Genomic DNA, 57,671 nt, shown 5'->3' with positions numbered 1-57,671 from the left:
TGGATTTTTTCTATTTCGTCGAAGAGGCCGAGTTCGGCGGCGGCGCGCATGCGCAGGCGCAGCACGAGTTCCGACTCGGCCCAGTCGGCCGGCAGGCGCGATAACGCGAGCCAGCCGTCGCCCATGCGCGCCGGTTTGCTCCAAAGCGCGTCAATCGCCTCCATGACAAGATCGGCGGGCGCGAGCGGAAGCGAGGCGTCGGTCGCACCGGGCGAGACGAGGAAACGCATCGCGCCGACCTGTGTCTCGCTGCCGGCTTCCCTGACGATGACGTTGTAGATGCGATCCGCGCGCAGCACGCGATCCTGCGTGGTTTCGAGCTGGTCGATGCGCAAGGGCGGGAGCACGTTGATCGCGACACGGGGTGGAGCGACGGGATCGGCGGGATCAACAACCGCCACGTCATAACGCACGCCGGGGCGCGGCTCCCACGTGATGGTCGGGTTGGTAAAACGCGTCACACCGAAAGGCGAGGTCACCAGCACGCGCCCCGTGCTTTCGCGCGGACCGCCGTAACGCGCCGTGATGAGGATTTCCCTTGGCGAAACCAGAAAATCGACCGCGTCCTTCTTGGGCTCCCGCGCGGGTTCGGGGCGGAGGGTTTCGGGACCCTTGATTTTTTTGGAGGAGGCGTCCCCGGGGTGCACGACGATGATGTTTGCGCGCGCGGGCACGTCGATGGCCGAGCCGGAGGGAACGGCGAGGGTGGTTTCAAACGGAATATTTTTTCCATCAACGCGAACCGTGGTCGCGCCGCCGGTGGAAACGAGATAGGCGGCGGGCATCACGAGCTCGGGCTCCTTGTTCCATACGCGCATGAAAAACGAAACCGCCACGCCGGCAAAAACGACGGCGACCACAAAACCCGCCGCCGCAAGCCGTATGATCCGTCGCCTGCGCCGTTCCTCGGGGGTAAGTCGGAAAAGTTCGTCCATGATGCGCGCAACATGAAGGGGAAATAAGGCGGAAAGGGAAAGCAAAACACGCCTCGCTTTTTTCCGGGCGTTTTTCAATCTTCCCCGGATATTATGAGCACGGAATCAACCGAATCACTTGTGGACATCGTGGCCAATGCGGCCGCGACGGCGACGGAGCGCCCCTCGTGGGACGAATATTTCATGGCGACGGCGCTATTGATCTCGACGCGCTCGCCGTGCGAACGCCTGCATGTCGGCTGCGTGATCGTGAGCGGCGGCGCGCGCAAAAACCGCATCGTGGCAGCCGGCTACAACGGCTACCTGCCCGGCGTGCCGCACATCTCCCGGGTGCGCGACGGGCACGAGCAATCAACCGTGCACGCAGAGCAAAACGCGGTGGCCGACGCCGCGCGCCGCGGCAGCTCGGTGGAAGGCTGCATCGCCTACGTCACACATTATCCGTGCATCAACTGCGCAAAAATCCTGTCCGCCGCCGGCATCGCCGAAGTGCGCTACCGCGACGATTACAACAACGACCCGATTGTCGCCCCCATGCTCGGTGACGCCGGCGTGCGCATCGTAAAGCTGGATTAAGCCCTGGCGAACAATGCCGATTCCATCGCAAAATGGCGCGTCGTCCGGGCAAATGACAGCCGGCGACACGGCGCAAAAAAGGGAAAAACGGCGGTTTTTGCAGCCGCCGCGCCCACCGAAAATCTCTCGATTTGAATTTTTCCCAACTTCCGTGGTTGACAGTCACCCGCCGTGCGCTACCAATCAACCCCTTTTCCTTTCATGAAAACGTTCCTCGCCAAGAAAGAGACAGTGCAGCCCAAGTGGTATCTCATCGATGCCGACGGGCTCGTGCTCGGCCGTCTCGCAGTTAAAGTCGCCAATATTATTCGCGGCCGTCACAAGGCCACCTACACTCCGCATGTTGACACCGGCGATTACGTTGTGGTCATCAACGCCGAGAAAGTCGCGCTCACCGGCAAGAAAGACGAGCAAAACGAATACATGTTCTTCTCCGGCTACGTCGGCGGCGAAAGCTATCGTTCCCTCGCCCAGATGCGCGAGCAGAAGCCCGAGTTCATCATCACCCACGCGGTCAAGGGCATGCTCCCGAAAAACCGCCTCGCGGCCCAGATGCTCAAGAAACTGCGCGTCTTCAAGGGCCCGAACCACACGCACGAGGCGCAAAACCCCGTCACAATCACTCTCAAATAATTAGCCCATGAGCGAAAAAGTCATCCACCTCGGCACTGGCCGTCGCAAAACCTCGGTCGCCCGCGTCCGCCTTTCCGAAGGCTCGGGCAAGTTCGTCGTCAACGAACTCGAATACGACAAGTATTTCCCGCACGAAACCTTCTCCAAGGCCGCCTGCGCCCCCTTGATCGTCGCCGAGATGCGCGACAAGGTTGACGTGACCGTCCTCGTTGACGGCGGCGGCGTTTCCGGACAGGCCGGAGCCGTTGCGCACGGCATCGCCCGCGCCCTCCAGAAGCTCAATCCCGAGCTTCGTCCCGCGCTCAAGAAGGCCGGCCACATCCGCCGCGACCCGCGCGAGAAAGAGCGTAAGAAAGCCGGCCAGCCCGGCGCCCGCAAGCGCTACCAGTTCTCCAAGCGCTAAAGACCGCGCCAGTTTTCTTCCAATTTGGAAACCTAAACGCCCTCGAAACCGGGGGCGTTTTTTTGTGCGTATGTTTTGGAGAAGGAACCTCGCTTTTTTTGCAATACCTATCACTCTGCTAGCAATCGCGAAACCAATGAAGAATTTGCTCCTCTCAATATTGTGCAGCACGTTAGCTACCCTGCTGCATGCAGAAACAACTCCAATTCCAGAAACAATCGTTGCGGATGGATTTTCTGTAACTTACAAAATCGACGCCCCCGCGCAATGGAACGTGAGTGTCTTGGATAACAAGACACGGATATGCTATAAGCGTCAAAGTGAGAATGCGATGGGCGATTTTAATGTGATAAAAGTGTCGATTGCCGCCAAATTGCTGACGGAAAAAGACCGTAAGATAGCCGACTCGATGATAAGAAAGGACATTCCGAAATTTCACAAAAAAACCTTTGGCGACCGGCAATCACTTCTCTTTGAAAAAAAGCCTGTGTTTGAATCAAAAATTGGAAGCGTCTTTTTCTATAAAAGCCGATTTGACGAATGGCGGGAAACCCAACGAGGAAGGAATCGTCCATTTGATACATCTCGGTTATTTCTTTCGTATGCAGCATTTATATTACCCAAGGATTACAAGACCAATGGATATGCCTATATTGTCACGGGCATCGAGATGAATCCCGAATACACCAAAATCCCATCAACCAACCCCCGTTTGCTGGATATATTTCAAGGTATTTTGACAGGCGTAACGGAGAATCCGGATACAAAGGCCAAATAATTCCTTATAGATCCCTCCCTCGTTGACAAAGGCGCGGAGCAGCAGACCTCAAAACGCATAGCGTCCCCCATTTCTCAGGTCTTGGCGTTGCGCGCAGCGATTGTGTTTAATCATACACAACGACGCAATTACACGCGCTCAAATCTCTTGGGCTTTGGGATTTTGAGATTTGAAATTTAACCACGCCGCCGCCCTCAAAATCACGCCGTGCTCCGTCACGAAAAATAATCCCATTTTCCCCTAAAAACCCATTGCGTCCGACCCTGAATTTCGATGCAATTTCCCTTTTATTTTTAACGCAATTACGCACCCGATTTTCCACGCAAATATGTCCGACCAAAACGACCCGCAAAACGCCGACCAGAACCCCGCCGCAGGCGCCGACGCATCCGGCTACAACGCCTCCCAAATCGAAAAACTCGAGGGCCTCGAGGGCGTCCGCAAACGCCCCGACATGTATATCGGCGACACCAACGAGCGCGGCCTCCACCACTGCGTCTTCGAGGTCGTTGACAACTCCATCGACGAGTGCCTCGCCGGCTTCGCCACCTCCGTCAAGGTCACCATCCACCTCGACGGCTCCTGCTCGGTCGAGGACGACGGCCGCGGCATCCCCGTGGACATCCACCCCAAATACGGCATCCCCGCCCTCGAGCTCGTGCTCACCAACCTCCACGCCGGCGGCAAGTTCGGCAAGGGCGCCTACCAGGTCTCCGGCGGCCTCCACGGCGTCGGCGCCAAGTGCGTCAACGCCGTCTCCGAATGGTTCGAGGCCGAGGTGCGCCGCAACGGCAAGGTTTACCAAATGCGTTTCGCCCAGGGCCTCACCACGCAAAAGATGACCGTCGTCGGCGACACCAAGAAAACCGGCACAAAAATCACCTTCAAGCCCGACGCGGAAATCTTCCTCACCACGCGCGAATTCCAATACGAAATCCTCGCGCGCCGCCTCCGCGAACTCGCCTTCCTCAACCCCGGCGTCCGCATCGAGCTCAACGACGAACGCTCGCAAAAATCCGACGTCTTCTACTTCAAGGACGGCATCGTCGAATTCGTCCAGTATCTCAACACCAACAAAAACCTCGTCCACCCGAACCCTGTCTCGTTCTCCGACTCCGTCGCCGACGAAAACGACCCGACCCGCCCGCCCATCGCCGTCGACGTCGCGATGCAATACAACGACTCCTACAACGAGCAAATCTTCGCCTACGCCAACTCCATCCACAACATCGAGGGCGGCACGCACCTCTCCGGCTTCCGCTCCGCGCTCACCCGCGTCCTCAACAATTTCGCCAAGGCCAACAACCTCCTCAAGGAAAAGGACCCCCCGATCAACGGCGACGACTGCCGCGAGGGCCTCACCGCCGTCATCTCGGTGAAAGTCCCCGAACCCCGCTTCGAAGGCCAGACCAAGACCAAGCTCTCCAACGGCGAGGTCGACGGCATTGTGCAAAAAATCGTCGGCGAAAAACTCAAGTTTTTCCTCGAGGCCAACATCCCCACCGCCAAGCGCATCATCGACAAAATCGTCAACGCCGCCCGCGCCCGCGAGGCCGCCCGCAAGGCCCGCGAAACCGTCCGCAAAGGCGCCCTCTCCGGCGGCGGCCTCCCCGGCAAACTCGCCGACTGCTCCTCGCGCGACCCCGCCGAATGCGAAATCTACATCGTCGAGGGCAACTCCGCCGGCGGCTCCGCCAAGCAGGGCCGCGACCGCCGCTACCAAGCCATCCTCCCCCTCCGCGGCAAAGTCCTCAACGTCGAAAAAGCCCGCCTCGACAAGGTGCTCTCCAACGCCGAAATCCGCACCATGATCACCGCCTTCGGCACCGGCATCGGACAAAACTTCGACGTTGACGGCACACCCACCGAAGGCGGCTTCAACGGCGACAAGGCCCGCTACCACAAAATCATCATCATGACCGACGCGGACGTTGACGGCGCGCACATCCGCACCCTCCTCCTCACCTTCTTCTACCGCCAAATGCGCGGCCTCTTTGACAAAGGCTACATCTACATCGCCCAGCCGCCGCTCTACAAAATCAAACGCAAAAAACGCGAGCAATACATCGAGAACGACGAGCAGATGAACCGCATCCTCCTCGAACTCGGCTCCGAGGACGTCACCCTCACCCGCCTCCGCGACAACAAAGTCCTCGCCCCCGCCGAAATCGACAAACTCGTCGAGCACTTCTCGGCGCTCGAAAAACTCGGCGGCGGCGTCACCCGATACGGCGCCTCGTTCGCCGAATACCTCGACTGCCACGACAAGGAAACGCACGCCCTCCCCCGCTACATCGCGCGCATCCGCGAAGGCAACAAGGAAAGCCACCAATTCCTCATGGACGAGCACGCCCGCGCCAAGTTCGTGCAAGACCACGGCCTCGACGCCGACCTCTTCGAGCAACCCGCCGGCACCGTGGGGGCGCCGCTTGCGACGCCCTCCGCGACAACCACCGACGACAACAACAGCAACGCCGCCCCCGCCGCCAAAAAAGCCGCCGCCGCCGGCCCGCTCAAACGCATCACCGTCCACGAAATCTTCGAATCGACGGAAATGTCGAAAATCCTCCGCGCCATCACCGCCGCCTCCGGACTCGACATCAACCGCTACGGCCCCACCGAGGAACCGCGCTACATCATCACCGAAAACGCCGGCCAGAAATCGGAAAGCCAAATCGAAATTCACAGCCCGCTCGAAATCGTTTCGCACATCCGCGCCCTTGGCCGCAAAGGCCTCACCATCCAGCGCTACAAAGGCCTCGGCGAAATGAACCCCGAGCAACTCTACGAGACGACGATGGACCCCGAGCGCCGCCGCCTCCTCCGCGTGAGCGTGGCCGACGCCGCCAAGGCCGACGCCCTCTTCACGCTCCTCATGGGCGACGAAGTCCCCCCCCGCCGCCAATTCATCGAAGACAACGCCCTCAACGTGCAGTATCTCGACGTCTAAATCCACCGCGCCCGTCCACCCACGCCACCAGTCGATCCCCGTCGCCACCAGTCGCCTCCCTCCTTCTCATAAATGCAAACACCGCCCGACAAACTCTCCACGGCCAACATCACCGACATCATGCAGACGGCATACATCGATTATTCGATGTCGGTCATCATCTCCCGCGCGCTGCCCGACGCCCGCGACGGCCTCAAACCCGTGCAACGCCGCATCCTCTACGCGATGTATCGCCTCGGCCTCCTGCGCAACCGCCCCTTCACCAAATGCGCCAAAGTCGTCGGCGAAGTGCTCGGCAACTACCACCCCCACGGCGACTCCTCCGTCTACGACGCCCTCGTGCGCCTCGCCCAAACCTGGGTCATGCGCTACCCGCTCATCAACCCGCAAGGCAACTTCGGCTCGGTCGATGGCGACGAAGCCGCCGCCTACCGCTACACCGAGTCCCGCCTCGAGCACACCGCCGAAACCATCCTCGCCGACCTCGACGAGGACACCGTCGACTTCGTCCCCAACTTCGACGAAAAAACCACCGAGCCCTCCGTCCTCCCCGCCGGCCTCCCCACCCTCCTCCTCAACGGCTCCACCGGCATCGCCGTGGGCATGACCACCAACATCCCCCCGCACAACCTCCACGAAGTCGCCGCCGCCGCCGCGCTCCTCCTCGACAACCCCTCCACCACCGTTGACGAACTCTGCGACATCATCCAAGGCCCCGACTTCCCCACCGGCGGCGTCATCGCCGGCCGCGAAGGCATCCTCTCCTACCTCAAAACCGGCCGCGGCATCATTCGCGTCCGCGGCAAGGCCCACACCGAGGACAACAAAACCGGCGAGCAAATCGTCATCACCGAAATCCCCTACAACGTAAACCGCGCCAGCCTCGTCACCCGCATCGCCGAGCTCGTCACCGAAAAAGAAATCGAAGGCATCCGCGACGTCCGCGACGAATCCGACGCCAACACCCGCATCGTCATCGAACTCAAGCGCGGCGAACAAGCCTCGCCCATCATCAACCAACTCTTCAAAAAAACCGCCCTCGAGTCCTCCTTCGGCGCCATCCTCCTCGCCCTCGACAAAAAGCGCCCCAAGCAAATGAACATCAAGGAACTCCTTGAATGCTTCATCGACCACCGCCGCGAAGTCGTCACTCGCCGCACCCAGTTCCGCCTCAACCAAGCCGAGGCCCGCGCCCACATCCTCGAAGGCTACAAAATCGCCCTCGACAACCTCGACGACTTTGTCCGCATCATCCGCGCCTCCGCCTCGCGCGCCGAGGCCAGGGAAAAACTGATGGCCAAATACCCGCTCACCGAGCGCCAGACCGACGCCATCCTCGAACTGCGCCTCTACCAGCTCACCGGCCTCGAACGCGACAAAATCGAAGCCGAATACCTCGAACTCCTCAAACTCATCGAGGAACTCCGCTCCATCCTCGAAAACGACTACAAACTCCGCGAAGTCATCAAAACCGAACTCCTCGCCCTCAAGGAAAAATTCGGCGACGAACGCAAAACCGAAATCATCGGCGCGCTCGGCGAGTTCCGCATGGAGGACGTCATCCCCAACGAAGGCTGCGTCATCACCGTCTCGCACCTCGGCTTCATCAAGCGCACCCCCGTCGTCGAATACCGCTCGCAAAAACGCGGCGGCAAAGGCGTCATCGGCACCGAGACCTACGCGGACGACTTTGTCGAACGCCTCTTCACCGCCGAGACGCACGACTACATCCTCTTCATCACGACCACCGGCCAGTGCTACGCGAAGAAAGTCTACGAAATCCCCGAGGCCGCCCGCGCCGCGAAAGGCAAGTCCGTGCACTCCTTCCTCATGCTCAAGGAAGGCGAGAAAATCGCCGCCATGCTCTGCACGCCCGACTTCGCCAATGAAAACGCCGCCAACCGCTACCTCGTCATGGCGACCAAGCGCGGCACCATCAAGAAAACGACCCTCGGCGACTACGCCAACGCCACCCGTGAAAACGGCCTCATCGGCATCAACCTCGCCGAAGGCGACACCGTGATCGGCTGCGTGCTCACGACCGGCAAGGACGAGCTCATCCTCGTCTCGCACCAAGGCCTCGCCGTGCGCTTCCGCGAAAGCGACGCCGAGACCGGCGAAGTCCTCTTCCGCGCCACCGGCCGCGCCACCGCGGGCGTCACCGGCATGCGCTTCAAGCTCAAGAGCGACTACCTCGAAGTCATCGAAGTGGTTGACCACACCGCGAAGTTCCTCGTCGCGAGCGAAGCCGGCCTCGGCGTGCGCACCCGCTTTGAGGACTACCGCCTCATCAACCGCGGCGGCACGGGCGTGTGGGCGATCGACCTCCCTGAAAAAATCAACCTCGCCGGCGCGTTAAGCGTCCACGACACCGACGAAGTCATGCTCCTGACGGCGAAAGGCCAAAGCATCCGCTGCCCGGTGGACACGATCCGCGAAACCAACCGCGGAGCGAAAGGCGTGAAACTGCTCACCCTCGCCGAAGGCGACACCCTCCTAAGCATCGCCAAGGTCGTCGAGTCCGAGGAAGAGCAGGAAGCCGCCAACGCGGGCGAAGCCGCCGAATAAAAGGCGGGGCGGTTTCGCAAAACCGATACTTCCACCGTTCGCAGACCACCATAGCACACTCAAAAAATTCGTTTAGCGAGAAGGCAGAAGTTTCGTGACTGCCTTTGCACGCCAAAGGCGTGCTACAACTTAGCCCGGGGCGAGTTACGCTGCCCCGGGTTTTTGTATTTAAAAATTCAGCACCCTGAAGGGGTGCAACACCCGCCACCACATGTTGTCGCGCCCATTCAGGGCGCCGGCTTTATATTATCGCACCCCTGGGTTGCGCGCTACGCGCCACACCCAGGGCTAATTTGTATGACGCCTTTGGCGTCGAACATGCGGCCACACCCTCGCCCCCAAATAAACACCAAAAACTATCCTCAATAGATAATCGACGCCTACAACTTCCCCAGCGCCAGTAGCGCGCGATGCGTTTGCACGGCGGCCTGCAGCAATGAATCCGTTGGAGGTGGTTGTGATTCTGGCGACGACGATTCGCCTTCGGTTTCTTTTTCACCCGGCTTCGCCTGCGAATCAGAGCCCGCCGCATCCGGGGCTTTTTTATCCGCGACCGTTTTTGCCTCCACCTCCGGCTCCGGCAATCCCTGATAGTCGCGCATGAGCGCCGCCTCGTCATAGCGCTTCTTGTCCGGCTGGTGATTGATCAGAGTCGAAACCGCCGCGCCTTTCGAGATCGCCTCGCATGCGCGGCGGTCGTCCTCAACGGAACCCCGCACCTTCACGTCGGCGGGCACGTTGTCGCCGGCCAATGCCATGACCAGCACGCCCTGAGTGTTGTCCGGCAATCCGGCGTTGAGCGTGAACGGAACCGCTGACGACGTGTCGCGATTGATCAACACAAAACGCGCGGCCCGAGTCGCCGGGGACACCGGCGGAGCAAGCGCGATTCGCAGCGCGCGCACATCGGCCACGCTCGCATCCACTCCGCGCAAATCGACAACCGCCGCCTTGTTTTCCGCGAGCACGGATTTCAGCGCGGGCAAGTCGGCGGCGGGGTTTATCATGCGAAAATACACAAGCCCCTCGCCAAGATCCTGCGCGCCCGCCTTGTCATCCGCGCCCGACGCCGCGCAAAATCCGGCCAGCAACAGTGACAGCGCGCCGGGAAGACATTTGCACAAACGATAAAAACTCATGCGGCACAGTGTTTGCGGTTCCTTGAACTTATTCAAGGAACCAGCGTGCGGAGCGAGTAATTCGCGCGCGATTACGCCTGGCGCATCGCGCGCTCGATTTCAGCCATTCTTTCAACCTTGGGCAGCGAGCGGGCACCCTCGAATTCGGATTCCAGAAAAGCGCGCACAATCATCTTGGCCAGCTCGGGGCCTATCACACGCGCGCCGAGAGTGACGATTTGCGCGTTGTTGCTCTTGCGCGCGCGCTCCGCGGAAAATGTGTCGTGCGCCTGCGCAGCGCGGATACCCGGAACCTTGTTCGCGGTCATGGCCATGCCGATGCCCGTGCCGCACAGCAGCACTCCGCGCTCATGGCGTCCGCTTCGAATCGCCTCGGCCACGGCCAACGCGATGTCGGGATAAAGCACGGAAACGCCCTCCTCGGAGCCGACGTCCTCGACCTCGTAGCCCAGGCTTTTGATGTGGGCCTTGAGCGTGTTTTTGAGTTCCCAGGCCGCTTCGTCACAGCCGATTACCACGGATTTTTTTTCAGTCATTGTTTTTTGTTTTGGGTTTAAGGAGATTGTTTTGTCGGTTTCGCGCCTGGGCAAAGAGTCTTTCGCGCACGCGAGGTCGAGCGCTTACTTCATGATCATTTCCTTCACCGATTTTCCGGCGGGGATCATCGGCAAAACGTGCTCGCTGTGCGGCACGATCACGTCGAGCAAATACGGGCCGTCATGGTCGAGCATTTCCCGGATCGCATCGCGCAGCTCGCTCTTCTTGATCACGCGGCGCGCCTTCACGCCGAAGCCTTCCGCGATCTGTGTGAAGTTCGGATACAGGCCGCCGATGTTTGTCGGGCTGCCGATATTGTTCACGTCGCCAAGAATCGTCTGTCCGCGGACGCTTTGATAAAAACGGTCCTCCCACTGTGTCACCATGCCAAGGTGCTGGTTGTTCAGGACCATCACCTTGATGTTGATTTTTTCAATGGCCGCGGTGGCGAGTTCCTGAATGTTCATCGTGGTCGAGCCGTCGCCGTCGATGTCGATGACCTGCCTGTCCGGACACGCAACTTTGGCGCCAATCGCCGCGGGCAGGCCGTAACCCATCGCGCCGAGACCGAGCGAGCTGATGTAGCGGCGCGGTTTTTCGAACGAGTAAAATTGCGCGGCCCACATCTGGTGCTGTCCGACGCCGGTCGCGATGATCGCGTCGCCCTTGCTCAGTTCGTAGAGCGAGGCCACCGCCTCCTGAGGCAAAATGTGCGGGCTGTCCGGATAACTGAACGGATGCTCCTTGCGCCATTCGCGGATTTGCGCAATCCACGCCGCCGTGTCGGGCGCGGCAAACGAGCGCGCGGACATGAGCTTGTTCAGGCGCGTGAGCGCATCCTTGACGTCGGCGCAAACCGGGTAGTCAACGCGCTTGTTTTTATTGTGCTCGGAGGCGTCGATGTCGATGTGGATGATCTTGGCGCGCGGAGCAAATCTGTCCGTGTCGCCCGTGATGCGGTCGTCGAAACGCGCGCCGAGGCTGATGAGCAGGTCGCACTGGTCGACGGCCCAGTTGCCATAGGCCGAGCCGTGCATGCCGAACCAGCGCGCCGAGAGCGGATGCGTCTCGGGGAACGCGCCGAGGCCCATGAGCGTGGTCGCGACCGGTATTTGCGCGCGCTCGGCAAACGCGAGCAGCTCCTTGTGCGCGCCGGACGAGATGACGCCGCCGCCGACATAGAGCATCGGTTTTTTCGAGGCCGAAACGAGTCCGGCGATTTGTTTCAACTGCGCGTCGCTCGCGGTGTGCCTCAACCCGACAAACGGATTGCGGAACGAAACCGCTTCCGGGAAACGCGGCACGAAGCGCGCCTGTTGCACGTCCTTCGGAATGTCGATGACCACGGGGCCGGGCCGGCCGCTGCGCGCGAGCTCAAACGCCTCCTTGAAGATGCGCGGCAGGTCAGCGACATCGAGCACGAGGTAGGAGTGTTTCACGATCGGCAGTGTCATGCCGAAAAAGTCGGTTTCCTGAAACGCGCTCTTGCCGATGTATTTTGAAAAAACCTGCCCAGTGATGGCGACGAGCGGGATTGAGTCCATGAACGCGTCGGCGATGCCGGAGACGAGGTTGGTGGCGCCGGGGCCGCTGGTGGCCATGCACACGCCGACCTTGCCGGACGCGCGCGCGTAGCCACCCGCCGCAAACGCGCCGCCCTGCTCGTGGCGGGGCAGGATGACTCGCAGCTTTTTGTTGCGCGCGAACGCCTGGTGCAGCTCGAGCGCCGCGCCGCCGGGATACGCGAAGACGACCTCGGCCTTTTCGCGCAGCAGGCATTCGACGACGCAATCGGCGCCGTTCATTTCACGCGGGGCGGTTTTTGTCGCGGTGGCGGATGAGCGTTTGGCTGTCTTTTTCATAAATAAAAGTGATCCGGAAAAACGCAAAAATAAAGTCCTTCGTCCGCGAAGGATGCAAGAATGGAAAGCGACCGGGGAGTTGCGCGAGTTGCGCGCGCCACGGGGCGGCGGCAATCCCGCGGTTAATGGAGATTCACGCGCGACGCTTTGCCCTCGCGCCCGGCGCGCATCATTTCGTCGTAAATCCAGCGGTAAGTTTGCTCCATGCCGTCGCGCAGGCGCGTCGACGGTTCCCAGCCGAACAGCGACTTGATGCGCGTGTTGTCGCTGTTGCGCCCGTTCACGCCCTTGGGCGCGCCGGGGTTGTATTTTCGCGCGAGCTTCACGCCCGCGATTTCCTCAACGATGCCGACAAGGCCGTTTATCGACACGAGCTCCGAGCTTCCGATGTTGAGCGGCTCGGCGCAATCGCCACCCATGAGCAACAGCGTGCCTTTTATGCAATCGTCGATGTAGGTGAAACTGCGCGTCTGGCTGCCGTCGCCCCAGATTTCGATTTCATGCCTGCCGGTGCGCACCGCCTCGATCACCTTGCGGCAAATCGCGGCGGGAGCCTTCTCGCGGCCACCGTCATAGGTGCCGTGCGGCCCGTAAACATTGTGATAACGCGCCACGCGGGCGACCACGCCGAAATCCTCGTCGAAGTGGCGGCACATGCGCTCGCTGAAAAGTTTCTCCCATCCGTAACCGTCCTCCGGCATCGCCGGATATGCGTCGGCCTCCGTCAGCGGCGTCACGTCCGCGCTCTTTTGCTTGTCGGCATTGTAAACACAGGCGGACGACGAGAAGAAAAAACGTCCCGCGCCGCAATCGCGCGCGGCCACGAGCAGGTGTGTGTTGATTAAGACGCTCAACATGCACAGCGCCTTGTTGTTTTCGATGAACCCCATGCCGCCCATGTCCGCGGCCAGATTATACACCTCGTCGTATCCGCGCACCGCCTCGGCGCAGGCGTCGCGCAACTGCAAGTCCAGGGTCCGCGACTCCGCGGCATCATGAAGCTGGCACCACGCCTCGACGGGCTTTTTGTCCACGGCCCCGACCTTGTGCCCCAAGTCGAGCAAGGCCTTGACCAAATGCCCGCCGATAAATCCCCCGGCTCCGCAGACGAGTATCTTTTTCATATGCGGAATTGCTTACCCTTTGCGCTGCGTTTCCTCAAGCGGATATCTTTTCAGCCCGAGCAACTGGAGCGCCACCCTGAGCACGAACAGCGGATTGTTTATCAAGTAGCGCCGCCAAAGCCGGCGCGGCTCCATGCACAGCCGGAAAAACCATTCCAGCCCGCAACGCCGCATCCAGCGCGGAGCCTGCCGCGCGCGGCCCGACAAAAAGTCAAACGCCGCGCCCACGCCAAGCAACACCGTGCCCGACGCGGCGATGCGCGGGGCGAATTGCGCCATGAATTTTTCCTGCTTCGGCGCGCCCAGCCCGACCCAAAAAAAGCGCGGCTTGAGCATGTTCACACGCGCGGCCAGCACGGCGAGCTCCGACGGGTCGAGCTCGCGAAACGGCGGCGTCTTGACACCCGCGACTTTCAATCCCGGGAAACGCGCGCCGAGTTTTTCCGCCAGCAACCCGGCCGTGCCCTCGCCGCCTCCGTAGAAAAAATGCGTCAGCCCGTCCTCCACGCCCGCCTCGCAAAGCGCAAGCATCAGGTCGGGCCCGTAGACGCGACCGATGTCCCCGCCCGCGCGCCATTTTGCCAGCCAGACCAGCGGCATGCCGTCGGTCGTGTTCAAGAACGCGTCGTTGAGGATGCGTTTAAATCCGGCGTCCCGTTGCGCCTCCGAAACCCCGTGCACGCCCGTCACACACACATACCCGCCCCGCCCCGCGCGCGCGGCATCAAGCAGCAGCGTGGTGGCGACGCGCAGGTTCATGGCGCTGACGCCCACGCCGAGCACATTGACTTTTGGAGGCATTTCCACGGCCAATTGAAAAAACGCAAACAACAGCGCCGCGCAATGGGATTTCGCCCGGCGCGCATGCGCGGATTTTCCGCCCGGCGCAAGGGGGCGGCAGCGCGCTTACTCCTCGTTCGAAAACACGCTTTGCACGTCGTCGATGTCGTCGAGGGCGTCGTGCAGCTTTTGCAGCGACTCGGCGACCGCCGCGTCGATCGCCACCGTGTTGTTCGGTATGTAGGCGATTTCGGCGGAGTCGGGCTTGATGCCCGCCTGCTCCAACGCTTGCGAAACTTTGTCGAACGCGGGGATCGGACAGCGCACTTCGTGGCCTTCCTCGGTCGTGATGATGTCGTCCGCGCCGGCGTCGAGCGCCACTTCCATGAGCTGGTCCTCGGTTGTCTTGTCCTTCGCGATCAGGAACTGGCCGGCGTGGGTGAAGTTGAACGCCACCGCGCCCGCCCCGGCGAGGTTGCCGCCGTATCGGGAAAACACGCTGCGCACATCGGCCGCGGCGCGGTTCTTGTTGTCCGTGGTCACCTTGACGATCATCGCCACGCCGCCGGGGCCGTAGCCTTCGTAGGTGGCGTCCTCGTAGGAAACACCGGGGAGCTCGCCCGTGCCTTTCTTGATGGCGCGGTCGATGTTGTCATTGGGCATGTTGGCGTCGCGCGCCTTCAGGAGGATGGTGCGCAGGCGGGGGTTTGCGTCGGGGTCGCCGCCGCCGGCTTTGGCGGCAAGCGTCAGATCGCGCGAGATGCGGGAAAAGATTTTGCCTCGTTTGGCGTCAATCGCGCCCTTGAAGTGCTTGAGTTTGGCCCATTTACTGTGTCCTGCCATGGCGGGGGAATATTAGATTAGGGTGAGTGGTGATTCTCGAATGATGAAATGTTATCGGGTGAATGTGAAGCCCGTGTTTATTTTTTCTTCGGGGGCGTCACGTTTTTCATCGGGCGCTTGCCCTTCGCCGCGGGCGCGGCTGCGGGCGCGGGGGCGGGTTCCTTGTCCTTCATGCGGTTGACGACGAGTTGCTGGCAGATGGTGAACAGGCCGTTGAGCGTCGAGTAGAGCGCGAGCGCGCAGGAGAAGTTGTAGAAGAAGACAATGAACATGAGCGGCATGAACTTCATTATCTTGACCTGCATGTTGTCCACGCTGGGAGAAGGCGTGAGGCGCATCTGGATCATCATCGTGGCGCCCATGAGGATCGGCATGATGTTGATCGGAAAATTCAGCCAGGGAAGGCGCGCGATGGTGTCGGGCGCGGAAAGGTCGCTCGCCCACAGGAAGCTCTGGAAGCGGAGTTCGGCGGTGCTTTGAAGCATGAAGAAGAACGCGACAAAGAGCGGCATCGTGATGAAGATCGGCAGGCAGCCGCCGAGCGGATTCACCCGGTGCTTCTTGAAGAGCTCCATCGTGGCCTGGTTGAGCTTTTGCGGGTTGTCCTTGAATTTCTCGCGGATGGCCTGCATCTCGGGCTGCACTTTTTGCATGCGCTTGGCGGAGCGCGACGCGGAGAGCGTGAAGGGCAGCGTCACGAACTTGAGCATCAGCGTCATCATGATGATGGCGATGCCCCACTGGCCGACAAAGCTGTGCATGAAAACCATGAGCCGGTTCATGATCGGCGAGAAAAAGCCGCTGAGCATGATCGTCCGGTAAAAGCCGCTGCTGAATTGCAGCACCTCGTCCTCGTTTTTCTTGGAGACTTTGGAGAACGAGCGGATGCGGGTGTATTCCTTCGGGCCGCCGTAATAGTTGAAGCCGAGCGTGGTCTCGGCGTTGGGCGCGAGCGCGGGCACGTCGAACGCCGCGCTCACGGTGAGGCCGACGGCGGGCGTGGTCATGCCGCGGAGCGGCGGCAGCTCGATGCGGCGCGTGATCATGCCGCGTCCGGGCTGGTCGGGCGTGAGCAGGCCGGTGAAGAACTGGTTGCTCACGGAGGCCCAGACAATCTGCTCCGGCGAGCTGACGTAGGGGACCGGGGCGCTGGCCCCGAAGCCGAGAAAGCCGCTGCCGCCGGCGAGCTTGGAGCGCTCGATGAACTTCGATTTCTCGCCGTTGTTGTATCCACTGGTCAAATACATGCCGTTGTCGCGCTCGTTGACGGGCGACGCCGTGCCGATGTTGAAGGAAAACGCCGGCATGGGCACGGCCTCACCGGTGAGGTTGCGGAGCGTGAGCTCGTGGCGGATGATGTAGGGATCGCCCGCGGCCTCGGGCGCGCCGGAGGGCACGATTGCGTAGCGACGCAGCACCTCGATGCGGTTTTCAAAAACCGTGCGGTAAACAACCTCGGTGGCCGATTGCGAAACGAGTTCGTAGGACACATGGCGGTCGAGTTTTTTCGACGTGAACGCGTCGGTTGTGAACGCGAAGATCGGGTCGGCGTGGCTGCCGTTGAAAACGAAGGGCTCGTCGCTGCTTTTTTCGTCGGCGTATTTTTTGAAGGCAATGTCCTCAATCGCGCCGCCGAAGTTGGTGAAGCGCGCCTGGATGTAGTCGTTCGAGAGCGTCACGTAGCGCGCGTCGTCGTAGGCGGAGGCGACCGGGGCGAAGGTCGCGTTGCTCTGCACGCCGGGCGCGGAGGGCGGCACGGCGGAACCGGGCGCGCCGGCGGGCGCGGGTTGCTGCGCGGGCGGCAACGGTTGCTGGCGCGGTGTGTTGCGCGAGCCCGTGTATTGCATGAGCCCGAATGCGGCGATCAGCAGCACTATGCCGATGAGGAGGTTTTTTTTATCCATTATACGAACGTTTTTTGGGAGAGAGTGTTTGGTTTTGTGAGAAAAATTCAGGCGACGCGTTCGCAACGGGGCCGGCGGCGCGGCGCGGGTGGAGGCACCGGGTCAAGACCGCCCGCGCTCAACGGCGAGCAACGCAACAGCCGCCACGCCGCCAGCGCGAGTCCGCGCAGCAAACCGTGCGCGCGGAGCGCCTCGGCGGCATAACACGAGCAAGTGGGATGAAACCGGCACCCAAACGCGGGGCCCGCAACCACGTGCAGCGCGGGCGAAATGACGCGCTGGTAAACGGCGATCAAAAACAAAGGAGCGGCGATCTCCAGGCCGCCGGACGGGGCGCGACGCACCCCGCCATCCGATTCCGAAACCATCGACATCTCCAGTCCTTGACCCTCAAGCCGTGCGAGGCCTTGCCTCGTCCGGCGGCCTGGAGACCGCCGCTCCGTGCGCAAGCGTTCTTTGTTCGATTGCATGGTTTTGTTCACGGTTTGGTTTCGGTTGGTTGTTTCTGAAAAGCCCTGCGGCAGGCGTCGGCAAATTTTTGCCCGATCACTGAAAAATCCGTTTTGTTAAGCGAGCGGCGGGCGACGAGCAGGATGTCGTGTCCGGGCGGAACGAGTTGCTGGTTTTGGCGGAAAACCTCGCGCAGCCGGCGCTTGGCGCGCGCGCGGGCAACGGCATTTCCAACCGCCGCGTAGGACGCGACCACTCCGACGCGAACAACCGGCGGCGCGGTTTCGGAAGCGTCGGCGTCCGGACGTTTGTAATGCCAAAACGCAAAGCCGCCGCATTCGAAGCGGCGGCCTTTTTCCCGCAAACTGCGGAAGTCGCGTTGCCGCCGCACATGTTGTTCGGGGCGGAAACGCATGATGCCGGCAAGTTAAGTCGCGTTGGATATCGAGATGCGGGACGCGACGGAATCAAACCACGGTCAGGCGTTTGCGGCCGACGCGGCGGCGATTGGCGAGGACTTTGCGGCCACCCTTGGTGGCCTTGCGCGCGCGGAAACCGATCTGGCGGGCGCGCTTCTTGCGATGTGGACGGAATGTAGGTTGCATGATTAGTCGAAAAGGGTGAAAGGTGACCGGACAATGCGGCGGGTGTAAAGCGGAAATATGTTTTTTTGTTGCGCGCCCCCCAAAGCGTCCCGTGCATTACCCCTCCACGCAAAATGAGCAACCAGTCCATCGCCGTCGTGGGCGGAGGCATCACGGGACTCGCCGCCGCCCACCATCTCGCCAGTGAAAACCGCCGCGTCCGCCTTTTCGAGGCGTCGGGGCAGCTCGGCGGCTCCATCCGCAGCGAACGCACGCCGGAGGGCTGGCTCATCGAAACCGGCCCCAACACCGTGCTGGACAAGACAAACGAGTTCAAGCGCTACCTCGACCTCCCCGGGCTCGCCCAAAGCCGCCTGCGCCCCGACCCGCTCGCAAAAAAACGCTTCATCGTGCGCAACGGAAAACTCATGGCGCTGCCCACATCGGCGTTCGGCGCGGCCACCACGAGGATTGTTTCGTTCAACCTAAAATGGCGCATCGCGCGCGACTTTTTCTTTTCGCGCCCGCGAAACCGCACGGAGGATCTCCCGCTCTCCGAACTCGCGCGCGAGCACTACGGGGACGAATTTATCGATTACGCGCTCAACCCCATGGTCGCGGGCATCTACGCGGGCGATCCGGAAAAACTCTCCGCGCGCCACGCCATGCCCTTCATTTGGGACGCGGAGCGCTCGCACGGCTCGATCGTCCGCGGACAAATCGCCCAGATGCGCGCCCGCCGCAAGGCCGGCATCCCGAAGGCCGAAATGCTTTCGTTCCAAAACGGCCTGCAGGAATTGCCCGACGCGCTCGCCGCGCAACTGCCAAACTCGGCCCTCGAAACCGGCGCGCGCATCGAATCAATCTCGCGCTGTGAAAGCAGTGGCGCGTCCGAACCGCGCTGGCTCGTCCGCTGGATGCGCGACGGCGCCGCGCAAACGGAAACATTCTCCAAGGTGCTGCTCGCCATCCCGCCCCACGCGCTCGCCCCGTTGCAAATCGCGCCCGATGCCGCGCGCCCCGGCGAATTCTTTGCACCGCTCGCCGGGCTCGGCGAAATCGCCTCGCCGCCGCTCGCCTCGCTTTTCCTTGGCTACAAGCGCGAGCAAATCGCGCATCCGCTCGACGGATTTGGCGCGCTCGTGCCGGAAGTCGAGAAGCTGCCGTTCCTCGGCGTGCTGTTCAGCAGCAGCCTCTTCGCAGGGCGCACCCCGCCGGGGCACGCGGCGCTCACCGTGATGATCGGCGGCACGCGCCAGCCGGGACTCGCAAGCTTGGGCGAGCAACAGCTTGTCGACCTTGTGAGCCCGCCGCTTGGAAAACTGCTCGGCATTCAGGGCGCGCCCGTCTTCCAGAAACTCACCACGCACCAGCGCGCGATTCCGCAATACAACGTCGGCCATGAAAAATACCTGTCATTGATCGACGAATTTGAGCGGGCGCACCCCGGCCTGGTCGTCGCCGGCAATGTTCGCGACGGCATCGCCGTCCCCGCGTGCGTCGCCTCCGGCGTAAAACGCGCCGGGACGGTCATGTGACGCAGGCCGGCTGTCCGCGACAGCGCTACGGTTTCAGCCCGTATTCATCGAGCCGTTTGCGCAAAGTGGCGCGCGTGATGCCAAGTTTTTCGGACGCGCGCGCAGTGTTTCCGTTTTCGGCCTTGAACACGCGAATTATCATTTCGCGTTCCAACCGCGCGAGAATGGGCTCGCCGGATTCGGAAAGGGTTTCGCGCAGGAAATCGAGAGCGCGCCCGGTTGTGAGCGAGGGCTCGGATTTGTTTGTTGAGGACGCCGCTGTTGTCGCGGGTTCGGACGCAGGAGCGCCGGAGTGTGTTTCATCCCGCACTTCTCCCACGGCGTCGCGCACTTCCTGCGGCAGGTCTTTCAGGAGGATTGTGTCGCCCTGGGCGATGACGGCGCTGCGATAGATTGTGTTTTCGAGTTCGCGCACATTGCCCGGCCAGCGATGGCGGGTGAGCACGGACATCGCCTCGGGGGAAACCTTGCGCGCGCGGGTCTTTTTTTGGCGGGCGAGGTTTTGCACGCAAAAATCGACGAGTGGCGGAATGTCGTCCGGACGGGCGCGAAGCGCGGGAATGCGTATGCGCACGACGTTGAGGCGGTGGTAGAGATCATCGCGAAATGTTTTTTCGCGGATCATGGCATCGATGTCCTTGTTCGTGGCGGCGAGGATGCGAACGTCGACCTTGATGGTTTCGCCGCCGCCGACGCGCTGGATTTCGCCCTGCTGGAGCACGCGAAGGATTTTCGCCTGCGTGGCCGGGGCCATGTCGCCGATTTCGTCGAGAAAGATCGTGCCGCCGTCGCAGAGCTCGAACTTGCCGATGCGCTGGTTGGTCGCGCCGGTGAAGGAGCCTTTTTCATGGCCGAAGAGTTCGCTCTCGATGAGGTTGTCGGGAATCGCGGCGCAATTGACGGCGATGAAGGGCTTTGGGGCGCGGCGGCTGTGCTTCCAAATGGAGCGCGCGACGAGTTCCTTGCCGGTGCCGCTTTCGCCGGTGATCATCACGGTGACGTCGCTGGCGGTGACTTGCCCGATGAGCTTGAACACGTCCCGCATGGGTTGCGAGCCGCCGACGATGCCCTCCTTAAAATCGTCGCTGGTGATGGCGGGTTTGTAATCGCTCGCGGCGCGGGTGTCGGCGCGGGCCTTGAGCGCGTTTTCGGCAAGCGCGAGCACCTTCTGCGGATCGAAGGGCTTCATGATGTAATCAAACGCGCCGTATTTCATGGCCTCGATGGCGGTTTGCGCGGTGCCGAAGGCGGTCATGAGAATGACCATTTGCCGCGGATTTACGGAGCGGATGTGCTGGAGCGCCTCGATGCCGCTCATGCCCCCCATGCGCACATCGAGAAAGACAAGGGCGGGCGGGGATTTTTTGACGATGTCGACACCCTGCTCGCCGCTGGCGGCCTCGACGATGTTGTAGTTGCGCGAGGAAAGCACGCGGGAGAGGGAATAACGCACCTCGGAATCATCGTCGATGAGAAGTATGACGGGGGGCGCGGATGAGCTGGCGGCGGCGGAGTTTTCAGGCATGGCGGTTTCGGACGATTGCAAATGACACCGGCCCGCGCGGTTAGTCAAATTGTCCAACGCCGTTTGGCGCAATAATAAGCGCAATTGCTGCAAGTTCAGATCAGTTTTACGATTTCTTGGGCGTGGAAAATGCCGCGTATTTTTCATCCGCGCATTTTTTCCTTCCTTGGCAAGGACGAAGCGGGCAAAGAACACGCCATGAAAAAACCACTACTCAACAAGTGTTTTGCGGGCCTGACCGCGGGATTTGCGATACTGGCGCTGACCGGCTGTCCGAGCGGGAACTCGACAAAGAAGGTCGTTGGCACGGTGACGAAAAAAACCGTCGAAACAGCCAAGGGCGTTTTCTCCGGCATCTCCGAGGGCATTGACGAGGGACGCAAACAAACCACGGGCGTGGACGGTGCGAGCGTGGCAACGACCTTTGCCGAAATGCAAGGCAAGGTGAGCTTCGAGATTCTGAGCGTGGAGGACGACGAGACGCGGGGCGCGGTGATCGTGACACTCGGCCTGGCAAACGAAACGGACGCGCCAATCCGTGTGAGCGGACTCGCGGCATCCGACCAAGTCATGCTTCTCGACAAGTCCGGTTATGTCGCCCGTGTGCAGCGCGCGCCGACGAACGTCACGATTCCCGCGATGGCGAAGGAAAAGGCCCGGCTTGAGTTCACCGGCAAGGCTGCGGATTTTGCGACCCTGCGCCTGCTCGGCGGCGAAGTGTCGCTAAACGAACGGGAATAAGCGGAGCGCAATCCACCCGCCTCCGGAACAATACGCTCTCAATCTCCGCAACAACCCACATGAACGCGTCCCCTTCCTTCGTTCGGCGGCGTTGCGGGGTTTTCACCAAAATCACAATCGGGCTGGCGGCGATTGCGACCCTGGGTTTGCCGGAGGGGACACTGCGCGCGGCAAAGGGCGACATTGATGTGCTCGTGGCGCCGGACCGCACCGCCGAGGGGAAAAACTTTGTGCCGCCGACCGCGGAAAAACCCCGCCATTGCATCATACACTCGGCGGGACCGATGGAGCTGGGCGCGGTTTACGCGGGCGAAAAAATTCCGAGGGAGGAGGAGGTCGCGCCGCACGTGAAGAAGGCGCTCGCATCGCAGCACTACCTCGAAATCGACAAGGACCATCCGGAGCCGTCGCTGCTCATTGTTTACAGTTGGGGCAGCATCAACGCCGACGAAACGGAGTTGGGCGAAGAGGGGGGAACCGCCACGACTCAACGCCACACGGCGGAGATGCTGGGCATCGTCAGCACGAACAAAATGGACCTGCGCCCCCACAGCTTTAACCGCAAACACAACCTGCCGGACTTGAGCGAAGGACGTTACTTCATTCTTTTCGGCGCATACGACTATGCGGCGCTGAAAGCCGGCAAGCCCCGCCGCCAGACAATGCTGTGGCGCACGCGCCTGAGCATTTACAACACGGGCCGCGGCTCGGCGCCGCTCGCCGAAGCGATACCGCGAATGTTGGAAGTCGGCGCAAGCTCGTTTGGCGCGGACGGCTACCCGGTCGAACTGCGCAACAAGCTCAAAAAGGGCAAGGTCACGCTTGGCGAGGCCGAGGTTGTGGAATACGTCATCTCCGGCACCGACGTGAAACCCGCGCCAAGGAATAAAACGAATCCAAAGGCCCCGAAGAAATCGAAAAATGCCAAGTAGGGAAAATCCCGGCGGGTTGGGTTTGGGGATTTTATTACCGTGGGGATTTCCGCGGATTTTTCTAGTTGCCGCCCCGCCCTTCCTGCCCGTCTTTTAAACGCATGCACGTTTCGTTCAATATCGCGGCGGATATCGACGCCGCCATGAAAACCGCCGTCGCCGCCTCAGGCATCGACGCGGGCGACTTCGCGCCCGATGTCCGCACCGCCGATCCGCGCCACGGCGACTTTCAGGCCAACGGCGTCCTCGCCTTCGCAAAACGCAACAAACAAAACCCGCGCGCACTCGCCGAAAAAATCATCGCCGCGCTCCCCGGCGAAACCAAAGCCCGCTTCGACACCGCCATCGCCGGCCCCGGATTCATCAACTTCACGCTCAAGCCCGCCGCGCTCGCCGACTGGCTCAACACTTACGACTCCATCCAAAAACTTTCGGCCGGCGCCTCGTCCGCCTACGCGGGGCAGACATGGGTCGTCGATTATTCCTCGCCCAACACCGCCAAGCAAATGCACGTCGGCCATCTGCGCTCGGCCGTGATCGGCGAGGCGATTTGCCGGCTGCTTGAGTTTAGCGGCGCAAAAGTAATCCGCGACAACCACCTCGGCGACTGGGGCACGCAGTTCGGAAAACTCATCTACGGTTACAAGCGCTGGCTCGACAAGGACGCCCTCGCGCGCGATCCGATCTCCGAGCTCGAGCGCCTCTACAAACTCGGCAACGAAGCCACGCCCGACGGCTCGCCCGAACTCGAGGAGGCGCGCCAGGAACTCGTGAAACTCCAGCGCGGCGACTACGACAGCCTCGAACTCTGGAAACTGTTTTCCGAGGTCAGCAAAAAAGCCTTCGACGAAATCTACAAGCAGCTCGCCATCAAGTTCGACCACTACCTCGGCGAAAGTTTCTACAACGACAAACTCCAACCCGTGCTCGACGAGCTCCAAAAACTCGGACTCGCCGAGGAGAGCCAGGGTGCGCTCGTCGTTTTCCATCCCGAGCACCCGCGCTTCGCGAAACAGCCATTCATCATCCGCAAAAGCGACGGCGCGTCGAACTACGCCACCACCGACCTCGCCACGATGCTCTACCGCGTCGAGCATTTCCACGCCGACGGCATCGTGATCCTCACCGACTTCCGCCAGTCCGACCACTTCGAGCAGCTCGCGCTCACCGCCGAAAAATGGTTCGCCAAAACCGGACGCCGCATGCCCCGGTTCGCCCACGTCACATTCGGCGCCGTGCTCGGCGAAAACAACAAGCCGCTCAAAACCCGCGACGGCGACACGATCAAGTTGAAGGATCTCCTTGGCGAGGCCGAGGAACGCGCCCACGCCATCGTGAGCGAGAAAAACGCGAGCCGCCCCAAGGCCGAGCAATTCACCGACGAGGAATGCCGCGCCATTGCGCACTACGTCGGCATCGGCGCCGTGCAATACGCCGATCTCTCGCAAAACCGCTCCAGCGACTACCTCTTTTCGTGGGACAAAATGCTCTCCCTCGACGGCAACACCGCGCCGTATCTTCTCTACGCGATCGCGCGCATCCACAGCATTTTCCGCAAGGCCGGCATCGAGCCGGAAGCCCTGGCCGCAATCGAAAAGGAGGCCGCGCCGCTTGAGACCCCCACCGAGCTCGCCCTTGCGCGCAAACTCGTGAAGTTTCCCGACGCGCTTCGCCTCGCCACCGACACGCTCCGCCCGCATTTCCTCGCGCTCTATCTCTACGAGCTCGCGGGCGATTACAGCGCGTTCAACAACGCGGACAAAGTGCTCGTTGACGACACGCCGGTTCGCGCCCGCCGCCTGCTTCTTTGCGCGCGCACCCAGCTCACGCTCAACACCGGCCTGAACCTCCTCGGCGTGCGCACGCTCAAGCGCATGTAGCACAAACTGCCAAGCCTGCATTTTTGCCGATTTCCCTTCCTTTCCGAACCACGAGCAGACTTGGCGGTCTGCGCCACAAAGAATGCCTCCTTCCCAGCACGAGTATTACATCCGCCAGCCATCCGACACCGACGCGCGCGGACCGTTCACGATTGAACAACTTTCCCAGCTCGCCGAATCGGGCGGGCTTAATTCGAGCACGCTCCACTTCGACGCCAACACCGACCAGTGGATATCGCTGTTCGAGGTGCCCGAACTGGCCGCGTTGCTGCCCAAAAACACCGCGAAAAATCCGGCACTTCCCGCGGCTTCGTCTCCGCTCGCGGCGAAACTCACCGTCGTTCTCCTCGCGGGCAGCGCGCTCGCGCTGTTGCTCCCCATGCTCAAAAGCGTGGACACGCTCAATGCGAACGCCCTCCTGCAATATCCATGCTTCTGGCTCGGCGCGCTCGACCTTTTGATGGCGTTGTGCTGCGGCGTGTTTGGCGCGCGATTCTTCCGTTTCGTCCGCGTTCGCACGGGACTCGGGCTCGGTTTTCTGGGCGCGCTTTTTTGGCTGCAGGCGAACACCGGCGCGCTTGTTGCCGCGCTAGTCGCGTCGATCTGCCTCTGGCTGGCAACAACATGCGCCGCTCCGCGCGCGCTCATCGCAAACGCAATCGCAGGCTTGGCAGCGCTCGCGACACTTGCCTTTATATTGCTCACATAAAACCGTCCGCCACGCGCGGCCACCGACATGATCCGCACACTCCTCAACCTCAAAAACCGCGCCGTCTCCCTCTACACAAAGGAAATCTGGCAGTCCACGCACATGGGGGAAAAATCCCCGCGCGGCTGGGCTTACGCGTTTCTGCGCGTCATCTCGATCACGATCACCGGCACGCTGGCCACGCGGTCGTTTGCGCGCGCGGCGGCGCTCAGCTTCACCACGCTGCTCAGTCTCGGGCCGCTCATCGCGCTTGCGGTCATGGTCGCGGGTTTCGTGCTCAAGGACCAGGACCCCGACATGATCGCGAACAAACTCAACGACGCGATCAAGTTCGTCGCGCCGCAGGTCGACCACTACGAGGAAATCAACCAGCAAAGCCGCCGCAATGGACGCGCCAGAAACTCCTCCACCGAACGCCCCCGCCCCCAAACACAATCCCCCGCCCCGTCCACCACTGTTACGACTGCTGAAAAAGCACCCGCCGAGCCCACCCAACCCAAGGCGACACAGCGAAAAGTCCGCCCCGAAATCGTCCGCCTCATCAACAACTTCATCACCAACGCCCGCTCAGGCACCATCGGCGGCATCAGCGCGATCACGCTCATCACGATTGTGATTTTCCTCTTCGGTGCGATCGAGGATGTGTTCAACGACATTTGGGGCGTGCGGCGAACGCGTTCGTGGCTCACGCGCGTCGTGTTTTATTGGACGATTCTCACGCTTGGCACGATCATCTTTTCGGTCGCCATCACCACGCTTTCGGCGGCGACTTTCGAGAATTTCTTCCGCGAAAAAATCCCCTTTGGCACGCAAATGATCGCCGCCGCGAATTTTGTCATGCCCGTGGCCATCGCCGTGCTTGCGCTTGGGGCGCTCACGCTTTTCTACCGCTTCATTCCCAACACGCGCGTGTTCTGGCGCGCGGCACTCGCCGGCGCGGTGACCATGTCGGCGCTCCTTGTGGGCAACAACCTGATCGCATTCGCGTATTTTCGCCGCATCGAAATCACGCAAAGCCTGTATGGATCGCTCGGCATCGTGCCGGTGCTCATGCTCGGGCTGTATGTGTTCTGGATGATCGTGCTCATCGGCGGGCAGGTCAGCTACGCGGTGCAGAACGTGCATTTTCGCAACAGCCAGATCGCCTGGGGCACGCTGTCGTTCACCCGGCGCGAACGCCTCACGCTCATCGTGCTGCTCACCATCGCGCGGCGTTTCCAGGCGTGCATGCCGCCGTGCACCGTCTCGCAACTCGGCGACACGATCAAGGCGCCCGCGCAAATCCTCAACGAATGCCTCAACCGCCTGAAGGACCTCGGGCTGATTTCAGCCGTGCCGCCGCCGGCCAAACGCGAGGCGGCGTCGGACTATCTGTATCAACCGGCGCGGCCGCTCAACCGCATCACGCTCGGCGAGTTCAAGGAGCTCTTTGAGAACATTGGCGAGGACCCCTCGGGCATGCTGCTCGACAGCATTGATCCCGTGAGCGCGCAGTATCACGCCGCGATCAAGGCGATAAACCGCGAGCCGGTTTTCACCAAAACGCTCGAGCAGCTTTTCGCCGAAAACCCGATCGACGGCACACACCCGCCCTTCGCATTCGGCGAAAAACTCAAGCCGGCCCAAGGCGGAACAACTTAAACCGGCATAAATCGACTTGAGTCGATTCAAGTCGATTTACGTTGAAACGAGCCGGGACAACCACACGCAAAAAAAGCGCCGCAAAACGCGGCGCTTTGAGAGAGAATTAAGTGTGCGTGCGTGTTTGCCGCCGGCTCAGATTTCGTATGCGGGGAGCGCTTTGTCCACGCGCACTTTTTCGAGTTTCACGAAGGCGGGCAGGCCGTTTTCGTAGGGAACGACCGTTTCGCCCTGGATGAGCGGCTGCGCGTAGCGGATGAACTGGTTGCTCATGCTCACGCCGTCCTCGTTGATCCACTCGCGGGGGAGTTTCTTCACGCCGTTGGCGATGTCGCCAAGCGGGGCGAGTCCGGTTTCGCAGCTGTAGTGGTCGGTGTCGCCGCGCAGGAGCGTGACCATTTTGTCGGTCTCGGCTTCAACGACGGCGGCTTTGACCGCTGCTTGTCCAGCGAGATAGGCCTCGTCGGCGTCGGCTTTCGAGCCGCCAATGACCGCGGCGCGCTGCGCCATGCCGAGCTTGACGGTGCGGCATTTCACGGTCGGGAAGTTTTGTTCGACAAGACCCTTCAGGTAGTCGGCCGCGCCACCGAGCTGGGCATGGCCGAAGGCGTCGGTTTTGTCATCGGCGGAAACGTAGTTGCCGTCGGCGTCGATGAGGCCCTCGCCCACGACAATCATGCAGTATTTTTCGCGCTTGAGAACGCGTTGCACGTCGCCGACGAACTTCTCTGTCGAGAAGGCGACCTCGGGCAAATAGATGAGGTGCGGGGGATCGTTGGGCTGGTCGCGACGCTTGGCGAGCGCGGCGCCGGCGGCAATCCAGCCCGCGTTGCGACCCATGACCTCGATGATTTGCACGAGGTCGTGCTGGCCCATGGCCTCGTTGTCGCAGGCAACCTGGCGAACGGTGGAGCAGATGTGCTTGATGACGGAACCGTAGCCGGGGCAATGGTCGGTGACGGGCAGGTCGTTGTCGATGGTCTTGGGAATGCCGATGACGCGCAGGTCGTAGTTTTGCTCTTGGGCGAGCTTGGAAATTTTGTCGGCGGTATCCTGCGAGTCGTTGCCGCCCGCGTAGAAGAAGTAGCGGATGTTGTGCGCCTTGAAGACCTCGAGAACGCGCTCGAAATCCTGCTGTTTCTTGAGCTTGTAGCGGCAGGTGCCGAGCGCGGCACCGGGCGTGTAACGGAGGCCGCGGATGACCTGTTGCGATTCGGAGGCGAGGTCGACGAAATCCTCATTAAGGATGCCGAGCACGCCGTTGAGCGTGCCATAGATTTCCTCGATGCACTCATGGTTGAGTGCTTCGGAGACGACTCCGGCTACGCTGGCGTTGATAACGGCGGTGGGGCCTCCTGACTGGCCCACCAAGACATTTCCTACAAGTTCGGCCATGGTGTTGTGCGATGTGATTTTGGTTGTTTGGGTGCTGATAAATTTGTGTGAAGGTCAAAAGAAGTAACTGTGCCCGCTTGCTGGCAAATCAATTCTAAGGGAAGCCCAAAAGAACCTGCCGTTTCGAGGCGAGCGGGCTTGCCGTCTGGGTGGAGGCATAAAAGAAACTGTTTCGGTGAAACAGCCCCGCCAGGATTTGAAACACCGCGCGCCTCCCCAAGGCCAGACACCCGCCGACTAAAAAAACGCCTTCGCCTTTCACGAGGCGTTCATGCAATCAGGCGACATGCGCAATACGAAACGGCGGAACGCTCATCCCCAACGGGGATGAGTCCCTTAGCCCGGGTTGGTGCGAGCCGCGAGCGCCTACCCCGGGTGCCATGAGAAAGATACCGCAACCCGTTGGGGTTGTTTGTCATATTCACCATACCCAAGGTAGCTCGCTGCGCTCGCAACCTTGGGCTAGAGGACAGAAGCCCGTTGGGCTTCAAGCAATGTCCCTTTTATTTCGCACTCCTTGATAATCTCGCGCTAAAGCGCGACCGCTCATTTGTCCACATTGATCACGCGCTCCGGGGTGATGCGCGTGGAGCCGACGCCGAGCGTTTCGGCAAAACCGAGCGTGTGAATGTCCTCGGACACCGCGCGGAAGCCGTTGCGTTCGCGCCAGCGGTTGATGCGCTCCAAAACCATCGAGTCGAGCGCCACTGGGTCGCTGCTCAACCAAAGCACCGGCTCCGACACCGTGTAGAGCGAGTTAAAATACGGCCCGCCGATGTATTGGTAGTGCTCCAGGCTCGCAATCGTGAGCGCCCACGTCTGGCGGAGCTCGGGGATCGCGCTCATCTCGGCGACCGCCGCGGGCGCGTTGGCCGGACTGCGGAAAAAGCGCGCCGTGTTGCTCGCGTTCCAGAGCGTCGCGTTCACCAGCGAGCCGTTGATGCCGAGAATCGGATGGTCGGTGAACACCGGCAGGTTGATCCAAAAATCCGCGTCGAGAAAGAGCGGCGTGGCGAGGAAGCTCTTGCGGTCCTGCTCCTTGGTCGTGTTCGGATTTTGATCCTCCACGCTTTTCTCCGCAAAAATCGAATCGAAGCGCGACGGCAGCGGGCTGTCGTAAAACCAAACCGGATCGTAATACCGGCCCGACTCCAGCACGTAAACCGGGTGCCCCTTGAACGGATAATCTCCTTGCGCGTATGCCGGCAGGTATCCGGTCATGCGCAGGCGCAGCTGGTTCAACCCGACAATGAAAATACCCTCCGTTTCAAATCCGCGCCTTTCCATCGCGGCAATAACCGCCTTCACCAGCGCGATCGGCGTGGCCATGCCAGGCCCCGAGTCCGTGTAGATTTTGAGCCCCACTTTTTTCTTCGGTCCCGGCGCGAGTTTGCGCCCCGTGGACGCCTCGTATTTCGAGAGCAGCAGCTCGACCTTCGCGTCATAGGCGCCCGCGTCGAACTTGGGCAGCCCGGCCTCCCATACGGGAGTCGGCCCTTGCGCCGCCGGCATGTCGGCCGCGCGCGCAAATGCCGCAACGGCCAGTGTCGTTGTGAAAAGCAGGATCGCTCTGAAAAATCGCATGAGAAAAAATAAGTCGCCTACCGGGAGGAAAAGTTTCGTGAATTAACGCTTAATGCCAGAATGCATTTGGGGTTAAAAGGGAAATCGCATGCACAGGGGGCGCGCCTCCGGCCTTCTACTTCACGGCTTCCGCAAGCCGCGCCAAAAGCGCGCTCGCATCAATGTCGGCGCCGCTGTCGTTGGTGATGCCGAAGAGGTATTGGCCGCGCCAGAGCATCGGGATGTCGCCGTTGAAGCGGTCGGGCATCACAAACGCGCCTTCTTGGGGCGCGGATTTCTGCCGGTTGAATTTTGCGTAGTCGCCGAGCAGCTTTTCGATCCCCGCCTTTGTTTTTCCGTCTATGATAAACATGGCATAGTCCTTCCCGTTTTTGTCATAGGTGGCGCTCCATGCGGGGAGCATGAATTTGTGGCCGAGGAAACTGTCAACGATGTAGGTCTCGGAGAGCGCCCGTTTGTTCTTCCGCGGAAACGCCTTCAGGATTGCGGGAAGCGCGGCGGCGGGGTCAATTTTGGCCGCGAGCGTGCGCGCGACTTTTTCCATCATGACCGGGGTTTCCGGACTTTCGTCGGAGGTCGTCACTTTCACATACATGCTGCCGGATAGAAAATGAACCAGGCCGGCGGCGCGATAACCCTCAGCGCCAATTTGGAGGAAGGCTGGCCCCGGCGAGCGTTCGGCGGAGTATATGGCAAAGGCGTCAAACGGCGTGGCGTGGCGATACATTTGCAGCGTCACGTATTTGTCCGTGCCGTCCTTTGTGTAATCGACGGAGGTCATCTCGGCAAAGTTGCACTTCAGATACCCCTCGGCCGCGCCGTTGATGCGGTCGAAAAGATTATCACCGGTGAAAACCTCAACTTGCTTGGAAATCGTCCAGCCGTCGATTTTCGGCAGCATGGCGACGAGTTCCCTCGGGGTTTGGGCGAATGTGAGCGCGGCGAAAACGACGGGAAAAACGAATAGTGCGAGGATGATTTTTTTCATGGTATGAATAAGCCCCATGCGACCGGCGGGATGAACGGGACAAACGAGACGGGATGAACGCGGTGTTTTGCGCGATTTGGCTACACCAAAAACTCGTCGGGCACGTTGCGAATGCGGGAGATGTCGCGGATTTTTTCGGCAACGAGAAACCCTGAGCGGCAGTTGACGGTGCAGGTTTCGCAATCGCCGCAGGGATTGTCGGGCAGGCCGAGCTCGGTGATGGTTTCCTTGGCGAGGCCGGGCTGGCGATAGCCGTGCGCATACATGTAGGCGCGCATGAGGTCGGGGATCGGCAGATTTTGAGGGCACTGGCCGTCGCATCCGTGGCATTGCGTGCAGTAGAGCGAGGCGACTTTTTTGCCGCCGTCGATGAACGCCTTTTCCTCGGGCGTGTAGGCGAGACTGGCGGCGGATTCGAGGCACACGTCGAGTTCGTCGAAGTTTGTGTAGCCGGGAATCGCCGTGGTCACGTTTTTATCCCGCAACGCCCACTTGAGCGCGGCGGACACGTTTATGTCTTTCGCGCCGGCCATTGTTTTCATCGCGACGATGCCGATGCCGGCGGCGGCGGCGCGCGCGATGGCGGATTTTATATCGAGGCTTTGCTGCTTCTTGAAATTATACGCCGTGAGCACGACCTCATAAAACTTGCCCTTGATGACGGCGTCGATGACCTCGGGCTCCTTGTCGTGCGTGGAGACGCCGCAATGCTTGATGCGCCCCTGTTTTTTCAAAGTTCGCATGACATTGTGGATCGGTTCGTGAAGCACGGCCTTCCCGGAGTTGACCCCGTGGAGATAAAGGATGTCCACGTATTCAAGCCCGAGGCGCTCCATGCTCGTGTTGAACTTTTCCATGAAAATATCCGGGGCGTTGTCGTTGAAGATTTCCCGGCGGACGCCGACTTTCGTCGCAATGACAAACTGGTCGCGCGGCACGCCCTTGAGCACCTTGCCGAGCATGGTTTCGTTGTTGCCGCGCTGGTAACTGTGCGCCGTGTCGAAATGCACGACGCCGTTGCGCAGGGCCGCCCTGACGAGGTTGGGATTGTCGGCTCTCATCACGCCCATGCTGAGGACGGGGAGCTTGATGCCGGTTTTGCCAAGGGGGCGAACCTCGAACTTCGGCGGCTGCGGCGCGACGGTTTTTTCACCGGCTGAAGGTTGCGCGCGCAGCGCGGATGACAGAATCAGGCCCGCGCCTCCGGTTGCGGCATGACTGAGAAAACGACGGCGGTTTATGTTTTTTTTCATAATGCTTATGAACGGGGTGATTTTATTGGAGTTGTTTTTACCCGCGACGTTTTTTGGTCTGCGCCCGCGAGTCCGCTGGTCAAATTTTCGCTAAAGGTGAAAAGAATATTTGCACAAAAAACGCAACTTTTCTTTGCATGCCGCGCAATCCAGCCTGCATTATCCACAACCATGTCCTCCGACGCCCTCCTCAAATTCAACAACAAGGAACTCACACTGCCGGTCATCACAGGAACCGAAGGCGAAATCGCCATCGATATGAGCCGCTTGCGAGCGGACACCGGCGCGATCACTTTCGACGAAGGCTACGCCAACACCGGCTCGTGCAAAAGCGAGGTCACCTTCATCGACGGCGAAAAGGGAATCCTGCGCTACCGCGGCTACCCGATCGAGCAGCTCGCCGAAAAATCCAACTTCGTGGAAACCGCCTATCTAATAATGAACGGCGAGCTGCCCAAGCCCCACGAACGCGCCAGGTTCGGACGCCTCCTCTCGGACAACGCCGCGCTGCGCGAGGGCATGGTGCGCTTCATCCAGAACTTCCCGCGCGACGCGCATCCGATGGCCGTGCTCTCCGCGAGCCTCAACGCCCTCGGCGCCTACTACCCGCACCTCGCCAGCAACAACCACCAGCAGGACCTCGAGCACTTCGACGAGGCCGCCGCCGTCGCCATTTCCAAGGTGCGCACCATCGCCGCGCACACCTACCGGGTGAACATGGGCAAGCCCTTCAATTATCCGCGCCCGAACTTCGGCTACTGCGAAAACTTCCTCCACATGCTGTTCACCGACCCCTACAACGAATACATCGCGAAGGAGGAAGTCGCGCGCGCCCTCAATCTCTTCCTGCTCCTGCACGCCGACCACGAGCAAAACTGCTCGACCTCGACCGTAAAAATGGTCGCCTCCGCCGGCGCCAATCTCTTCGCCTCAATCGCCTCCGGCGTGTGCGCGCTCTGGGGCCCGCTCCACGGCGGCGCCAACGCGGCCGTGATCGAAATGCTCCAGCACATCCACGACGACGGCGACGACGGCACGAAATTCATCGCCGCGGCAAAGGCGGGCAAGGGACAGCGGTTGATGGGCTTCGGCCACCGCGTGTATCGCAACTACGACCCGCGCGCAAAAATCATCAAGCAAAGCTTCCACGACGCGCTCGCGAGCCTCGGCATCAAAAACGACCCGCTCCTCAACATCGCCATGAAACTTGAGGAAGCCGCGCTCAACGACGAGTATTTCATATCGCGCAAACTCTACCCGAACGTCGATTTTTACTCGGGCCTGATCATGCGCGCCATCGGCCTCCCGACCGACATGTTCACCGTGATGTTCGCCATCGGGCGCATGCCCGGCTGGATCGCCCAATGGCGCGAAATCGCGGCAAACCCGAAAGGCAGAATCTACCGCCCGCGCCAAATCTACACCGGCCACACACTCCGCGACTACGTGCCCATGCGCGAACGCATCGAAGCCGCGAAGCGCGCGTAACGCGGACGCGGACGTTTCGTTTTCGGCTACTTCACCAGCTTCACCTTCGCTTGGGTTTTCACCCGCTCAAACTCCAGAAAGAAGCTGCCCAGCACGCCCGGCTTCACGCGCACCTTTTTGACGCGCGGATCGGGGCCGCACGAATACGAACCGGAAACCACCTTCCAGCGCTGTCCGTTTGAAAGCGTGAAAACCGTGCCCTTCTCGAACCCCGCAAACGTGCCCGCCAGCTCAAGCTCCATCGTGTTGTATTCGATCTCGGTGCCGGGATCGACCTTCACCTTTTGCCGGTTCGGTTTGGGCGGGGATTTTGGTTTTGCAGTTGCCGCGTCCGTCGCAACCACCGCCACTGGTTCATCCCCGATGGGCTTGGCCGCAGCCTGCGTTTCAGCGTTCGCAACACACGCCCCCGCGGCATGCGCCCGCACAAGCGCGTCGAGATGCGCCCGCTCGGCGGCGGACAATTTCGTCAAACCCGCCGCCTCGTAGTCGGCCTTGCTGAGCCCGCCCGAAAATCCCGCGCCCGCGCAAACTTCAGGGGCGAAAAACAACCCCGCCGCGCAGGCGGCCAGCGCCGCCGTCAACCGAAGGAAACGAAGAGAAGTCATGCCCGAGTCATGCGCGGCCTTCGCGCGGGCTGCAATTTTATTTGCTTCTTCAAAAAATCGTTTTCTTGGGCGATTCCTCCCTTGCAAACTCGCGCGCGCGGGCTCTCTCTGTTTCTTTGCTTAACCATCAACCGACATCAGCAATGATTGGCCGCCTCTCACAACTCCTGGACCCTTCCCGCGTCACGCTCTCCATCAAGAGCGCGCGGAGAACCGCCGCGATCAACGAAGTTGCGCGGCTCCTCGACGGCCACCCCAATGTCACTAATTTCCAGGGCTTCTACAACGAGCTGCTCGCGCGCGAACGCCTCGACACCACCTGCCTCGGCAACGAAATCGCGATTCCGCACGCACGCACCGAGCATGTGCAAAAAATCGTGCTCGCCGTCGGTCGCAGCGAGAAGGGCGTCGTGTTTGAAAACTGCAACCAGATCGTAAAACTCATGTTCGTGCTCGGCACGCCGAAGACAAATCCCGGCACCTACCTCGCCATCGTCAGCGCGCTCTGCCGCCTGCTCAAGGAACCCGAAAACCGCGAGGTTCTCATGAACGCGACAACCCCCGGGGAATTCATCCAAGCCGTTGTCGCCGCCGAGGAAAAACTCTTCGGCGTTGACGCCAAGTAACCGCCATCCCTTTGCGCCGTGTCAGAAAAGCCTGAAAAAAATCCGCACACACCCGCGCACGAACAACCCGCGACGGGCGGACGCCCCGACTGGGTTCCGGAAAACGCCGGCTCCGCCTTTGCCACCTGGGTGATCGAGGGCGTGAAACAAACCGGCGACTTCGCGCCGCCCTCCGCCACCCCGCCGCGCCGCCGCAAGCTCTCGATCGACGACTACGTCGAGGGTATCCAAAAACAGGATACGACCATCCTCGCGCGCGCGATCACGCTCGTCGAAAGCAGCGTCGCCGCGCACCAGGAGCAGGCGCAGCAGCTCCTCGCGCGCATCCTCCCCGACACCGGCAAGTCCATGCGCGTCGGCATCACCGGCATCCCCGGCGCGGGCAAGAGCACCACGATCGAAAGCCTCGGCACGCACCTCTGCGAAAAAGGCCACCGTGTCGCCGTCCTCGCCGTCGATCCGTCGAGCAGTGTGCACGGCGGCAGCATCCTCGGCGACAAGGTGCGCATGGAAAAACTCGGACGCCAGCCCGGCGCATTCATCCGCCCCTCGCCCTCGGGCGGTTCGCTCGGCGGCGTCGCGCGCAAAAGCCGCGAAACCATTCTCCTCTGCGAGGCCGCCGGCTACGACGTGATCATTGTCGAAACCGTCGGCGTCGGCCAAAGCGAGGTCACCGTGCGCTCCATGGTCGATTGTTTCCTGCTCCTCTCCATCGCCGGCGCGGGCGACGAAGTGCAGGGCATCAAAAAAGGCATCATGGAACTTGCCGACATCATGGTCGTGAACAAGGCCGACGGTGATAACAAAATTCGCGCCATGGCCGCGCGCGCCGAACTCGAACGCGTGCTCCACTACCTGCGCCCCGCCACCGAAGGCTGGACCACTCCCGCGCTCACCGCGTCCGCGATCACCGGCGAGGGCATCGACAGGGTTTGGGAAACCGTGCTCAACTTCTTCAAGACCTGCCGCGAAAGCGGAATCCTCGACGAACGCCGCCGCGACCAGTCCATCGCATGGATGCACTCGCTCATACGCGAGGCGCTGTTGAGTGAGTTTTACCAGGCCCCCGGCGTGAAGGCGCTGCTCCCTCAAATCGAGCACGCCGTCGCCAACGACCAAAAACCCTCCCTCGCCGCCGCCAGGGAACTGCTCGCGCTCTGGAAACGGTGACGCTCACCCAAGCCGCCGCTTCCAATAATCCGGCTCGCGATGCAGGTGCATGATCGCGACCACCCACACGCAGTCCGGCTCGTCGAGATAAACAACGGCAAATGGAAATGAACGCCCCAAGTTTCTCCTTGCAGGCGGCTCGTATTGTCGGAACTGCGCCGGGGATTTTCTGATTTCCAAAATCAACCTTTCGATCTCGTCATAAAAACGCCCGCCCAATTGCCGGCTTATGTTCGCGTAATGTTTGGCTGCGACGGCATATTCCTCATCGGCCTCGGGGTGAAGAACGACGGGCTTCATCGGGCATCACCTTCCGACGATTTGCCTGATTTTTTTCGATGACTGCTCCGCCGGAATGCCCTTGATTTTTCCGCTCCGAATATCGCCGATGCGCGAATGAACGACCGCCGACCACGCGGCGGAATGTTCCGCATTCTGGCCGCCGTGAGACTCCATCAAAATACGATCGACCAGTTCCGCCACCACATCACGCGGCAGCGAACGTGTTTCATTCACGATCTGGTCAATGGTCATCGGCATCTTGCTAGAATGGGACAACATCCGGTGTTTGCAACCCCGCAAACGCCTCGGCGTCAAAACGCCGCGCCATTTTTCCCTTTTCACGCATCTCCCTTGCCTCTTCACTTTAAACCTTTGTCTTTTTCACCAAACGCATAACGCGCCTTTTTACAGCACCAAAAAACAACCATCATGGCACTCGAAACCAACCTCCTTGCAAAAGCAGCCAACCAAGCCCGCGGCCTCGCCATCGACGCCGTCCATAAATGCAGCTCCGGCCACCTCGGCCTCCCGCTCGGCTGCGCCGAAATCGGCGCCGTCCTCTACGGCGGCGCCCTCCAGCACAATCCCGCCGATCCCAAATGGCTCAACCGCGACCGCTTCGTGCTCTCCGGCGGCCACGGCTCCATGTTCCTCTACGCCTGGCTCCACATGAGCGGCTACGACCTCCCGCTCGACGAGGTCAAAAACTTCCGCCAGCTCCACAGCAAGACCCCCGGCCACCCCGAGTTCGACGAAACCCCGGGCGTCGAGGCCACCACCGGCCCGCTCGGCCAGGGCATCGCCAACGCCGTCGGTTACGCCGTCTCCGGCAAAATGGCCGAGGCGCGCTTCAACACCCCCGAGCACACCATCTTCGACAACCACATCATCACGCTCGCCGGCGACGGCTGCATGCAGGAAGGCGTCGCCATGGAAGCCGCCGCCTTCGCCGGATTTCAGGGTCTCGACAACCTCATCCTCATCTACGACTCAAACGACGTCACCCTCGACGCCATGGCCGACAAGTCGCAAAACGAAAACACCGCCGCCCGCTTCAAGGCCATCGGCTGGGACGTGATCACGCTCGCCGAGGGCCACGACATCGCAGCCATCCACAAAGCCGTCAACAAGGCCAAGAAAGCCAAGACCGGCAAACCGCAGCTCATCATTGCAAAAACAATCATCGGCAAAGGCATCGCCGAAGTTGAGGGCACCTCGAAAGGCCACGGCGAGGGCGGCGCGAAATTCGCCGCCGCCGCGCGCGCCGGACTCGGCCTACCCGCCGACCAGCTCTTCCACGTGAGCGACGACGTCAAAGCCTACTTCGCCAACCACAAAAAACGCCTCGTCCGCGCCTACAACAAATGGGGCAAAACCTACAAGGCCTGGCGCGAGGCCAACCCCGACAAGGCCGCGATCCTCGACTCGCGCAACACGCCGATCAGCGCCGCGCACCTCGCCGAAAACGTGATCCCGATGTTCGCCGCCGACGCCAAGCTCGCCACGCGCGCCGCGGGCAAGGAGATACTCCAGCCCCTCGCCGCCGAGCTCCCGCTCCTCGTCTCCGGCAGCGCCGACCTCTACGGCTCCACGCTCAACTACATCGCGGCCTCGGCCGACTTCGACAAAACCAACCGCGCCGGGCGCAACATCCGCTACGGCATCCGCGAGCACGCCATGGCCGCCATCAACAACGGCATCGCCTACGACGGCATCTTCCGCACCTCGTGCGCCACGTTCCTCGTGTTCGCCGACTACTCGCGCCCCTCGATGCGCATCGCCGCGCTCGCCAAGCTCCCCGTCACCTACATCTACACGCACGACTCGGTCGGCGTCGGCGAGGACGGCCCCACGCACCAACCCGTTGAAACCGTCAGCGGCCTCCGCGTTATTCCGAACATGGACGTCATCCGCCCCGCCGACCCCGAGGAAACCGCGGGCGCCTATGCCGCCGCGCTCGAGCGCACCGACGGCCCCACGCTCCTCGCGCTCACGCGCCAGGCGCTGCCGATGCTCAACGACATCCCGCCGCACATCCGCCGCGCCGGCGTGTTGAAAGGCGGCTACGTCGCCATCCAGGAAACCGCTCCGCTCACGCACATCCTCCTGGCCGCCGGCAGCGAAGTGCAGCACGCCGTCGCCGCCGCGAAAATCCTCGGCCCCGGCGCGCGCGTCGTCTCGATACCCAGCTTCAAGCGCTTCAACGAGCAGCCGAAGGAATACCGCGACTCGATCCTCCCGCCCGACTGCCGCAAGCGCGTCTCGATTGAGGCGGGCGTGACGGCGCTCTGGCGCGAATACGTCGGACTCGACGGCATCTGCATCGGCATCGACCGCTTCGGCATCAGCGCCCCCGGCGGCACCGTGATGAAAGAGCTCGGCATCACCGCCGAAGCCGTCGTCGCCGCCGCGCAATCGCTGTAAGGAAACGAATATCAAAAACAATCTTCTGCAAAAGCGGCGGCCTAAAAAAGTCCGCCGCTTTTTTTGGAGCGGCACAGGCTTCCAGCCCGTGGGATCCGGCCTTACCATCGGCAGTCCGAAAGCAGATTGTGGAAACTCTCTTGGTCTGAAGAAAAGGGTGCCCAAGCGAAGAGCCCTTAAAAATCCCGTCGCCTTTCCAAAATCCTCGGCGACTTGCTCATTCCCATGAAAACCTCTGTTTCACAAGAGGCGTTATCAACGCTGACCGCCTCGCAGCTTGCCAAAAAAATGGTGGACGCTACTGGACTCGAACCAGTGACCCCGTGCGTGTGAAGCACGTGCTCTAACCAACTGAGCTAAGCGTCCGACAGTTTTTTGCCCGCAAAAATAGGCGGGAGCACAAAACCGTGCCCGCCTGCGCGCGGAAATCAACACTGATTTTTCCGTAATTTCGCCGCTTGCTCCCGCGCGCTTCCGCCTGCAACTTGACGGGTTTCAAATCACACGCCAATCAACACGAATCGCGACGCCCTTACCGCACCAGACTTTTTACGCACCAGAATGGACGAAATCCTGACACGCAATTTCTGCATCATTGCCCACGTCGACCACGGCAAGACGACGCTTTCCGACCGCCTGCTCGAACACACCAACACCGTCGAACAACGAGTCCTCACCGACCAGCACCTCGACGCCATGGACCTTGAAAAAGAGCGCGGCATCACCATCAAGAGCCACCCCGTCACCATGCACTACCGCGCCAAGGACGGGCGCACTTACAAGCTCAACCTCATGGATACGCCGGGGCACGTCGACTTTTCCTACGAGGTCTCGCGCTCGCTCGCCGCTTGCGAGGGCGCGGTGCTCCTCATCGACGCGGCGCAGGGCGTCGAGGCGCAGACGGTCGCCAACGCGCATCTCGCCACCGGACAAGACCTCAAGGTCATCCCCGTCATCAACAAGATCGACCTTCCCAGCGCAAACCTCGACCTCTGCCTCCAGCAACTCGAGGACATTCTTTTTATTCCGCACGACGAGGCCATTCTCGCCTCGGGCAAGTCCGGCATCGGCATCCAGGATATTCTGGAGGCCGTCGTCACGCGCATTCCGCCTCCGCGCTGGCGCGACCACAATGGCACGCGCGCGCTTGTCTTCGATTCGCTTTACGATTCCTACCGCGGCGTCATCACTTACGCGCGCGTCTTTTCCGGGGCGCTGCGCGCCGGCGACGGCATGACGCTGATGAGCACCGGCCAAAAGGCGGAGATCAAGGAGGTCGGCATCTTCACCCCGAAGATGGTGAAAATCGACATGCTCGGCGAGGGCGATGTCGGTTATGTCGTCTCCAACATCAAGGACACTTCGGACATCAAAATCGGCGACACCATTACGCAAACGCGCCAGCCCGCCACCGAGATGCTCCCCGGCTACAAGGAGGTGCGCCCGATGGTTTTTTGCGGACTGTATCCGCTCGAGTCCAATGACTACGAAAAACTCAAGGCCGCGCTCGGACGCCTCCGCCTCAACGACGCCGCGTTTCAATACCAGTCGGAGAGTTCCCTCGCGCTCGGTTTCGGTTTTCGCTGCGGGTTTCTCGGACTGCTGCACATGGAAATCATCCAGGAGCGCATCCGGCGCGAGCACGACGTGGAAATCATCTCCACCTACCCGAGCGTCGTTTACCATGTGAAGGCGCACGGCCTGCCCGAGATCGACGTGGACAATCCCGTGCTCCTGCCCGATCCCGGCACCATCGAATACATCGCCGAACCCACCATCCGCGCGTCGATCCTCATTCCCAACACCTGCATGGGCGACATCCTCTCGCTCATCATGGAAAAACGCGGCGTCATTGACCACACCGACACACTCGACGCCAACCGCGTCATGCTCACCGCCATCCTTCCGCTCAACGAAATCCTCGTCGATTTTAACGACCGGCTGAAGAGCGTCACGCACGGCTACGGCTCGATGGATTACGAGCTCGGCGAATACAAGGCCGACGACCTCGTCAAGATGGACATTCTCATCAACGGCGAGCCGGTCGACGCATTCTCAAGCATCGTGCACCGAAGCAAGGCCGAGGGAAAGGGCCGCGAGCTTTGCGAAAAACTCGCCGAGATCATCCCGCCGCAAATGTTCCGCGTGGCAATCCAGGCCGCAATCGGCGGCAAGATCATCGCGCGCGAAAACGTCCGCGAAATGCGCAAGGACGTGACCGCAAAATGCTACGGCGGCGACATCACCCGCAAGCGCAAGCTCCTCGAAAAGCAGAAGGAGGGCAAAAAGAAGATGAAACAAATCGGCAAGGTTTCGATCCCCCCGGACGCGTTCATACAAGTTCTGAAGAACTGAAAACCTGAAGGCTGAAAAAACAATCGCCCAAACCGCTCAAATCATACACCAACGAACCTTCAGCCCTCAGGCTTTCAGGTTTTCAGAACTTCCCTCCCATGTTCGGACTCTTCACCTCGCCCGATAAACAAATGCGCGCCAATGCGCGCAACTGGCTCGATGTCGCGGATCGTGTTTTTAACTACCGGCGCGACGAACTGAGCGAGGCCGAGCTCGCCGACTTGCAGAAAAAGACGGAGACCCTGCGCACGCAGGTTCGCGAAAAAGCCGGGGCCGAAAAACTCAAGCTGTCCATCGAGGAACTGGAGCCGGTGCTGCGAAAAACAGGCGGGCGCATTTATCCGCACAGCGGATTGCGCGAGTGGGTGGAGTTCTTTGTGGTCGCGGCGATCCTGCTGATCGGAATGAGGCAGTTTTTTGTGCAGCCGTTCAAGATTCCGACCAACTCGATGTGGCCCACCTACAACGGCATGTTTCCCGAAGTGCACGCGAAGATCGAGGACGAGCCGGGCGCGGCCGCGCGGCTGTTTCGCACGCTGGCACTTGGCGCGAGCGCCTACCGTGTCGACGCGCCGGTGGACGGCGAGATTGTGATTCCTTTTTCCGGAATGCGCCCGCTTGGAACGGAATCCACGGGGCGGCACTGGCTCGTCCTTCCCCAAAAGCAAAGGCGCTACTACGTGCTTGTCGGAAACCAAACCGTTTCCGTCAGTGTTCCCGAGGATTTTGCGATGGACTGGGCTATCAAGGACATGATCGATCCGAAGGCGGTTGACTTCGCGCACTTGGTTCAAAAAGCCGGCGAGGAAGGCCGCGTCACGAGAGGTTATTTGGCGACGGAGTCCGGCGACAGGGTGCCCGCATACATGCTGCGCACGGGCAAACATGTGCGCGCGGGCGAGCGTGTCCTCTCGTTCGACATCATCACGGGCGACCAGCTTTTTGTGGATCGCATGAGCTACCATTTTGTGAAGCCAAAGGTGGGCTCCAGTTTTGTGTTTCGCACGCGCAACATCGAGGGCCTCGGCGACAGCTATTACATCAAGCGTTTCATCGGCGGCGCGGGCGACGTCCTGGAAATCCGCCCTCCGTGCCTTTACCGCAACGGGGCGCCGATCACGGGCGCGCAGGCCTTTGAGGACAATGCCGCGCGTTCCGGAAAATATCTCGGTTATGTGAACGGAACGGTCACCCCGGCGTATCCCCACCCCACGCTTGTTCCCGGCCAAAAATACACTGTGTCCAAGGATGGATACATCGCGCTCGGCGACAATTCCAACAACAGCCTCGACAGCCGCTACTGGGGCGAGGTGCCGAAGAAGGACGCGGTGGGGCGCCCGCTGTGGGTGTTTTATCCGTTCACCAGCCACTGGGGACCGGCGAAGTAAGACATGGCAAGGGGCAAATCCCGCAAAAAAACGCGCAATCGCAGGCGCATGAATTTGCGCCGCCTGATTGTTTGCGGGCTGGTCGTTTTTGGATTGCTGGGCGGGGTTGCGATCTGGCACCGCCTCTCCCCGCCCGCCACGCGGGAACGCATCGAATCCGTGACGCTCAACGTGATCGACCTTGCGCGTGAAAACAAGTCGATGCCCCGCGAGCTGGTTTTCTGGCTCGATTTGCTTTCGGACAAAATCCCGCTCGCCCGCGGAAAAACCGTCGCCCCCGGCGTGACAATCGAAAGCGACTTGATGGTATTGGGCGGCACGCCCGCGTCGCCCGAACCCCTGGATTTTTTGCAAAACAAAGGCTACCTCGCGGGCTACGACAACAATCACCGAAACCCCGCATGGGTGGCCTACCGCGTGTTTCCGCCGAAATACAAATCGGGCAAGCGCCCCGACAAGTTCGCGCCCGATCCGCGCACGCGCGCCAAGGTGCGCTCCTCCGCGTATTCAAACTCCGGATACGACCGCGGCCACATGGCGCCGAACCGCGCGATTGCGGTGTGCCATGGCGGGGAGGCGCAGGTGGAGACGTTTCTCATGTCGAATGTCGTGCCGCAGTTGCACGGCCTGAACGCGGCCTTTTGGGAGGCGATGGAAGCGCGCGTGATCGAGCGCTACACGCGCCGATTCAGCCAGGTATGGGTAATGTGCGGCCCGGTTTACGAGGCGGGCAAAACGCCCGTCAAAATCGGCTCGGACGTAAGCGTGCCGGACGCGTTTTTCCTGATAATCTCAACGCACGAAAAAGACGCGTCCACCAAAGACATCACCGACACCGGGCTCATGCGCACGGAGGCGTTTTTGGTGCCGCACCGCGCAATCGCGGCGAAGGAGGATCCGTCAAAATATTTGGCAAGCGTGCGCGAGATAGAACAGCGCACGGGCCTGGATTTCTTTCCACTGCTTTCGAGCGAAGTGCAGGACGCGCTGGAGAGCGAACCCGCCAAGCGCGCGTGGTAGGAGACAATTTACTCGGAGTCTCGCAAGCTCGACTCTGGGCTGACGAATCGCACGCCCTTGGCGTGCGAAGCATGACAAACAAGTTAGCGCCTATGGGGGATTCGCCGCGCGCTTACTTTCCGTATCCGTTCGGATGCTTCGAGTGCCAGTTCCAAGCGCTGGCGACGAGGGATTCGATGTCGTGGTATTTGATCTTCCAGCCGAGCTCCCGCTGCGCCTTGGTGGAGTCGGCGTAGAGCGCGGGAGGATCGCCCTCGCGGCGCGGGGCGATGGTGTAGGGCACTTTTTTGCCGGTCACTTTTTCAACGGCGCGGATGATTTCCAAAACGGACACGGGCGTGCCCGTGCCAAGATTCCAGGTGAACACCTTGCCCGGCTCGGCGAGCTTGTCGAAGGCGGCGATGTGGGCGCGGCTCAGGTCGTCAACGTGTATGTAGTCGCGCAGGCAGGTGCCGTCGGGCGTCGGGTAGTCGCCGCCGAAGAGCTTGAGCGGCGGGCGTTGCCCGGTGGCCGCGCCGATGGCGAGCGGGATGAGGTGCGTCTCGGGCGAGTGATCCTCGCCGATGGCGCCGTCCTCGGACGCGCCGGAGGCGTTGAAATAGCGGAACACCGCCGCGCTGAGCCCGTAGGCGCGCGCGAAGGCGTGCAGGGCGTGCTCAACGTCGAGCTTGGTTTGGCCGTAGGGGTTGATCGGATTCGTGGGGGAATCCTCCGTGATGGGCATTTTTTCGGGGATGCCGTAGGTCGCCGCGGTCGAGGAGAAGACGAATTTTTTGACGCCCTTCGAGTGCATCGTCCTCAGGAGCTGGAGCGTGGAAACGACGTTGTTGAAGTAATACTTCATCGGCTCCTGGACGGATTCGCCGACAAAGATGTAGGCCGCGAAGTGCATCACGATGTCGATTTTTTCATCGACGAGGATTTTGCCCACGGCGGCCTCGTCGCCGAGATTCGCCTCGTAGAAGGGCACGTCGGGCGCGACGGCCTCGCGATGGCCGAACACAAGATTATCAATCACCACGGGACGATGACCCGCGGCGGCCACTTGGCGCACGCAATGGCTGCCAATGTAACCAGCTCCACCTGCAATTAAAACATTCATGCGAAGTGAATGTTGTATTGATTGTGCGCGGGGGTTGGCTAGCTATTTTCGTTTCATTTTTCGTATTAACCCGCACATTGTCCGCATATAAGTCCGCATGAATCTTCCTCGCATCGTTATCACAGGCGTCGGCCTCACCGCTCCAAACGGCAATTCGCTTGCCGAGTTTCGCGCAAACCTCCTCGCCGGGGTTGGCGGCATTGAACCGCTCGAAGTGCGCTACATGGGACCGCTGATCGCGGGCGTCTGCCATTACGATCCGCTCAAATACCAGAAGAAAAAAGAGGTGCGCGTGGGCACCCGCGCCGGGTCGATCTCGATCTACTGCGCGCACGAGGCGCTGGCCGACGCCGGGATTCCCGTCGAATCCGTCGCGAAGGACCGCACGGGCATTTACATCGGCATCACCGAGCACGGCAACGTGGAGACTGAAAACGAAATCTACAGCCTCTCGAAATACAACTACGACACGAAGTTCTGGTCGCATTACCACAACCCTCGCACCGTCGCCAACAACCCCGCCGGCGAAACCTCGCTCAACCTCGGCGTCACCGGCCCCGCCTACACGATCGGCGCGGCGTGCGCCGCCGGCAACATGGGCCTCATTCACGCAGCGCAAATGCTCCGCCTCGGCGAGGTCGACCTCGCGATCTGCGGCGGCGTGAGCGAAAGCATCCACACATTCGGCATCTTCGCCGCGTTCAAAAGCCAGAACGCGCTCGCCTCCCATTCCGACCCGAAAAAGGCCTCGCGCCCCTTCGACCTCGCGCGCAACGGCATCGTCATCTCCGAGGGCGGCGCGCTTTACACGCTCGAACGCCTCGACGACGCGCTCAAGCGCGGCGCCAAAATCTACGGCGAGATCTCCGGCTACCACGTGAACTCCGACGCCTCCGACTACGTGCTCCCGAACCCCGAGCGCCAGGCGGAATGCGTGGCCGCCTCGATCCGGCGCGCCGGTTTGCGCCCGTCGGACATCCACATCGTCAACACGCACGCCACCGCCACGCCGCTCGGCGACGTTCAGGAGGCCGACGGCCTCCGCACAGTGTTTCAGGATTGCCCCGACACATACATCAACAACACCAAGAGCTTCATCGGGCACGCCATGGGCGCGGCGGGCGCGCTCGAACTCGCGGGCAACCTGCCCAGCTTCGAAGACCTCGTTGTGCACCCCACGATCAATGTGGACAACCTCGACCCGAAGTGCGCGCTCCCCGGCCTCGTGATAAATGCGCCCGTGAAGGCAAAACGGGTTGACGCTATCCTCAACAACTCGTTCGGTATGTTGGGCATCAACTCCACGCTCATCATAAAACGATACGTCGCCTGAGCCCCCGGCGGCCCGCCAACCGACATTTTTCCAAACACAACACAACATGACCAAAGACGAATGCAAAAAGCTCGTGATCGAAATCATCGCCGACATCGCGCCCGATGAAGATCTCACCAACCTCAAGCCCGACGTGCGCCTGCGCGACCAGCTCCAACTCGACTCGATGGACTTCCTGGACATCGTGATGGAACTGCGCAAACGCCACGGCATCGAGGTTCCCGAGGCGGACTACATGCAGCTTGCCTCGCTCGACAGTTGCGCGGAATACCTCACGCCCAAATTCCAAGCGATGGGCAAATAAGCCGCCGCGATTTTAAGAAAATTCCAGAACCGCAAACCGCAAGGGATGCGACAAAAAACCGGAGCCCGCCCGCTCCGGTTTTTTGTCGAAAGGCAGGGCGGTCTCGCCGAGACCGCCGCGTTTGTCTCCCGTCAGTCTCGGCGCGCTCGGCGAGCACGCCCTACCGAAATTCAAAAGCCGGCGGGCGCCGACTCGTGTTTCACTTGCGCCGCAGGCGTGCCGCCGCAAGCGCGCCGAGCACGAGCAGATACCACGCCGAAGGCGCGCCGCCGCCACCGCCGCCGGATGACTCGCTTCCGCCCGCGATGTTTTCGCCGCCTGTTGATCCGGTTGCAATAGGCGCGGCGGTGAGCGCGAGCGTGTTCACGGTGACCGTCGTGCCGCTTTGCGTGATTTTGCGTATGGCCGCGTTTTCGGAATCGGCCACATAGATGCTTCCGTTGCTACTGACGGCGACATCGGAGGGAATGTTAAAGAGCGCCTCCGAGGCGTCGCCGTCCTGAAAGCTGTTCGAGTAAAGTTCCCACAGGCTCGAACCACTTGTCCAAAGCCAGTTGGTAAGGCCAGCGAGGACGTGTCCGGAACCCGAGGTTGTTAATTTCACAATGCGCGAGCTGTAGGCATCGACAATGTAGAGGTTGCCGGCACTGTCATAACAAAATCCGGCAGGACTGATCGGCTTTGGGGAAGCATTCGCGATAGTGTCGTAGGCGGGTTCATTCACGCACATCTGGAAATAATCCATATCGTCAGTTGCGATGGTTACGATCACGAAGGAGTCGTTGCCGGGATCGGCAACGAGGAGCAATTTGCCGTCCGGTGAAAGCGTGATGCCCAGCGCGCCGCTGAAGCGATATGAATACTGCGATGCGGACGGGGGAGGAAATGAAACGGAGGTGGTGCCTGTGATATCAATACCTGAACCTTGAAAACCGCCGCCGAGAATGCCGCCGGTGCCACCCGTGTAAATTTCACCTCCCCCACCGAATATCCATGAGCCGGTGGTAATCAGGGTTCCGGTGCCGAGCACGGCTCCGCCAGATGCCCCCCAGTTCATGGTTCCCGACGCACTTCCGCCGGTGTTTTTATAATATTCCCCCGCAACATGCGAGGTCGTGCCCGCGGGCGTGATTTTGCGAATCACACCGTTGCCCGCATCAACGACGTAAACATTGCCGTATGAATCAACCGTGAGCGCGGTCGGATAATCAAAACGGGCGCCGGCGCCCGTGCCCTCCAGATAATCGCCGGCGTGACCGGCCGAACCGGCGAGCGTCGAGACCTTGCCGTCTGACGCGATCACACGGATGGCGTTGTTGCCGGCATCGGCGACGTAGAGCGTGCCGCTGTGATAGGCGATGCCCCGCGGATATTCGAAACGCGCGGCCGTGCCCGTGGCATTTGTTGTTCCGGACTCGCCCGTCGCGCTTCCGGCGAAAACGGAAACCTTGCTGTCGTCCGTGATTTTCAGGACGGCGTGCGAGAGCATGTCGGCCACGTAGAGATTGCCGGACGCGTCAAAGGTGAGCGATGCCGGACAATTGAGAAAGGATGTCTTGACGTTGAGTTTTTCCGAAACAACGGCGCGGGTGGCGGTGGACTGACCGCCGTCGTGGGAAATCGTGACGGTGGCGCGATATTGCCAGCCGGTCATGTTTGTGCCGAGCGCCCAGATGGTAAGCGGGTTCGAGGAGCCGCTCGAATAGAGGGTCGAGTCCTCCAGTGCGCTGCCGATTTTGCGCCAGCTCGCGCCGTTGTTTTCCGAGACTTCCCAATAGCCGTCGGTGAATGTGGCGTAATCGGGATTCGGCGCGCCCGATTCGGTTGTCGCGTAACGGTTCCCGGCGGGAAGCACCACGGCCAGGTTAAGGCTCTGGTTTTCGAGCTGGTAGCCCATGCGCGAACCCTCGATGTAAGGCTCGGGCGCGGCGGCTCGAAGCGGTGTGTGGAGCTGCGCAAAAGCAAGCGCGCTGACAAAAAGGCACGAGGCAAAGTGAAGGTTTTTTATTTTCATAAGTTTGGACAACAGATGCGCGGGGTTACGAAGAATGCACAAAACAATGCCACGGCCCAAATGCCGGTCAATTGCCAATGGCGTAAAAATTGATGCAAAAAAGCCCCGCAATCACTTCAACGCCTCATCGAAAAACCGCACCAGTTCGTCACGGTAAACATTGCCTTGCGCCTCGGTCATGGCGTCGATGTGGCTGCCGCCGTTGATCGTGATCAACTTTTTCGGCTCTCTCGCCGCCGCGAACAGGCGCGTGGCATTTTCATACGGCACGACATTGTCGGCCGTGCCGTGGATCATGAGCAGCGGGATCGGCGGAAGCGCTGCCACGTATTTGCCCGCCGAATACTTGTTGCCGATGAGCAAGCCGCCTCCCGGCACCTTCTGGTTTGCGATGTGCGCATACGAGTAGAACGTCGCCTCCTGCGCGACCGCGCGCACTCCCTCGCGGTTGCCCGCGCCCACGGCGGCGATGGCGTGGGTGCCGCCAAGGCTTTGTCCGAACACGAGGAGCCTGGTCGCGTCCACATCGGGGCGCGAACGCGCGTAGTCGAGTGCGGCCTGCGAGTCCTCAAACAAGCCGCGTTGTGTCGCGCGGCCCTCCGACGCACCGTAACCGCGGTAGTCAAAAACAAGCACGTTGAAACCGCGCGCGGGCAGCCAGCCCACGAATTCCCAATGCGAGGTCATGTTTTGCGAATTGCCATGGTAATGGATGACCGTGCCCTTCGCTTTTCGCGCGTCGACGGCGCCGTCCACGACGGCGGGCATGAACCAGCCGGAGAGCTTGGTGCCGTCGCGGCTCTTGAAAGTGACGGCCTCATAGGCGACGCCTTTCTTGCCGGGCGTGCCGTAAACATCGCGGGTTGGATAATAGAATACGCTGTTGGCGCAGCCGCTGAAGCCGACAATCACGCCGGTCAAAATAATCACGCCGAGAACAATGCCTATGATGCGAAGTGTTTCCATGCCGCGAAAACCCTGCGCGAACCCAATGCGCTTTGCGAGCCTTCGCATCGTGTGTTGAGAATGCGCACAGGTGCGCCCCGCGGGTGAAACGCGGTCACAGCGCCGCCTTCATGCGCCGCAGGGCCTCGTCGAGCGTGGCGCGCGGACAGCCGAAATTGAGGCGGACATGAGCGCCGCGCGGCGAGCCGAAATCCGCGCCGTCGCTCAGGCCGACGCCGTGCTTCTCAAAATGCGCGACGGGGTTTTCGAGCTTGAGCGCGCTGACGTTGAGCCATGCGAGATAGGTCGCCTCGTGCGGTGCCTCGATGGTGACGCCGGGAAGCTCGCTGGCGACAAATTCGCGAACGCGATCACGGTTGCCGCGCAGGCAGGCGAGAAGCTCCTGGCGCCAAGGTTCGCTGTCGCGATAGGCCGCGGCGCACGCTGCATAACCGAGCGCGTTGACCTCGGCGACAATGCCCGCGGCGGCGCGTTGAAACGTGGCGCGAAGCGTTGGGTTGCTAATGATGGCAAACGAGGTGCAGAGGCCGGGAATGTTGTAGGTTTTGCTCGGCGCCATGAGCGTGATGGCGCGGGCGGCAATCTCGGGCGCGAGCGTGGCGGCGGGGATGTGAGGGAGCGCCGGGTCGAGAACGAGATCGCAGTGGATCTCGTCGGAACAGAGAACGATTTTGTGGCGCAGGCAAAACTCGGCGAGGCGCAGAAGCTCCTCGCGGCGAAAAACGCGCGCGACGGGATTGTGGGGATTGCAGAGGAGGAAAATCTTCACGCTGCCATTGCCCGCAACGACGGCGCGCTCCATGGCGTCGAAGTCGATTTCCCAGCGGCGCGCGGCGCTGTTGAGCGCGAGGGGAACGGCGAGCGAGCGGCGTCCGGAATTGGTCGCGGCAGTCATGAAGGGCGGGTAGATTGGCGTGTTGCAGAGGATTTGGTCGCCGGGGTCGGCGAAGGCCTGCGCAGTCACATTGAGGCCGCAGACGAGACCGGGCAGCCAGACAATCCATTCCGGCAAAATCGCCCAGCCATAGCGCGCTTGCATGGCCTCGACAACGGCGGCGGTTTCATCGGCCGTGGCGTGGGCGTAGCCGAAGATGCCGTGCGCGACACGACGCCGCAGCGCCTCGACAATCGCGGGCGAAGTTTGAAAATCCATGTCGGCGACCCACATGGGGAGGATGTCGGAGCCGGCGTATTTCTGCCATTTCAGCGAGTCGGTGCCGCGGCGGTCGTGTGTTGTTTCAAAGTCGTGGGACATGGTATGCGGGCTTGCGTTTTTTAGTTTTGGAAAAACGTTCGTATGACATGAGCACGCAACATCTCAAGTGGGGACTTTTGGCGACGGGGCGGATTGCGGAAAAATTTGCAAACGGCCTGGCTGCGTCAAAGTTGGGGCGCGCGGTGGCGGTCGGAAGCCGGAGCGGGGCGACGGCGCGGGCGTTTGCGGAGAAATTTGGCATCGCCCGCGCGCACGAAAGCTACGAGGCGCTGCTGGCGGACGCGGAGGTGGACGCGGTTTACATCGCGACCCCGCATCCGATGCACCTTGAGTGGGCGCTCAAGGCGGCGCGGGCGGGAAAACATATCCTGTGCGAGAAGCCGATGGGAATGAACCGCGCGCAGACGGAGCAAATGATCGCGGCGGCGCGCGAGCACGGGGTGTTTTTGATGGAGGCGTTCATGTATCGATGCCATCCGCAGACGGCGAGGATCGCGGAGTTGATTCGCGATGGCGCTCTGGGCGAGGTTCGCATGGTGCAGGCGGCCTTTGGCTACAATCGCCCCTTTGACCCGCAATCCCGCGTTTGGAGTAACGGGCTGGGCGGCGGCGGGATTCTGGACGTGGGATGCTATCCGGTTTCGCTCTCGCGTTTTGTCGCGGGCGCGGCGGAGGGAAAAGGGAGCGTGTTCCTCGATCCGGTGGAAATCAACGGGACGGGCGTCACGCATCCGCAGACGGGCGTCGATGAGTGGGCGGCGGCGACCTTGAAATTTTCAACAGGCATGGTGGCGCAGGTGTCGTGCTCCACGAGCGTGCAACAGCAAAACACGGCGCGCATTTACGGCACGAAAGGCTGGCTGCATGTCGTGGAGCCGTGGACCCCGTCGCGCAACGAGGGCGGCCGGGCCCGCATGTGGCTGCGCCGTCCGGACGCGGCGGCGGGGGAGATCGCGCTGCCGTATCAAGAAAGTGAATACATGCTTGAGGCCGATGTCGTGGCGGAGTGCGTGGCCTCGGGAAGGCGCGAGGCGGGCCAGATGAGCTGGGCCGACTCGCTCGGCAACGCGGCCGCGCTGGACAAATGGCTGGAGCTCGCGGGCGTGAAATACGGCGCCGCGTGAGCGCGCCGCGCTACCAGGCGCGGCGGTAGCCGAGGTTTATGCTCCAGGGGCGCTCGTAGTGCGGGGCCTTGTTGTATTCATAATCCAAATACAACTGGCTTCGCTCGTCGATCAGGTAGCCCGCGCCCGCGCCGGTTTCAAACCGCCAGCCCTCAAAGCCGGGGCTTTGGGTGCGGCCTTCCACCGTAACTTCGCCGCCGCTGATGTCGCTCTTGACCACGCCGAACTTGATGTAGGGAATCCAACGCTCGAAGTTGGCGCCGGTGCGGACTTGCGCGCTGTATTGCCACGAGTCGGCGTCGCCGATGCGCACTTGGATGTCGCGGTGGCGGTCGTTCCTCATGGTGTAGCCGGTTCCGTTGATCCAGGCGACGGCGGCTTGCGCGGAGGGCTCCACCCAGTAGCGGCCGTTCACAAATCGGCGGCCGGCCTCGACGGAGACGCCCTGGATGTTGTTTTTGTATTTGCCGCGCGAGAGGTAGCCGTCAACGCCGCGCGCGTTGAGTTCGCTTTCGGAGCGGTCGAGGCGCAGCACGGAATCGACGAACCAGCCGGCGTCGTGAATCCAGAGCGCGTAGAGGCCGCCGCCGAGGATGGTGCTGTTGCCGTCGCCGTATTTGTGACCCAGGGCCTCGAAGGAGCGGTCGCTGTAGCTCATGCCGGCGTGGACCCCGGCCATGAGGAGCGCGTTTTTAATGGCGAAGATTTTGTCCGCGCCCACGGTGAGGCCGTGGGTGTCCTGACGGACGCGGCTGTTTCCAAAGTGGGAATCGGTGTTGAGGCGGTAGGTGTTGGCGCGGGCCCAGATGTTGCCGCGGTCGTGCGATCGGGCCGGGGCGCCGCGATCGTGCGGTATGCCGGCGCGGTCGCCCAGTGTGGCGAGGTGGTCGGCGGGCATGTTGACGCGGATGTCGCCCATGCGTTTGTGGACGTTGTCGAGGCCGTAGTGCAGGTCGGCGGTCATCACCCCGGCGGTGCTCAGGATCGCGTCGCCGCCGCGGCTGATGGAGTTGCCGGCGGTCAGGTAATAGGCCGAGGTGTCGGGCATGATCGCGCCGCCGTCGCCTTGGTGGAGCTCGTAGGTGATCATGCCGAACTCGATGCCGTCGGAGGTGAACACGGGGTCGCCGTATTCGTAATCGACGACGAGCAGTGCGTATTTGCGGGCGGGGTCGTGGGGCCGCGTGTCGTTCATGCTGGTGAAGACAATGTGGTGCGCGCCGTCCGCGCTGCCGCTGATGATGAGGCGGTCGGTTTGTTTGTTGGCGAGATCGACGTTCATGCGGCCCGTCGTTTCGCCGGTGTAGTCGCCCGTGATCGTGAGCGTGGTGTAGGTGGTGTCGTTCGAGCCGGGCGTGTGGTAGTGGATCGCGCCGCCGACGGCGTGGAGGTTTTGGAGGGTTTGCAATTTGTTGCCGAGGTCGAGCGTGGCGTGTTCGAGCGTGATGCCGCGGCTCGTTTGGATGGCGTTTTCGGCGGCGAGGCGCAGCGTGCCGTTTTTAACAGTGGTCGAGCCGGTGTGGCGTTGCGCTTTCTCAAGCACCACGACGCCGTCGCCTATGGCGGCGATGTCGCCCGCGCCGTCGATCACGCCGGCGTAGGTGACGAGGTCGGAGCGGTTGAAGATGAGCGTGGCGGCGTCCGCCACGGTGGCGTCGGCGGCGATGGCGGTGCCCGGCGCCCAGCCGTTTGCCTCGCCGTCGCCGATTTGGAGCGCGCCGTTTTCAACGACGAGTTTGCCGGTGAGGGCGTTCGCGCCGGTGAGCGTGGTGGTGCCGCTGCCGCGCTGGACGAGGTCGCCCGCGCCGGTGATCGCGCCGGCGTGGGTGATGTTGCCGGAGCGGTTGATTGTGAGCGTGCCGGAGTTGGCGACCGTGGCGGAGGCGATCATGCCGGAGGCGCCGCCGCCCTGCCCCGCCCCGAGTTGGAGGTGCGCGCCGGTTTCGATTGTCGTGGCGCCGGTGTGGGTGTTGTCGCCGGTGAGCGTGAGGACGCTGCCGGCGGTGAGGGTGAGTTCGCCGGCGCCGTCGATTGTGCCGGAGAAGACGAGGCCGTCGGTGCTGTTGTCGATGTTGAGCGCGCCGGTGCCGATGCGGATGGCGCCCGCGCCGGAGAGGTTGCGCAGGGTTTGGGTTGTGTTGCCGGTGTCGAAGGCGGCGCCGGCGGTGATGGTCACGCTCGTGCTGCTGGCGATGATGTTGGAGGCGCCGGCGGTGGTGAGCGTGGCGGAGCCGGTGATGAGTGTCGCGCCGGTGTAGTCGTTGCCGCCATGTCCGAGGACGATGGTGCGGCTGCCGGTGAAGGTGAAGCCCGCCGCGCCGGCGCCGGTGAGTTGCGCGCTGAGGGTGTTGTCGTGCGCGTCGGCGGGATTGATGACGAGGCTTTCGGCGTCGCTGAGCGCCTCGATTGAGACGAGGCCGTAGTTGAGCAGGATGTCGCCGTCCTGGGTGATGGCGTTGTAGCCGTAGGTGTTTTTGCCGACGGGTGTGGCGCTGTTTTGTCCGTAGGTGAGCGTGGAGGCGCCGGAGGGGAGCGGCGCGCCGTTGCTGTCGATGAGCTCAAAGGCGATGCCGTCGGCGGGGCCGCTTTCGGTGGAGCGGACGATGGTGCGCTCGTGCAGGAGGTAATCGGGCGGGGCAATGTCGACGTCGAAGATGTTGCCGTTGAGGCCGTGGCCGGGGGGCGCGGGCGGGTTGATGCCGGAGAGGACGTCGGTGTCGATGCCGATTTTGGTCGCGGCGGTGCCGCTGGTTTCGCCGACGGAGAGCGTTTTCACCGTGAGCATGTGGGGGGCGATGCCGGAGGTCGTGTCGGTTTTCACGATGAAGGTGCCGCCGGCGAGGTCGAGGCCGCCGATGGTGCGATTGGCGTCGAGCGTGGTCTCGGAGTTTTCGGCGAGCTGGAGGGTCGCGTTGGCGAGGATGGTTTGCGCGGTGTCGTTGAAATTGAACTTGGAGGTTCGCGCGCCTCCGCCGACGCCGATGGTGCCGGTGAAGGAAAGGGCTGAGGGACTGAAGGGCTGAAGGCTGAAGGTGACGGATTGCGCGTCGCCGGTGTTGCGCAGGTTCACGAGGCCGTCGCCGGCGAGGGCGTTGGCGACAGTGGCGTCGGTGGTGGCGTGCACGCCGAGGGTCGCGCCGGTCGCGATGTTCACGGTGGCGTCCTTGAGTTGGGTGGCATCCCACGCAACGGCCAGGGTGCCTTCGCGCACATCGACGGTCCGCATGTCGAGGTCGTCGGTGTCCATTGTCCATGAGCCCGCGCCCCGCTTGATTAGCGTGCCGGTGAAAGTCGTGGGGCCGGTGACCGCCGAGGTGTAGGCGGTTTCGCTGCCGGCCGCGCCGTTGAGCACCAATTGCGAGGCGTCGCCGGCAATGAAGAGTTGCCCGGCCAGCGTGCTGCTGTTCCAGAGGCGCACTTCGTGCGCGGCGTCACCGTCATCGCCTTCGTCCAGATAGACGGCGTGGTCGCCGCCGCGGATCACGCCGCCGGTCGTGTTCGTGACGATTGTTCCTTGCAGGGAGACAAGGCCGGTGTCCGAGATGCCGTTGATGGTGCCGCTGTTTGTGAGCGTGCCGCCGCTTACCATGATGACGCCGACATCGGCGCCCTCGATCACGCCGCCGAGGTTCGAGATCGTCGCCTCGCCCGCGATATCGACGGCAAAGGTGTATGCGCCATCGGGGCGGCCCGTGGCGAGGATGGTGCCGGTGTTTGTCACCGTGCCCCCGGCATACAGGGAGACGCCGGCTATGCCGCCCTGGATCAGGCCGGCGTCGTTTGTGATTGCGGAGTCGGTGTAGCTGGTGATGCCGCTCACCGTCTCGCCGATGATCGTGCCGCTGTTCGCGAACGTGCCGCCGGCCATCGCGTGGATGCCAATTTCGGCGCTGTGGATAAGGCCGCCGGCGTTGTTTGAGACCGTCACCGCGAGGCCGTGCGCATAAACGCCGTTGAAATGCGCGCCGAGGATCGTGCCGCTGTTGGACAGCGTGCCGCCGTATTGAAACCAGATGCCGCTGTGATCGCCCGAGAGGAGGCCGCCGGTCGTGTTGGTCACCAATATGGACGCGCCCAGATTGGTGATCGCGTATTCGCCGCCCCTGATGACGCCGCCGTTTGCGATTTCACCCCCGCCCGCCATTTGAACGCCCGCGTAGGTGCTCGAAATAATCCCGGAGGCATTGTTGATGATCAGCGCGGACGAGCCGGCGGTGGAAACCCCGTAGGCGGACTGGCTGCCGTAATAGGACGGGTTGATGATCGAGCCGGAATTGACCACGGTGCCCCCGGCTCTCAACGTCACGCCGGCGGAGGTGCCTCGCAGCAGGCCGGTGGTGCCGTTGATGACAAGCGCGCTGGCGCCGTGGGAATACACGCCATGGCTGTTGGACGCGTAATAATTGCTCGTGCCGGAGATCACCCCGGTGTTTGTCACCGTGCCCCCGGCGGTGAGCTGAATGCCGCCCTGGCCGCCCTGGATGGTGCCGCCATTGTTCAGAATCGCCACCGCGCCCCTCTGGGCATGGATGCCATAATCATAGTAGCTCATGCTTTTGATGAGACCGGCGTTTGTCACCGTGCCCCCGCCGCTTAAAAACACGCCCTTGGAGCTTCCCTCGATCACCCCGGTGGCGGTGTTGTCGATGAACGAGGGGCCGCCGTTGGAATAGATGCCGGAACTCGCCCAGCTTGCCGCGGAGCTGATCATGCCGGCGTTGGTGATGACGGCGCCGCCATTGTTAAAATACAAGGCGTGAGTGGAGTTGGCTGACACCAGCGAGCCCTTGGTAATGTCGAGCGTCACACCGGTCATCGTCCCTGTTATGCCCCCGAAAACGATCACTCCGGAAAGAACGTATTCGCCCGCGGCGGGAATGTTGTAGCCGGTCCCGGACGGGATGCTTGTCGTCTGCGCGGACAGACGCCCCGCAAAGATAACAAATGGAAGAATGGCAAAAATGGCGGCGGCCTGAAACGACTCGCGAACCATCCGGCGTGTCTTGATATATATTTTACTTTTCATGCGATATTCGATGTCTGATAATCCGCTGGCGAAAGGCCGAAACGGACCGTTATATAATGCAACAGGGATTCATTTGAGCCGAGACTTCAACGAAATTCGCATGTTTTTTACTTTAATAATTTGTGTGTATTTATATTTCATAAACACAAAAAATTACGACTGACTCCCGTGCTTATTCATAAAAATAGTGTCATGTATTTATATTATATTCATAAGCACAATTTTTCCTGTTCAAAATGGCGCAAATGACACAGTTCGCAAGGGAGCTTTCATTCGCGGCGGACACGGATAAACAAATACAAAAAATAAGATGCCGCGGGTGAAATAGCGTGTTTTTTGCGCATCACGCGTGCGCGCCAATTTCAGGCGCGCTTATATTCATAAGCACCCGCGATTAATATTTCCTTCACCGCCACCCTTGAAATAGTATCATCACATCGTCGCAATTACCCGCGACCCTGTTTTGATTTTTTGCGTTTTATACAAAAAGCATTTATATTTTGCCGAAAACAAATGTGCCTTATAATTCCGGTTTCTTCGTTTCATTGAAGAAGGAACACAAAGGAAGCGGAAGACCACAGAGTTTTGAGTGGCTCGCACGACTTCCATGCTCGCACGCGAATCCATGTTTCTATTTTTTAATCAAGAATCATGCCCTCGCGTGAAAGTTTATAAATAACCAGTGGGCCTCACTGTCCTCTGTGTTCCTTTCCGTATTTGCGTAAATCTGCGGTTGAATTTGGCTTTGGCTTGAGAGACAGCTTGGGGATTCGCAAAAAAAACGCGCCGTTTTTAAGGGCGCGTTTGATTGGGTTTTGGAATCACGGCAGGATGCCTTACCAGGCGCGGCGGTAGCCGAGGCTCAGCGACCAGGGCCTCTCGTAGTCCGAGGCCTTGTTGTATTCATAGTCAAAATACACCTGGCTTCGCTCGTCGATCAGGTAGCCCACTCCCGCCCCGGTCTCAAACCGCC

46 protein-coding genes and 1 tRNA gene (1 of these 47 running past the window's edge) are annotated in these 57,671 nt (G+C 61.3%); 22 read left to right on the top strand and 25 right to left on the bottom strand.

The genetic code is table 11. The features are described 5' to 3' along the window. Positions 1-935 carry the 5' portion of a hypothetical protein gene (locus M2103_RS07960; protein WP_277509826.1) on the bottom strand. Its footprint begins 34 nt before the window's first position, so only the first 935 of its 969 coding nucleotides appear in the window; the start codon lies at positions 933-935; its stop codon lies off the left edge, out of view. A gap of 93 nt (positions 936-1,028) precedes the next feature. Here M2103_RS07960 and M2103_RS07955 point away from each other — a divergent pair, with 93 nt between their 5' ends. The 6 genes from M2103_RS07955 (at position 1,029) to gyrA (ending at position 8,843) form a co-directional block, all read left to right on the top strand. After that, complete coding sequence (locus tag M2103_RS07955; protein ID WP_277509824.1) at positions 1,029-1,511, top strand: deaminase; 483 nt, start codon at positions 1,029-1,031, stop codon at positions 1,509-1,511. Positions 1,512-1,712: 201 nt separating this feature from the next. Beyond that, the gene (rplM, locus tag M2103_RS07950) at positions 1,713-2,144 is read left to right on the top strand and encodes a 50S ribosomal protein L13 (protein ID WP_277509823.1); all 432 of its coding nucleotides are present in this window, start codon (positions 1,713-1,715) and stop codon (positions 2,142-2,144) included. Positions 2,145-2,151: 7 nt separating this feature from the next. Continuing rightward, positions 2,152-2,547 (top strand): 30S ribosomal protein S9, encoded by a 396-nt coding sequence (gene rpsI / locus M2103_RS07945; protein WP_277509822.1) that lies wholly within the window; start codon positions 2,152-2,154, stop codon positions 2,545-2,547. Positions 2,548-2,683: 136 nt separating this feature from the next. Beyond that, positions 2,684-3,325 (top strand): hypothetical protein, encoded by a 642-nt coding sequence (locus M2103_RS07940; protein ID WP_277509821.1) that lies wholly within the window; start codon positions 2,684-2,686, stop codon positions 3,323-3,325. Positions 3,326-3,653: 328 nt separating this feature from the next. Beyond that, complete coding sequence (gene gyrB, locus M2103_RS07935; protein ID WP_277509820.1) at positions 3,654-6,275, top strand: DNA topoisomerase (ATP-hydrolyzing) subunit B; 2,622 nt, start codon at positions 3,654-3,656, stop codon at positions 6,273-6,275. Positions 6,276-6,347: 72 nt separating this feature from the next. Then, positions 6,348-8,843, top strand: coding sequence for a DNA gyrase subunit A (gyrA, locus tag M2103_RS07930; RefSeq protein ID WP_277509818.1), 2,496 nt, complete (start codon positions 6,348-6,350; stop codon positions 8,841-8,843). 380 nt (positions 8,844-9,223) lie between these two features. Here the strand turns inward: gyrA and M2103_RS07925 are convergent, their stop codons facing one another. The 10 genes from M2103_RS07925 to rpmH all read right to left on the bottom strand — a co-directional run bounded on the left by M2103_RS07925 (position 9,224) and on the right by rpmH (position 18,087). Further along, positions 9,224-9,982: a hypothetical protein gene (locus tag M2103_RS07925; RefSeq protein ID WP_277509817.1), complete on the bottom strand. Its 759-nt coding sequence runs from the start codon at positions 9,980-9,982 to the stop codon at positions 9,224-9,226. Between the two features lie 71 nt (positions 9,983-10,053). Next, positions 10,054-10,518 (bottom strand): ribose 5-phosphate isomerase B, encoded by a 465-nt coding sequence (gene rpiB, locus M2103_RS07920; protein ID WP_277509816.1) that lies wholly within the window; start codon positions 10,516-10,518, stop codon positions 10,054-10,056. Between the two features lie 84 nt (positions 10,519-10,602). Further along, a complete protein-coding gene (ilvB, locus tag M2103_RS07915) occupies positions 10,603-12,381 on the bottom strand; it encodes a biosynthetic-type acetolactate synthase large subunit (RefSeq protein WP_277509815.1) in 1,779 nt (592 codons plus the stop codon). A gap of 122 nt (positions 12,382-12,503) precedes the next feature. Then, positions 12,504-13,505: an NAD-dependent epimerase/dehydratase family protein gene (locus M2103_RS07910; RefSeq protein WP_277509814.1), complete on the bottom strand. Its 1,002-nt coding sequence runs from the start codon at positions 13,503-13,505 to the stop codon at positions 12,504-12,506. 12 nt (positions 13,506-13,517) lie between these two features. Next, a complete protein-coding gene (locus M2103_RS07905; protein WP_277509813.1) occupies positions 13,518-14,306 on the bottom strand; it encodes a WecB/TagA/CpsF family glycosyltransferase in 789 nt (262 codons plus the stop codon). Between the two features lie 105 nt (positions 14,307-14,411). Beyond that, on the bottom strand, positions 14,412-15,128 hold the full coding sequence (locus tag M2103_RS07900) for a YebC/PmpR family DNA-binding transcriptional regulator (RefSeq protein ID WP_277509812.1): 717 nt from the start codon (positions 15,126-15,128) through the stop codon (positions 14,412-14,414). A gap of 77 nt (positions 15,129-15,205) precedes the next feature. Next, positions 15,206-17,032 (bottom strand): YidC/Oxa1 family insertase periplasmic-domain containing protein, encoded by a 1,827-nt coding sequence (locus tag M2103_RS07895; protein ID WP_277509811.1) that lies wholly within the window; start codon positions 17,030-17,032, stop codon positions 15,206-15,208. Positions 17,033-17,079: 47 nt separating this feature from the next. Further along, the gene (gene yidD / locus M2103_RS07890) at positions 17,080-17,400 is read right to left on the bottom strand and encodes a membrane protein insertion efficiency factor YidD (RefSeq protein ID WP_345783549.1); all 321 of its coding nucleotides are present in this window, start codon (positions 17,398-17,400) and stop codon (positions 17,080-17,082) included. 110 nt (positions 17,401-17,510) lie between these two features. Then, positions 17,511-17,897, bottom strand: a complete 387-nt coding sequence (gene rnpA / locus M2103_RS07885; RefSeq protein ID WP_277509809.1) for a ribonuclease P protein component — start codon at positions 17,895-17,897, stop codon at positions 17,511-17,513. Positions 17,898-17,949: 52 nt separating this feature from the next. Then, positions 17,950-18,087 carry a 50S ribosomal protein L34 gene (rpmH, locus tag M2103_RS07880; RefSeq protein WP_277509807.1) on the bottom strand — a complete coding sequence of 46 codons (138 nt, stop codon included), beginning with the start codon at positions 18,085-18,087 and terminating at the stop codon, positions 17,950-17,952. 113 nt (positions 18,088-18,200) lie between these two features. On the opposite strand from rpmH, the gene hemG reads away from it, so the two are divergent. After that, complete coding sequence (gene hemG, locus M2103_RS07875; protein WP_277509806.1) at positions 18,201-19,604, top strand: protoporphyrinogen oxidase; 1,404 nt, start codon at positions 18,201-18,203, stop codon at positions 19,602-19,604. 25 nt (positions 19,605-19,629) lie between these two features. Here the strand turns inward: hemG and M2103_RS07870 are convergent, their stop codons facing one another. Further along, a complete protein-coding gene (locus M2103_RS07870; RefSeq protein ID WP_277509805.1) occupies positions 19,630-21,129 on the bottom strand; it encodes a sigma-54 dependent transcriptional regulator in 1,500 nt (499 codons plus the stop codon). Positions 21,130-21,327: 198 nt separating this feature from the next. On the opposite strand from M2103_RS07870, the gene M2103_RS07865 reads away from it, so the two are divergent. The 5 genes from M2103_RS07865 to M2103_RS07845 all read left to right on the top strand — a co-directional run bounded on the left by M2103_RS07865 (position 21,328) and on the right by M2103_RS07845 (position 27,032). Continuing rightward, positions 21,328-21,870 carry a hypothetical protein gene (locus M2103_RS07865; RefSeq protein ID WP_277509803.1) on the top strand — a complete coding sequence of 181 codons (543 nt, stop codon included), beginning with the start codon at positions 21,328-21,330 and terminating at the stop codon, positions 21,868-21,870. Between the two features lie 59 nt (positions 21,871-21,929). Next, the gene (locus M2103_RS07860; protein WP_277509802.1) at positions 21,930-22,802 is read left to right on the top strand and encodes a hypothetical protein; all 873 of its coding nucleotides are present in this window, start codon (positions 21,930-21,932) and stop codon (positions 22,800-22,802) included. Between the two features lie 101 nt (positions 22,803-22,903). Then, a complete protein-coding gene (gene argS, locus M2103_RS07855; protein ID WP_277509800.1) occupies positions 22,904-24,682 on the top strand; it encodes an arginine--tRNA ligase in 1,779 nt (592 codons plus the stop codon). A gap of 82 nt (positions 24,683-24,764) precedes the next feature. Continuing rightward, a complete protein-coding gene (locus M2103_RS07850; protein WP_277509799.1) occupies positions 24,765-25,391 on the top strand; it encodes a DUF4339 domain-containing protein in 627 nt (208 codons plus the stop codon). Positions 25,392-25,418: 27 nt separating this feature from the next. Further along, positions 25,419-27,032, top strand: a complete 1,614-nt coding sequence (locus M2103_RS07845; RefSeq protein ID WP_277509797.1) for a YhjD/YihY/BrkB family envelope integrity protein — start codon at positions 25,419-25,421, stop codon at positions 27,030-27,032. 135 nt (positions 27,033-27,167) lie between these two features. Here the strand turns inward: M2103_RS07845 and M2103_RS07840 are convergent, their stop codons facing one another. The 4 genes from M2103_RS07840 to M2103_RS07825 form a co-directional block, all read right to left on the bottom strand. Then, entirely contained in the window at positions 27,168-28,427 is a 1,260-nt protein-coding gene (locus M2103_RS07840) for a 6-phosphofructokinase (protein ID WP_277509796.1), read from the bottom strand. Between the two features lie 546 nt (positions 28,428-28,973). Beyond that, positions 28,974-30,011 carry a DUF362 domain-containing protein gene (locus tag M2103_RS07835; RefSeq protein ID WP_277509795.1) on the bottom strand — a complete coding sequence of 346 codons (1,038 nt, stop codon included), beginning with the start codon at positions 30,009-30,011 and terminating at the stop codon, positions 28,974-28,976. A 115-nt stretch (positions 30,012-30,126) separates the two neighbouring features. Next, on the bottom strand, positions 30,127-30,999 hold the full coding sequence (locus M2103_RS07830; RefSeq protein WP_277509793.1) for a DUF6599 family protein: 873 nt from the start codon (positions 30,997-30,999) through the stop codon (positions 30,127-30,129). 80 nt (positions 31,000-31,079) lie between these two features. Continuing rightward, positions 31,080-32,252 (bottom strand): aldo/keto reductase, encoded by a 1,173-nt coding sequence (locus M2103_RS07825; RefSeq protein WP_277509791.1) that lies wholly within the window; start codon positions 32,250-32,252, stop codon positions 31,080-31,082. 171 nt (positions 32,253-32,423) lie between these two features. Between M2103_RS07825 and M2103_RS07820 the strand changes: the two genes are divergently transcribed. Beyond that, entirely contained in the window at positions 32,424-33,740 is a 1,317-nt protein-coding gene (locus M2103_RS07820; protein WP_277509789.1) for a citrate synthase, read from the top strand. 26 nt (positions 33,741-33,766) lie between these two features. On the opposite strand, the gene M2103_RS07815 is transcribed toward M2103_RS07820, so the two are convergent. Further along, positions 33,767-34,348 (bottom strand): hypothetical protein, encoded by a 582-nt coding sequence (locus M2103_RS07815; protein ID WP_277509787.1) that lies wholly within the window; start codon positions 34,346-34,348, stop codon positions 33,767-33,769. A gap of 143 nt (positions 34,349-34,491) precedes the next feature. Between M2103_RS07815 and M2103_RS07810 the strand changes: the two genes are divergently transcribed. Next, positions 34,492-34,974, top strand: coding sequence for a PTS sugar transporter subunit IIA (locus tag M2103_RS07810; protein WP_277509786.1), 483 nt, complete (start codon positions 34,492-34,494; stop codon positions 34,972-34,974). Positions 34,975-34,992: 18 nt separating this feature from the next. Beyond that, complete coding sequence (gene meaB / locus M2103_RS07805; RefSeq protein WP_277509785.1) at positions 34,993-36,144, top strand: methylmalonyl Co-A mutase-associated GTPase MeaB; 1,152 nt, start codon at positions 34,993-34,995, stop codon at positions 36,142-36,144. A gap of 3 nt (positions 36,145-36,147) precedes the next feature. Here the strand turns inward: meaB and M2103_RS07800 are convergent, their stop codons facing one another. Together M2103_RS07800 and M2103_RS07795 are read right to left on the bottom strand one after the other, a co-directional pair. Then, positions 36,148-36,444 (bottom strand): type II toxin-antitoxin system RelE/ParE family toxin, encoded by a 297-nt coding sequence (locus tag M2103_RS07800; RefSeq protein WP_108823920.1) that lies wholly within the window; start codon positions 36,442-36,444, stop codon positions 36,148-36,150. 6 nt (positions 36,445-36,450) lie between these two features. Next, the gene (locus M2103_RS07795) at positions 36,451-36,684 is read right to left on the bottom strand and encodes an addiction module protein (protein WP_236919094.1); all 234 of its coding nucleotides are present in this window, start codon (positions 36,682-36,684) and stop codon (positions 36,451-36,453) included. A gap of 171 nt (positions 36,685-36,855) precedes the next feature. Here M2103_RS07795 and tkt point away from each other — a divergent pair, with 171 nt between their 5' ends. Beyond that, the gene (gene tkt, locus M2103_RS07790) at positions 36,856-38,850 is read left to right on the top strand and encodes a transketolase (RefSeq protein WP_277509784.1); all 1,995 of its coding nucleotides are present in this window, start codon (positions 36,856-36,858) and stop codon (positions 38,848-38,850) included. Positions 38,851-39,139: 289 nt separating this feature from the next. Here tkt and M2103_RS07785 read toward each other — a convergent pair. Continuing rightward, positions 39,140-39,216, bottom strand: a tRNA-Val gene (locus M2103_RS07785). Positions 39,217-39,411: 195 nt separating this feature from the next. On the opposite strand from M2103_RS07785, the gene lepA reads away from it, so the two are divergent. The 3 genes from lepA (at position 39,412) to M2103_RS07770 (ending at position 43,613) form a co-directional block, all read left to right on the top strand. Then, on the top strand, positions 39,412-41,205 hold the full coding sequence (gene lepA / locus M2103_RS07780) for a translation elongation factor 4 (protein WP_277509782.1): 1,794 nt from the start codon (positions 39,412-39,414) through the stop codon (positions 41,203-41,205). A 98-nt stretch (positions 41,206-41,303) separates the two neighbouring features. Further along, positions 41,304-42,593, top strand: a complete 1,290-nt coding sequence (gene lepB / locus M2103_RS07775; protein ID WP_277509781.1) for a signal peptidase I — start codon at positions 41,304-41,306, stop codon at positions 42,591-42,593. Positions 42,594-42,641: 48 nt separating this feature from the next. Beyond that, complete coding sequence (locus M2103_RS07770) at positions 42,642-43,613, top strand: DNA/RNA non-specific endonuclease (protein ID WP_277509779.1); 972 nt, start codon at positions 42,642-42,644, stop codon at positions 43,611-43,613. Between the two features lie 112 nt (positions 43,614-43,725). On the opposite strand, the gene galE is transcribed toward M2103_RS07770, so the two are convergent. After that, entirely contained in the window at positions 43,726-44,715 is a 990-nt protein-coding gene (gene galE / locus M2103_RS07765) for a UDP-glucose 4-epimerase GalE (protein WP_277509778.1), read from the bottom strand. A gap of 97 nt (positions 44,716-44,812) precedes the next feature. Here galE and M2103_RS07760 point away from each other — a divergent pair, with 97 nt between their 5' ends. After that, complete coding sequence (locus M2103_RS07760) at positions 44,813-46,048, top strand: beta-ketoacyl-[acyl-carrier-protein] synthase family protein (RefSeq protein WP_277509776.1); 1,236 nt, start codon at positions 44,813-44,815, stop codon at positions 46,046-46,048. 46 nt (positions 46,049-46,094) lie between these two features. Next, complete coding sequence (locus tag M2103_RS07755; RefSeq protein WP_108823975.1) at positions 46,095-46,352, top strand: phosphopantetheine-binding protein; 258 nt, start codon at positions 46,095-46,097, stop codon at positions 46,350-46,352. Positions 46,353-46,551: 199 nt separating this feature from the next. Here the strand turns inward: M2103_RS07755 and M2103_RS07750 are convergent, their stop codons facing one another. The 3 genes from M2103_RS07750 to M2103_RS07740 all read right to left on the bottom strand — a co-directional run bounded on the left by M2103_RS07750 (position 46,552) and on the right by M2103_RS07740 (position 50,587). Then, positions 46,552-48,366, bottom strand: coding sequence for a hypothetical protein (locus M2103_RS07750; RefSeq protein ID WP_277509774.1), 1,815 nt, complete (start codon positions 48,364-48,366; stop codon positions 46,552-46,554). A 111-nt stretch (positions 48,367-48,477) separates the two neighbouring features. Next, positions 48,478-49,332, bottom strand: coding sequence for an alpha/beta hydrolase (locus tag M2103_RS07745; protein ID WP_277509773.1), 855 nt, complete (start codon positions 49,330-49,332; stop codon positions 48,478-48,480). A gap of 94 nt (positions 49,333-49,426) precedes the next feature. Then, positions 49,427-50,587, bottom strand: a complete 1,161-nt coding sequence (locus tag M2103_RS07740; RefSeq protein ID WP_277509770.1) for a PatB family C-S lyase — start codon at positions 50,585-50,587, stop codon at positions 49,427-49,429. Positions 50,588-50,634: 47 nt separating this feature from the next. Between M2103_RS07740 and M2103_RS07735 the strand changes: the two genes are divergently transcribed. Beyond that, the gene (locus M2103_RS07735; RefSeq protein ID WP_277509769.1) at positions 50,635-51,672 is read left to right on the top strand and encodes a Gfo/Idh/MocA family oxidoreductase; all 1,038 of its coding nucleotides are present in this window, start codon (positions 50,635-50,637) and stop codon (positions 51,670-51,672) included. 10 nt (positions 51,673-51,682) lie between these two features. On the opposite strand, the gene M2103_RS07730 is transcribed toward M2103_RS07735, so the two are convergent. Continuing rightward, complete coding sequence (locus M2103_RS07730) at positions 51,683-56,698, bottom strand: autotransporter outer membrane beta-barrel domain-containing protein (protein ID WP_277509768.1); 5,016 nt, start codon at positions 56,696-56,698, stop codon at positions 51,683-51,685. Between the last annotated feature and the right edge of the window lie 973 nt (positions 56,699-57,671).

Origin of the sequence: Ereboglobus sp. PH5-5 (genome assembly GCF_029504805.1) — a bacterium.
Taxonomy (GTDB): domain Bacteria; phylum Verrucomicrobiota; class Verrucomicrobiia; order Opitutales; family Opitutaceae; genus Ereboglobus.
This window is presented reverse-complemented; position numbering and strand designations above follow the sequence as displayed.

Coding starts and splice junctions, on each gene's coding strand:
- lepB (WP_277509781.1), top strand. CDS start 41,304: ATGTTCGGACTCTTCACCTCGCCCGATAAACAAATGCGCGCCAATGCG.
- M2103_RS07910 (WP_277509814.1), bottom strand. CDS start 13,505: ATGAAAAAGATACTCGTCTGCGGAGCCGGGGGATTTATCGGCGGGCAT.
- yidD (WP_345783549.1), bottom strand. CDS start 17,400: ATGGTTTCGGAATCGGATGGCGGGGTGCGTCGCGCCCCGTCCGGCGGC.
- M2103_RS07955 (WP_277509824.1), top strand. CDS start 1,029: ATGAGCACGGAATCAACCGAATCACTTGTGGACATCGTGGCCAATGCG.
- hemG (WP_277509806.1), top strand. CDS start 18,201: ATGAGCAACCAGTCCATCGCCGTCGTGGGCGGAGGCATCACGGGACTC.
- gyrB (WP_277509820.1), top strand. CDS start 3,654: ATGTCCGACCAAAACGACCCGCAAAACGCCGACCAGAACCCCGCCGCA.
- M2103_RS07940 (WP_277509821.1), top strand. CDS start 2,684: ATGAAGAATTTGCTCCTCTCAATATTGTGCAGCACGTTAGCTACCCTG.
- M2103_RS07735 (WP_277509769.1), top strand. CDS start 50,635: ATGAGCACGCAACATCTCAAGTGGGGACTTTTGGCGACGGGGCGGATT.
- rplM (WP_277509823.1), top strand. CDS start 1,713: ATGAAAACGTTCCTCGCCAAGAAAGAGACAGTGCAGCCCAAGTGGTAT.
- M2103_RS07820 (WP_277509789.1), top strand. CDS start 32,424: ATGTCCTCCGACGCCCTCCTCAAATTCAACAACAAGGAACTCACACTG.
- M2103_RS07810 (WP_277509786.1), top strand. CDS start 34,492: ATGATTGGCCGCCTCTCACAACTCCTGGACCCTTCCCGCGTCACGCTC.
- ilvB (WP_277509815.1), bottom strand. CDS start 12,381: ATGAAAAAGACAGCCAAACGCTCATCCGCCACCGCGACAAAAACCGCC.
- M2103_RS07770 (WP_277509779.1), top strand. CDS start 42,642: ATGAATTTGCGCCGCCTGATTGTTTGCGGGCTGGTCGTTTTTGGATTG.
- M2103_RS07750 (WP_277509774.1), bottom strand. CDS start 48,366: ATGAAAATAAAAAACCTTCACTTTGCCTCGTGCCTTTTTGTCAGCGCG.
- rnpA (WP_277509809.1), bottom strand. CDS start 17,897: ATGCGTTTCCGCCCCGAACAACATGTGCGGCGGCAACGCGACTTCCGC.
- galE (WP_277509778.1), bottom strand. CDS start 44,715: ATGAATGTTTTAATTGCAGGTGGAGCTGGTTACATTGGCAGCCATTGC.
- M2103_RS07800 (WP_108823920.1), bottom strand. CDS start 36,444: ATGAAGCCCGTCGTTCTTCACCCCGAGGCCGATGAGGAATATGCCGTC.
- M2103_RS07895 (WP_277509811.1), bottom strand. CDS start 17,032: ATGGATAAAAAAAACCTCCTCATCGGCATAGTGCTGCTGATCGCCGCA.
- rpmH (WP_277509807.1), bottom strand. CDS start 18,087: ATGCAACCTACATTCCGTCCACATCGCAAGAAGCGCGCCCGCCAGATC.
- M2103_RS07830 (WP_277509793.1), bottom strand. CDS start 30,999: ATGAAAAAAATCATCCTCGCACTATTCGTTTTTCCCGTCGTTTTCGCC.
- M2103_RS07815 (WP_277509787.1), bottom strand. CDS start 34,348: ATGACTTCTCTTCGTTTCCTTCGGTTGACGGCGGCGCTGGCCGCCTGC.
- M2103_RS07840 (WP_277509796.1), bottom strand. CDS start 28,427: ATGGCCGAACTTGTAGGAAATGTCTTGGTGGGCCAGTCAGGAGGCCCC.
- M2103_RS07755 (WP_108823975.1), top strand. CDS start 46,095: ATGACCAAAGACGAATGCAAAAAGCTCGTGATCGAAATCATCGCCGAC.
- M2103_RS07925 (WP_277509817.1), bottom strand. CDS start 9,982: ATGAGTTTTTATCGTTTGTGCAAATGTCTTCCCGGCGCGCTGTCACTG.
- M2103_RS07760 (WP_277509776.1), top strand. CDS start 44,813: ATGAATCTTCCTCGCATCGTTATCACAGGCGTCGGCCTCACCGCTCCA.
- M2103_RS07825 (WP_277509791.1), bottom strand. CDS start 32,252: ATGAAAAAAAACATAAACCGCCGTCGTTTTCTCAGTCATGCCGCAACC.
- M2103_RS07900 (WP_277509812.1), bottom strand. CDS start 15,128: ATGGCAGGACACAGTAAATGGGCCAAACTCAAGCACTTCAAGGGCGCG.
- M2103_RS07870 (WP_277509805.1), bottom strand. CDS start 21,129: ATGCCTGAAAACTCCGCCGCCGCCAGCTCATCCGCGCCCCCCGTCATA.
- M2103_RS07740 (WP_277509770.1), bottom strand. CDS start 50,587: ATGTCCCACGACTTTGAAACAACACACGACCGCCGCGGCACCGACTCG.
- tkt (WP_277509784.1), top strand. CDS start 36,856: ATGGCACTCGAAACCAACCTCCTTGCAAAAGCAGCCAACCAAGCCCGC.
- gyrA (WP_277509818.1), top strand. CDS start 6,348: ATGCAAACACCGCCCGACAAACTCTCCACGGCCAACATCACCGACATC.
- lepA (WP_277509782.1), top strand. CDS start 39,412: ATGGACGAAATCCTGACACGCAATTTCTGCATCATTGCCCACGTCGAC.
- rpsI (WP_277509822.1), top strand. CDS start 2,152: ATGAGCGAAAAAGTCATCCACCTCGGCACTGGCCGTCGCAAAACCTCG.
- M2103_RS07745 (WP_277509773.1), bottom strand. CDS start 49,332: ATGGAAACACTTCGCATCATAGGCATTGTTCTCGGCGTGATTATTTTG.
- M2103_RS07865 (WP_277509803.1), top strand. CDS start 21,328: ATGAAAAAACCACTACTCAACAAGTGTTTTGCGGGCCTGACCGCGGGA.
- M2103_RS07905 (WP_277509813.1), bottom strand. CDS start 14,306: ATGCCTCCAAAAGTCAATGTGCTCGGCGTGGGCGTCAGCGCCATGAAC.
- M2103_RS07730 (WP_277509768.1), bottom strand. CDS start 56,698: ATGAAAAGTAAAATATATATCAAGACACGCCGGATGGTTCGCGAGTCG.
- rpiB (WP_277509816.1), bottom strand. CDS start 10,518: ATGACTGAAAAAAAATCCGTGGTAATCGGCTGTGACGAAGCGGCCTGG.
- M2103_RS07795 (WP_236919094.1), bottom strand. CDS start 36,684: ATGCCGATGACCATTGACCAGATCGTGAATGAAACACGTTCGCTGCCG.
- M2103_RS07835 (WP_277509795.1), bottom strand. CDS start 30,011: ATGCGATTTTTCAGAGCGATCCTGCTTTTCACAACGACACTGGCCGTT.
- M2103_RS07860 (WP_277509802.1), top strand. CDS start 21,930: ATGAACGCGTCCCCTTCCTTCGTTCGGCGGCGTTGCGGGGTTTTCACC.
- argS (WP_277509800.1), top strand. CDS start 22,904: ATGCACGTTTCGTTCAATATCGCGGCGGATATCGACGCCGCCATGAAA.
- M2103_RS07850 (WP_277509799.1), top strand. CDS start 24,765: ATGCCTCCTTCCCAGCACGAGTATTACATCCGCCAGCCATCCGACACC.
- M2103_RS07845 (WP_277509797.1), top strand. CDS start 25,419: ATGATCCGCACACTCCTCAACCTCAAAAACCGCGCCGTCTCCCTCTAC.